The organism is Streptomyces sp. NPDC047880 (genome assembly GCF_040706515.1).
Classification (GTDB): domain Bacteria; phylum Actinomycetota; class Actinomycetes; order Streptomycetales; family Streptomycetaceae; genus Streptomyces.
This window is the reverse complement of the sequence record NZ_JBEZOK010000001.1, coordinates 183,337-239,062: the sequence shown is the minus strand read 5'-3', so window position 1 is coordinate 239,062 and position 55,726 is coordinate 183,337. Positions and strand designations below refer to the sequence as shown.

Sequence of the window (55,726 nt, the reverse complement as noted above, 5' to 3'; positions counted from 1 at the left end):
GTCGGTTCGTAGCCCCCTCCGGGGAGCGGGCGGTAGATCCCGGCGTTGACCAGGTGACCGAGGAGACGGCCCAGAGCGGTCGCGTCCGCGTTCACCTCCCGGGCCAGCGCCTCGACCGTGACCGCGCCGGCGGCCATGTGGTCCGAGAGTCCGAGGGTGGCGGCCACTCTGATGGCCATGGGGGTGATCAGGTCGCTCTTCTCCAATAACTCCTGCGACCAGGGGGGATTGCTCACGGGTTCCTCTCACGTGCACGTGCGGTGTGGGGGGTGGGGAAGGTGGCCGCGCCGGCCGCGGGGACGTGCCCCACGGCCCTCGCGGCCCCTTCGTCAGACCGTGCCGAACCAGGTGGTGACGGCCGCGGTCAGCGATTCCCGGAGCTCCGGCTCCGGCATGTCCCGGTCCGCGGCCCAGGCGACGTAGCCGTCGGGGCGGACCAGCAGACCGGCCAGCCGCGGCTCCTGGGCGCACTCGGCCCGCACGAGCTGGAGCCGGCCGGCCCAGGAGACGCCCGCGGCCCACTTCTCGTGGACCTGGCCGATCAGCGAGTCGCCGGTCAGGTCGAGCAGCAGACCGGTGCCGCGCTTGAGGTACTTGGGGAGGGGCCGGACGCCCTCCTCGGTCTTCAGTTCCAGGTCGCGGGCGAAGTCCCCGAGCAGCCGGTGCTCGGGGCCGTCGATCGCGTAGCGGACGGTGACGCCGCTGAGCATCTCGGCGAGGTACCGGTTCACCTGCTCGGTGCGCATGAGGTCGGTGAAGAGCTCGCGCAGCGGGGTGACGTACGGGTCCGGGTTCATCAGCGCGATCTGGGCGCGGGTGTTGGCCAGCACCTTGCGGGCCGGCGCCTGGCGCTCCCGGTCGTAGCTGTCGAGCAGGCCCTCGGGAGCCCAGCCGTGCACCTCGGCGGCCAGCTTCCAGCCGAGGTTGAAGGCGTCCTGGAGACCGAGGTTGACGCCCTGGCCGCCGACCGGGAAGTGGGTGTGGGCGGCGTCGCCCGCGATCAGCAGCCGGCCGGCGCGGTAGCACTCCGCCTGGCACGCGGAGTCGGTGAAGACGGAGAGCCAGCGCGGCGCGTGCGCACCGAGGTCGTCGCCCCAGATCTCACGCAGGCTCGCGGTGAGCTCGTCCAGGGTGAGTTCCGCCCCGGGCTCCCGGTCGGCCTCGAAGTCGAAGGTGGAGACCCGGTGGTAGGTGTCGTCGAGCGGGACGCAGAACAGCAGGCCGCGTTCGGTGCGCTCCATGCCCATGGGGGCGTTCTCGCGGTCGGCGAGGATCACGTCGCCGAGCCGGGCGGTGACCCGGCCGCCGGTGCCGGGGAAGGCGATGCCGGCCTCCTGCCGGACCAGGCTGCGTGCGCCGTCGCAGCCCACGGCGTAGCGGGCGCGCAGGGTGTAGCCGCCGTCGGGGCCGGTCACCTCGGCCTCGACGCCGTCGGCGTCCTGGCGCATGGCGGTGACCTCGTGGCCGCGCCGGATCTCGGCGCCGAACTCGGCGGCACGCTCCTCCAGCAGCCGTTCGGTCCGGGTCTGCTCGGAGAGCAGGGCGTAGCCGTGCGCGCTGTCGAGGGTGGAGAAGTCGACCCACTCGTCGAGGCCCGCGAAGTGGCCGTTGTTCCAGGAGCGGGCCCCTTCGCGGAACCTCTTGAGCAGGCCGCGCCGGTCGAGGGACTCCAGGGAGCGGGCGTGCAGCCCGAAGGCCTTGGAGTGCGGGGTGCGCTCGGGCAGCCGCTCGAGCACGACCGCCCGGACGCGGGAGATCCGGAGCTCCGCGGCGAGCAGCATGCCGACCGGACCGCCGCCGACGATCAGCACGTCGAAGTCGACGTCGGTGTCGTAGGTGATCTCGAAGTCGCGATCGGACTGCTCGGGTGGCACGGACTGGGACATGAGGTTCCCCCTCGGTGGATGTGCGCGTCAGGTGCGCGGCAGAGTGTGCGCGATAGATGTTCGCTCACAGGTATATGTTTAACGTCATGCAGTCGATTGAAAGCATACAGATGCTCGTCTGCCGTAATCAACTCGCTTAGAATGCGGACATGGACACTTCGACTCAGCCCCCGCCGCGGGCAGCGGATCTGCTCGACGCCGTCGGCCCCGCCTTCTCCCGACTGCGGCGCGCGCAGGCGCTGAACGTGGAGAAGCAGGTGTCCCGCAAGGACTTCACCAGGACGCTGGTGCTCAACATCGTGCAGGACGGGCCCGACCAGGAGGGCCAGGAGATCACCGTGGGTGTCGTGGGCGAGCGGCTCGCCGTCGACCCCTCCGTGGCGAGCCGGATGGTCTCGGACTGCATCTCCGCCGGCTATCTGATCCGTGCGGCCTCGCAGCGCGACGGCCGCCGTACGATCCTGCAGCTCACCCCCGAGGGGCACGAGACGCTCGCCCGCTTCCGCCGCCACCAGCGGGCGGCCTTCGAGCGCATCACCCAGGACTGGCCCGAGGAAGAGCGGCTCGAGTTCGCCCGGCTGCTCATCAAGTACGTGGACTCCGTGGGCGAGCTGCAGCACGACGGCTCCGCGTAGACGGCGCCGCCGGGCCGGGACGGACACCCGCCGCCCCGGCCCGGCCGTGACGCACCTCGGTGCGCCGAGCGCATCCCGGCCGAAGCCGCGGACGCGCCGTGGGTCTCTCAGCCCCGGTCGAGCACCCCGCGAAGCACCGCCTCCAGCGCCGCTGCCTCCGCGCCCTGGGGATCCGCGCCCGGCGAGCGCCACGCGACGACACCGTCCGGCCGTACCAGGACCGCGCCTTCGGGGTGCAGCCCGCCGTAGCGCTCGGACCAGGTGCCGTCCGGGTCGGCCAGCGTGCCCGCCCCGCCGCCCGTGCCCCGCACCACGCGGCGTGCGGTGAGCTTCAGGCCCAGCCCGGCGGAGGCGGAGGCGGCGGCCGAGAGCCACTCGCCGCCGTTCTCCCCCGTCAGCAGGACGAAGTCCCGCCCGAAGAGGTCGAGCGTGCAGACGCGCTCGCCGTCCCGCGACAGCAGCGCGTACGGCGCCCGGGTCCCGGGCTCCCCGCGCAGTGCGCGCGGGTCGGAGGCGACCGGCAGGTCCGCGCCGCCCGGCTCCGCCACCACCGCTGCGGAGCGGTACGCCTGCCCCGACGTCACCGTCACCGCGTCCGCGACGGCCGCCCGCTGCTCCGGGGTCGCGGAGCCGGATCGCAGCGCCAGCTGGAGGGACCCCTGCTCGGCCGTGTAGACCGCCACGGGACGCCGCTCGGCGTCGTACGTCTCCACCAGGCCGGGCCCCGCGACGCCCGCGACCACCAGGGCGAGCTTCCAGGCGAGGTTGTGGGCGTCGGCGATACCGGTGTTGGCTCCGTAGCCCCCGGTGGGCGGCACCACGTGCGCCGCGTCCCCGGCGAGCAGCACCCTGCCGTGCACGAACCTCTCGGCCACCTGCTCCGCCATGTCCCAGGGGAAGCGCGAACGGATCGTCACCCCGACCCCGGGCGCGCCCACCGCGGCCGTCACCAGCTCCGCACAGCGGTCGTCGGTGAAGTCCTCCAGGCTCTCGCCGTCCTCGGGCCGGTACCCGACGATGAGCGTGCCCCCGGTCAACGTGTCGTCATGCACGAGAATGCCGGTGACCTGCGGGTTCTGCACGTGGACCACGCTGTACCTGCGGTCCCCCAGCACCGGGCGCAGATCCGCGCCGAACGCGATGCTCACATGACGGGACAGCACCCCGCGCCCCTGCCGGGGCACCTTCAGCGCCTCCCGGACGGTGCTGCGCGGCCCGTCGCAGGCCACCAGATAGGAGCTGCGGAAGGTGCGGGTACCGGTGTCGTCGCCGAGGACGGCGGTGACCCCCTCGGGATCCTCCGCGAAGGACAACAGCTCGGTGCCGAACCTGAGGTCGGCGCCGAGCTCCGCCGCCCGCTCCCGCAGCAGCGGCTCCAGCCGGTCCTGCGGCAGCAGGAGCAGCCGGGACGGGGTGAGGTCGCCCAGGTCGTCGTCGCCCTCCAGCTCCTCCTTGCTGAACAGCACGTCACCGGCGAGCGAGGTCACCCCGGCCCGGGTGCGGTGCGTGGCGAAGCCGGACGCCTCCCGTACGGCGGAGTCCTCGACGCCCGCCTGGCGCAGCAGCTCCCCGGTCCGGGGGTAGTACCCGACGGCCCGGGGGTGGACGGACGTGCCCGGGTGGCGCTCCACCAGGGTGCACCGCACCCCGTGCCGGGCGAGGAACAGGGCGGTGGACAGCCCGACGAGGCTGCCGCCGACGATCAGTACGGGTGCGCTGCCGGAAGGGTCGGAAGCGGAGGTCATCGCACGGTCCCTCTCTGGGTGATCGGCCTCGGACAGTTGTTCACGGGGTCGGCAGTCCGGCCCGCCCCAGGGCCAGGTAGTCCACGACCTCCCAGTGCTCGGCGACCTTCCCGCGCTCGATCCGGAACTGGTCGCAGGTACGCATCTCCAGCGGCAGCCCGGAGGGGCCGCCGCCGCTCCACGCGCCGGTGAGCGTGCCGGTCCAGGTCACGAAGACCATCACCCGGTCGTCGGCGGCGACGATGTGGTCCACGGTGGTGACCAGGTCGGGGAAGGCGGCGATGTTGTCGGCGAAGAACGCCTTGAAGGCGTCGAGTCCGTCCGGCACCGCGTCGGTACGCATGTTGTGGTGGCGGTAGTCCTGGTGGTAGTAGCGCTCGGCCAGGTCCAGCCGGTGCTCGCTGAAGACGTCGCGGTACGCGCCGAGCACCAGCTCCGCGTTGGCCCGCTCGGTGTCGCTGTGCGGGCCGTGCAGCCCGGGCGCGGCCGGCTGACCGCTCCGGTCCGGTCCGCCGTCCACGCCGTGCGCGACCAGAACGTCACGGTCCACCACGTTCCAGTGCTCGGCCACCCTGCCGTCCCGCAGGCGGTACAACTCGGCTGTGTGCAAGCGCAGTTCGGCGCCCGAGCGGGAGCGCCCGGTCCAGGTGGCGAACAGCATCACCCGGTCGTTCCCGGCCACCAGGTGGTCGATGTCCGCGCGCAGCTCCGGGAACACCCGGTCCGAGGTCCGCCAGTCGGCCGGGGCGTGCTCGACGCAGTCGGCGTGGAAGAAGCGGCCCGCCTCCTCGAAGCGGCGCTCGCGATGGAGCGTTCCGTACAGCTCGCGGATCAGCTCGGCGTTGCGCGTGCGCTGCCCGGCAGGGATCACGGTGGTCATGGGTTCCTCTCGGCTCGGCTCTCGGACAAGGGGAGATCAGGGGGCTGCTCAGGCCTTGAGCGCGTAGGTCGACCAGTACGAGTCGGCCTCGAAGCCGAGCTTGCGGTTGAGCGCGACCACGGCGGTGTCGGCGGTGTCGTTGAAGACCTGGACCAGTGCGAGCCGGCTGTTCTCCCGGGCGGCCCCGAGCAGCAGCTCGCTCTTCAGCCGGGTGGCGAGACCGCGCCGCCGGTGCTGCGGCAGCACCAGCGTCTCGCCGCCGTCCGCCATCGGGCTGTTCCGCACGAACAAGGTGGCGTACCCGACGATCTCCGTGCCGCGCTCGGGCAGCGCCGCCACCACGTGGGGCAGATGCCCGGCCCGCTCCGCCTCGGCCTCCCGCGCCCGTACGTCGCCGGCGGAGGGACGCCGGATCCTCGCCTGGCCGTTGACCCGCTCCTCCAGGGCGCTCCAGGCCCGCGCGTAGGAGTCCACGAGGTCGTCGGGGCAGGGCCCCTGCCACCTCACCAGGCGGTACCCGGGCACCGGCCGGGCCGCCGCGGCCTCCAGCACCGCACGGGCGGGCCCGGCCAGGCGCAGCCGATGACGCACGCTCTCGCCGAGGAGGTCGGCTCCGAGCTCCGCCGCGAACCGCTCACCGGCCTCCGCCCTCGGAGCGTCGGCCAGCAGCAGGTCCCGCCCGCGCTCCCGCAGCGCCGCCAGCCCCGCGGCCGCCAGTGCCCGCCCGGCACCGCGCCGCCGGAAACCGGGGAAGACCCACAGCGAACCGTGTCCCGGCCCGCTCCGGTCCGCCAGGTCGAGGCCGAGCTTCAGCACACCGGCCGGCGTGCCGCCGTCGTAGGCGGCCAGCACGATCCGTTCCGTGCCGTGCCGCCGCTGGAACAGCCGCGCCAGCAGGGCTTCCGTCACCGGCGGATCACCGGGCAGCTCCAGGCTCATGGTGTCCCGGAACCCGGGAAGCAAGGCGGCGATGGTCGCCGGCTCATCGCCGTCGAGGCTACGAATCTCCATGCCCCACACGGTGACCCGGGGCTCTCGAAGCACCGTCGAGGACAACTCGACACCGGCCGGGCGCACCGGCCGCAACGGTGGCGGGCCCCGCCGCACCCCAGGATCCCTGGAGTGCGGCGGGGCCCGTACCCGGGGGCGGACGCCGGCGGCCCCGTCAGGCGCCGCCCGTCACGCGCAGCGTCTCGCCGTTGGTGTTGCCGTTGGCGGCCGAGCCGAGGAAGGTGACGGCCCGGGCCACGTCCTCGGGCGCGGACATCCGGCCCGACGGCAGGGTCTTGCCCTTCTCCTCCAGGAAGCCCGGGGGCACGTGCGCCCGCACGGTCTCGGTGCTGGTCTGGCCGGGCACCACCATGTTGACCAGGATGCCGTCCGGCCCCAGTTCCCAGGCGAGGCTGCGCATCAGCCCGAAGAGCGCGGACTTGCCGGCGCCGTACGCCCCCGCCCCGGCCTTGCCGGTGTCCGCCAAGCCCGCGCCGAGCAGCACGATCCGGCCCCACGGCCGCCCGCGCATCCACGGCAGGACGGCCTGCAGCGTGTGGAACACGGCGTCGACGGATGTGCGCAGCACCTCCTGCCACTGCTTCGCCGGTACGTCCTCGAAGCGCGGCACCGGCTGCCCGGGCCGCGGGATCGCCTCGCTCCAGACCACCGCGTTGGCCACCAGCACGTCGATGCCGCCCCATTCCTCGGCGACCCGCCCCACGGCGTCCCGTATGCACCGCTCGTCCGCGAGGTCGTAGCGCACCACCAGCGGTGTGCCGCCCGCCTCGGTCACCAGCCGCGCGGTCTCGCGGGCCCCGTCCTCGTTGCTGTGGTAGGTGATCGCGACCCTGGCCCCCTCCTCCCCGTAGGCCACGGCCGTCGCCCGGCCGATGCCCGAGGAGGCGCCGGTGACCAGCACGACCTTGTTCCGCAGATCCGTCCTCATGAGTCCACCTCGGTCGTCGGGGCACGGCCGACGCTCTGCGCGTGCCGGAAGAAGTCGTCCGGGTCGTAGGCCCGCTTCACGTCGCGCAGCCGGAACCGGTTCGCGCCGAAATACTCCGTCTCCCAGTCCTCACCCGCCCGTGAGCTGGGGAAGTTGATGTACGAGCCGCAGGCGAGCGGGGTGAGGGCCGTGGCCGCACGGTCCGCCAGCGCGGTCAGCCGCGCCGGCGCGTCCGGGTCCGTCGCCGCCTGTCGGCAGGCGAACTGATAGCCGACCAGGAACCGCGCGTCCCGGTGGGCGTAGGCGGTCGCGCCGCCCGGCACCCGGCTCGCCGCACCGCCCAGGGCGATGCACAGCAGATAGCGCTCCTGCCCCACCGCGTCGAGGGCGGGATCCCAGGCGTCGAGCAGTGCCGCCGACTCCGCCCGGGTCGCGGCCCGGCCGGTGAGCCGGTAGCTCTGCCGGGTGTACGGATGCCGGTGCCCCTCGGCCTCGGGCCCGGTGCCCGTACGCCGGCACTGGGCCACCGTCTTCGAGCCGCACAGCGCCTCGTGCATCACCTCGGCGTACCCGCCCGGCGCACCGACGGTCCTGCTCAGCGGCTTGCACCCGGCCCGCTCGGACAGTTCGTCCAGTCCGTCGCGCAGCGCCTCGTCCGGACCCAGGTGCACGCCCCAGACCCGGACCACCGGACGCCCGCCGGGCCCGAACATGCCCGGCAGCACGACCAGGGAGGTGCCGAGTTCGTCGGGACCTTCGACGGCCCACTCCTGCCAGGCCGTCAGCACCTCCACGGCGTCGTCGTACGCCCACAGCGTCTCGAAGGCCGTCAGGGCGGGCGCGTCGATCGCGCGCACCTCGAACTCCGTGACCACGCCGAAGGTGCCTCCGCCGCCACCGCGCGACGCCCAGTACAGATCGGGCTCCTCGGCGGGCGAGCAGCGGACGGTCCTGCCGTCCGCGAGCACGACGCGCGCCGCGACGAGCCGGTCGCTGCCCAGCCCGAACTTCCGTGTCTGCCAGCCGATCCCGCCGCCGGTCAGGAACCCGCCCGCGGAGACCGTGGGGAACGTCCCGGTGACGATCTGCCGCCCCTGCGTCCGCAGGGCGTCCAGTGCGTCCAGCGACTGGGCGCCCGCCCCCAGCCGCACCACGGGACCCTCGGCGACGACGTGGTTCATCCGGGACAGGTCGACGACCAGTCCCTCACCGGTCGACCAGCCGTTGAAGCTGTGGCCGCCGCCCCGGACATGCAGCCGCACCCCCCGTTCCCTGGCGTGCCGCACGCACAGCGCGACGTCCTCCTCGGAGGCGCAGTAGGCGACGGCGTACGGCTCGATCGTGTCGTACTCGGTGTTCTGAAGCTGTCGGGCCAGGGCGAAGCCCGCCTCGTCCGGCAGGACCAGGTCCCCGTCGAGCCGGTCCCGCAGCGCAGCCGCCCGCATCAGTCGTCGATGCCGAACTTGCCGGCGGTCACCTTGGACCCGGCGTGCCCGCGCAGCTTGGTGCCCTGCGGGTCGAAGAACTCCGCACCGCCGGTGCCCTGCCACTCGGTGTCCGAGACGAACTCGCCCGACACCCGCACGTGCGCCTCCCCCACGTGGTTGCCCTCGGGATCGGCGGCCAGGATGTGGAAGCCGTACTCGAAGCTGTCCGGGCCCGTGGCACGCCAGGTGCCCAGGCCGATGTTCTTCGTGTTGAGCTGGGTGGAGACGACCGTGCCGTCCGCCGAGAAACTGACGAGGCCGGGGACCGCCTTGCCGTCGTCGTCCAACTGCGTGGTCCAGGTGCCGACCAGCCGTACGTCGCTCATCGCAGATCTCCTCGATTCTCTGGGGGAACTGGGGGAACTGGGGGAACTGGGGGATGCGGTTGTCCCGGCCAGGCTTCCGGCCCGCTCTCAAGACCCGCTCGAGACGCCCTGTAGCCGGGCGGCGGCTCCTCCCGCGGCGCACTGCACGCCGGCCCGAACTCCGGGTGCCAGAGCACGGCCACGTGCACGGAGCCGAGGGCGACCAGCGCGCGGTACGAGGGCAGCAGCAGGTAACGCACCAGTGCTCGCCACACGGCGCGCGAGGCGGTGACGCGGGGCGGGACGGTCTGCTTGTCGGGGTGTCCCTCGGGCAGGAACTCCGGGTCGAACGGACGAAGGGACACGGCACTCCTAGGGGTGGCCGACACGGGCGGCGGGCGCGAGTGGCCGACGCGGATGGCGGGCGGGGATGGCCGACGCGGGCGGCCGGCGCGGGATGGGCGGCGGGCGCGGGATGGGCGGCGGGCGCAGGGCGGGCGGCGGGCGCAGGGCGGGCGGCGGGCGCAGGGCGGGCGGCGGGCGCAGGGCGGGCGGCGGGCGCAGGGCGGGCGGCGGGCGCGGGGTGGGCGGCGCGGGTGCTTCAGGCGGCGCGGACGGCCAGCTCCACGCCGCCGTCGAAGGGAAGGGAGAGCGACACGTAGCCGCTGCCGGGGAACCGGACATGGGCGAGGAAGTCCGCGCACCGCGCCGGCTCGTCCCGTACGCCGAGGGCCACCACCACCGCGCCCGGCAGCATCCTGGGTTCCACCAGCTCCAGCAGCGGCAGGAAGGACTGGGGCGGCCCGCCGAGCAGCAGCAGGTCGACCGGTCCGGCGAGGGTCGCCAGCGACCGCTCGGGACGGCCCGCCCGTACGTCCGCGCAGCACCCCGCTCCGGCCTTCTCGACCGCCTCGGCTGCGGCCTCGGCGCGTACGGGGTCCGGCTCGCAGGCGATGACCCGGCCCTGCCCGTTCTCGCTCACCGCCGCCGCGAGCGTGGCGGTGAACGACTCGTACGGGCAGCCGATCTGGAGCACCGTCAGCGGCCCGGCCGCCAGCACCAGCTGCCGCAGGAGGGTTCCGGTGGCGGCTTCGAAGGAGGGCACGGCAGAGCGTCCGGGTGCGGAGTCGGTACAGGAAACGGCATTGGGCATGCGGAACTCCCCCGTCACGAGTGTCGAGACGTTCGCGGTCTCTGCGCCGAGAGTCGCAGACGCCACGGCCACGGGCGACGGCCCTGGATGCCCACGCGAGCGAGGCTCGAGCCGCCCTCCAAACCGCCGGCCGGGGCGTGGGCCTGCCGAGGACGGTGGTGCGGCGGGCGGCGGGCAGCGGGCAGCGGGCAGCGGGCAGCGGGCAGCGGGCAGCGGGCAGCGGGCAGGCTAGGAGAGCACCCCCGCCAGCGTTCCCGCGAGGGTCAGCGCGAGGAACGCCGCCCCCCACGTCATCGCGTGCCGTATCCGGCGGTGCTTCACACGGGTGGTGCGGGTCAGGAGCTGGGCCGGGGTGTCGGCGGTGGGGGCCGGGTGGGGCGTCCTCGCCAGGCTCAGCAGGACCAGGGACGGGGCGCAGGCCGCGCAGCCTGTCCACAGGAGCAGCTGGGGGACCGTGGCGAACTGGGCGGGGGTGATGACACCGGCGGTGATCGCCGTGAGGAGGGCGGCCAGGGCGGCGCCGAGAGTGGCCAGGGTCAGACCGGCTCGCTGGTCGGCCTTCGCCAGTTCCTCGCGGGCCGCCTCGGGCGGAAGCGGCCGGCCGAGTTCCGCCGTGCGCGCACCGTGGAGTGTGGTCATGCCTGCACCTCGCTGGTCAGCGGTTTCCTCCGGGTACCCCAAAGGGCTTGCCCCACACCGCAGTTCAGGTGTTCCACGTCTCGTCGTACGGGTCGTGCGGGGTGGGGACCGGCCGCGCGGCCGTCACCTCGAGGTAGGGGACGGGGCCGTTGTTGACCGGGTCCTTGGTGCGGCGGGGGGTGTAGGTGCCGGTGACCTCCAGCCAGGTGTCCGGGCGCAGGACCGGCGGTATGTCGCCCGACAGGGCGATCTTGACCGGCTGGGCGTCGGCGGCGCAGCAGTTGAGGCCCATGCGGACCAGGTAGGGGGTGCCGTTGCGGTCCAGGGTGACGAAACCGGTGATCTTCAGTTCGCGGCCCCGGAGGGCACGGCCGTCGTCGTAGACCGCGCGTCCGGCGTAGTCGGCGACGGCCAGGCGCAGGGGCGTGTCGCCGGCGGGGAGGGCGGGGAAGCCGAAGGGCTTGGTCAGGGCCGTACCGGTGTGTGCCGCGCTGTAGGAGCCCAGGGCCGGCGGGGCGACCAGGATCAGGGCGAGGACGGGGAGCGTGAGGAGCCAGGAGACTCGGGGTTCACGGTGGTGGTCGTGGGCGGGGGTGCGCGTCTCGTCGTCGTGGTCGTGGCCGGGGTTGCCGCGGCGGTCGTACCAGAGGGTCGCGGCCGCCGTGGCGATCAGGACCGCACCCGCGAGGAGGACCAGGGGGCGCAGGCCCTCCTTGACGTAGCGCAGGTAGAGGTCGGTCGTGCCGGCGTGCAGGAGGGTCGCGCCGAGCAGGAAGAGGAGGGCCGTCTGGGCCAGGCGGTTCACAGCAGGACCGTTCCGGTCAGGGCCGATACGACGACGGCCAGGGCGAAGGTCGCGGGGGCGAAGCGCAGGGCGAAGGCGCGGCCGAAGGTGCCCGCCTGCATCGCGAAGAGCTTCAGGTCGATCATCGGGCCGACGACCAGGAACGTCAGACGGGCCGTCAGGGAGAACTGGGTCAGGGAGGCCGCCACGAACGCGTCCGCCTCCGAGCAGATGGAGAGCAGGACCGCGAGGACCGCGAGGACCAGGACCGACAGCACGGGGTGGCCCGCCGCGAGGCCCAGCCAGTCGGCCGGGACGACCGCCTTGAGGGTCGCCGCGGCCATCGCGCCGATCACCAGGAATCCGCCCGCGTGCGTCACGTCGTGGCGGACCGAGTTCGCGAAAGCCGCTGCCTTGCCCTGCCCCTCGTACGACGCGCGGGCCGGGGGACGCAGCCAGTCCGTGCGGCCGAGGAGGTGCCAGAGCCAGCCCATCGCGCAGGCCACGAGCAGGCTCGCGGCGAAGCGGGCCAGGACCATCTCCGGGTTGCGGGGGAACGCCACGGCCGTCGCCGTCAGCACGATCGGGTTGATGGCGGGCGCCGAGAGGAGGAAGGCCAGGGCCGCCGCCGGTGTGACCCCCCGGCGGACCAGGGCGCCGGCCACCGGCACGGACGCGCACTCACAGCCCGGCAGCACCGCCCCCGCCGCGCCCGCGACCGGCACCGCCAGGGCCGGGTGCTTCGGCAGGGCCCGGGCGAAGAACGACGGCGGCACGAACACCGCGATCGCCGCCGACAGCAGCACACCGAGCACCAGGAACGGCAGCGCCTGGACCATGACCGCGACGAACACCGTCATCCAGCTCTGCATCACCGGCGCGGCGAGGGCCCCGCGGAGCGGGTCCTGGAACATCACCGCCGTGAGCAGCAACAGGGTCAGCAGGAGAGCCGAGTTGAGGTGCCGGCCCTCCTCCTTGCCCGGGTCCGTCCCGGTGCCCCGGCCCTGCCCGGGGTCCGCGCGCCCACCGCTGTCCTGCGGGGCGGTCTTCGTGATGGCCACGGGCCCGGTACCTCCGGTGGTGCGCGAGGGCATTGCCCCTTCCCTCCCCTTTCGTACGGACGGCGACGGCCGGGCGTTCACGCCCCACCGTCCCCTTCTGGAACCGGTCGTCACGGTGAGGCAGTCTTCTCCTCGTGGGGAGCGTTCCGAACCAAGGTCAGCCGGGTGATCCGGCCACGCACATGATCGTGTGCGGTGACGACGGGCTGGCGCACCGGCTGGCCGCCGAACTCCGCGGTGTCTACGCGGAGCAGGTCACGCTCGTCGTGCCGCCGTCCGGAAGGCGGGTGCGGCAGCCCGTCGTCGGACGGGCCCGGGCCGCCTCGGCCGCGCTGCTCGACCGGGTCGTGAACGCGGCCTCCGGCCGGACCGGCCCGAGCGCCGAACCGGCCGCGAACGAGCAGGTGGTGGAGGCGCCGGAGATCACCGAGGCGGTGCTCACCGAGGCGGGCGCCGACCGGGCGGCGGCACTGGCGCTCGTCTTCGACGACGACGAGACCAACATCCGCGCCGCGCTCACGGCCCGCCGCCTCAACCCCCGCATCCGCCTCGTACTCCGCCTCTACAACCGGCGGTTGGGGCAGCACATCGAGGAACTGCTGGACCAGACCGCCGCCGTCGCCTCCGGGGACGGCCGGGCGGTGGGCCTCGACGCGTCGACGACGGTGCTGTCCGACGCCGACACGGCCGCCCCCGCGCTCGCCGCCACCGCTCTCGTCGGCACCAGCAAGGTCGTTCAGACGGAAGGGCTCGTGCTGCGGGCGGTGGAGCGGCAGCCGCCACGGCCGGGCGAGGTGGCCGACCCGGGGCTGTGCACCCTGGCGCTGCTGTCGGCGACGAGCAACGACCCGGCCGGCGCGGACGGTTCGGAGGGCAGCGGGGAGCACGGGCCGCACCTGCTGCCGGACGAGGCGGCGGTGGCGGCGGCGACCGGGCGCGGGACCGTCGTCCTGGAGCAGGTGTCGTACACGGGGCCGTCCCTGCCCGCCGGGCGGGGCGGGGTGCCGCCGTTCGCCTCGCTGTTCTCGCGGCGGCTGCGCTGGTCGCTGGCCGGGCTGGTGGGCTGTGTGCTGGCGCTCGCCGTGGGGTTGATGATCGTGACCGGCGAGCATCCGCTGTACGCGACGTACATCACGCTGCTCGACCTGTTCGGCATCAACGATCCCGCGCTCCACCAGTCGACGGCCCGGCAGGTGCTGCAACTGCTCTCCGGTCTGGTGGGGTTGCTGCTGCTGCCGGTGCTGCTGGCGGCGGTGCTGGAAGCGCTCGGCACGTTCCGCAGCGCGTCCGCGCTGCGCAAGCCGCCGCGGGGGCTCGGCGGGCACGTGGTGCTGCTCGGGCTCGGCAAGATCGGGACGCGAGTGCTGACGCGGCTGCGGGAGCTGAACATCCCCGTGGTGTGCGTGGAGTCCGATCCGGACGCGCGGGGTCTGGCCACGGCCCGCCGCCTGCGGGTGCCCGTGGTGCTCGGGGACGTCACGCAGGAAGGCGTGCTGGAAGCCGCGAAGATCCACCGTGCGCACGCGCTCCTGGCACTGACCAGCGCGGACACGACGAACCTGGAGGCGTCGCTGTACGCGCGGTCGGTACGGCCCGACCTGCGGGTCGTGCTGCGGCTGTACGACGACGACTTCGCGACGGCCGTGTACCGGACGCTGCGGGCCGCGCATCCGCGCGCCCTGACGCGGAGCCGGAGCGTGTCGCACCTGGCCGCGCCCGCGTTCGCCGGGGCGATGATGGGGCGGCAGATCCTCGGGGCGATCCCGGTGGAGCGGCGGGTGCTGCTGTTCGCGGAGGTGGACGTGGCCGGGCATCCGCAGCTGGAGGGGCGGACGGTCGGGGAGGCGTTCCGGGCCGGGGCCTGGCGGGTGCTGGCGCTCAACACGGCACCCTCCGGAGGCCGGCGGGGTGACCGGGAGAGCGCCGAGGAGGACGGCGCGGCGACGTCGGGGCTGGTGTGGGACCTGCCTCCTTCGTATGTGCTGGGGGCGGGGGACCGGGTGGTGCTGGCGGCGACGCGGCGAGGGCTCGCGGAGCTGCTGGGGCGCAGACGGCGGGAGCGGGCGGGGGCGTGACGCCGAGCGGTGTCCCCTGCTCGGCGTCAGACGCCCGAGGGTTGCGAAGCAGCCGAGGGGCGCGGAGAACTGCGCGATCGGCCACCACCCACCCCGCAGCCGCCGAACCACCCCGGCTCCCGAGCTACTGGACGCCCGACACCCCCCTGAGGTGCCGCTCCGCGAACTCCAGCTCCAGCCGCACCTGCTTGATCCGCTCGTCCACCACCAGTGAGCCGTGCCCGGCGTCGTAGCGGTACACCTCGTGCACCGCGCCCCGCGCCTCCAGGCGCTTGACGTAGTTCTCGATCTGGCGGATCGGGCAGCGCGGGTCGTTGACCCCGGCCGAGATGTAGACCGGCGCCTTGACCTGGTCGACGTAGGTGAGCGGGGACGAGGCCTCGAAGCGGTCGGGCACCTCCTCCGGGGTGCCGCCGAGGAGCGTGCGGTCCATCGCCTTCAGCGCCTCCATCTCGTCGTGGTACGCCGTGACGTAGTCGGCGACGGGGACCGCCGCGATGCCGAGGGTCCACGCGTCGGGCTGGACGCCGAGGCCGAGGAGGGTGAGGTAGCCGCCCCAGGAGCCGCCGGTGAGGATCAGGCGCTCGGGGTCGGCGATGCCGGAGTCGACGGCCCATGCGCGGACCGCGGCGATGTCCTCCAGCTCGATGAGGCCGACGCGGTGCTTCAGGGCGTCCGTCCAGGCGCGGCCGTAGCCCGTGGAGCCGCGGTAGTTGACACGGATCACCGCGTAGCCGTGATCGACCCAGGCCGCGGGGCCCGCCGCGAAGGAGTCGCTGTCGTGCCAGGTGGGACCGCCGTGGATGTCGAAGACCGTGGGCAGCGGGCCGGTGGTGCCCTCGGGCCTCTGGAGGAGGGCGTGGATGCGGCCTCCGGGGCCCTCCACCCACACGTCCTCCACCGGCACCGAGCCGGGCGACTTCATCCCGGGCGGGTCGAGCACCACACCGCCCGTCGTGGAGCGGACCGCCGACGGCTCGGCTGACGAGGACCACAGGTACTCCACGCTGCCGTCGGGCCGGGCCGTCGCGCCGGAGACCGTGCCGGGCGGGGTCGGGATCTCCGTCAGGGCACGGCCGGACAGGTCGTAGCGGAACAGCTCGCTGCGGGCCTCGAAGCTGTGCACGATGAGCAGGCCGCTGCCGTCCGGGTACCACTCGGCGCTGACGTCGCCCGGCAGCTCCAGCGCCAGGTCCGTCTCCTCGCCGGTGGCCACGTCCCACACCAGGGGCTCCCAGCGGCCGCGGCGCTGGTGGCCGATGAGCAGGCGGGTGTCGCCGCCGACGGGGGCGAAGCCGAGGACCTCCAGGCCCAGCTCGCGGGTGCCGCCCTCGGTGTCGTCGAGGTCGGCGACGGCCGTGCCGTCGGGGCGCAGGACGCGCAGCGCCGAGTGCATCGCGTCACCGTGCTCGGTGTGCTCGACGGCGATGAGCGAGCCGTCGTGGGAGAGGTCGCCGACACCGGCGGACTCGCGGTGGCGGTAGATCTCCACCGGGTCCTCGCCGGTGCGGACGAGGTGGATGGTCGTGCCGTCCTCGTCCGTGGAGCGGCCGACGACCGCCGTACGCCCGTCGCGGCCGAGGGCCAGGCCTGCCGGGTAGGAGGCCTGCAGGCCCGCGGCGGCCGGTTCGTCCGCGCCGCCCTCGAAGGGCTGGCGGCGCCACACGCCGAACTCGTCGCCGTCCTTGTCGTCGAACCACCAGATCCACGCGCCGTCCGGGGACAGCACGCCGTCCGTCGTGCCGTTCGGCCGGTCCGTCACCTGGCGCTGCCCGCCCGTCGCCCGGTCCCAGGCGTACAGCTCGTACGTCCCCGTCGCGTTCGAGACGAACAGGGAGCGGTCCGGCGCGTCCTCCGCCCAGTCGGGCAGGGAGACCCGCGGCGCCCGAAAGCGCTTCTCCCAGTCCGGCATCCTCTCCTGCCGTCCCGCCGGTACCTCTTGCTCGTGCTGGTCCCGCCGCTCCCGCGCGTCGGACCCGTTGCTCTCAGTCATGGCCCCATACTGCCCGCCCCGGCCGACAATCCGCTCGCGAGGTCCCCAGCCTGTGGACAACCTCCACCGACTTCGGCTTCGCCGGGACCGGTGAGGGCGGCAACCGCTCTCTGCCACGCCCTCGGCGTCACGTCGGCGGCGAGCGCGTACGGGGTCCGGCCCGGGCCCGCGAGGACCGGGCCGCAGAAGGCTTTCCGGCGGCCGATCCGGGCCCGCGAGGACCGGCCGCGGACGGCTCCCCCGCCCGCCGGAACCCGCCGTGGGGCCCGCCACGTTGCCGACCCCGCGGGCCGGGGCCGGCCGACAGCCCCGTACCGTGGGGGTGTGTACCGGTTTCTGCTGACGCCCCGATGGTGGGGGATCAACGTCTTCGTGCTGTTGTCCATCCCCTTCTGCATCTTCATGGGGTCCTGGCAGCTGGGCCGGTTCGAGGACCGTGTGCAGGACCACCGCACCGCGACCGAGCAGGTCTCCGAGTCCCGGCACGAGGCGCCCCGGCCGCTGAAGGACATGCTCCCGGTGGACAAGGCGACCTCCGGGAAGCCGGTCACCGCGACCGGGCGGTACGGCAAGCAGCTGCTGGTGCCCGGGCGTGAGCTCGACGGCAAGCAGGGCTTCTACGTGCTGACGCTGCTGCGGACCGACTCGGGTGAGGCGCTGCCGGTGGTGCGGGGCTGGCTGCCCGGGACCGCCGACGCGGCGAAGGCCCCCGCCCCGCCGGCCGGCGAGGTCACCGTCACCGGGGTGCTGCAGGCGTCCGAGACACCGGGCGACAACGGCGTCAGCGCGCAGGGCGGCCTGCCGGCCGGGCAGACCTCCGCGATCAGCGCGGCCGCACTGGTGAACCTGGTGCCGTACGACGTGTACGACGCGTGGATCACGCTGACCAAGGGCGACTCGGGGATGAAGGCGGTGCCGGCCACCGCGCCGCCGGACTCGGGGCTGGACCTGAAGGCGTTCCAGAACCTGGGCTACACCGCCGAGTGGTTCGCCTTCGTGGGGTTCGTGATCTTCATGTGGTTCCGGTTGCTGCGGCGCGAGGTGGAGTACGCGCGGGACGCCGAGCTGGGGCTGGTCGCGGACGAGGAGCCCGTGACCGTGGACGCCGCCGTGAAGTGAGCGGCGTCTTCGCCCGGCCCGGGCGGTGCCGCGACCGCAGCCCCCTGCGGGCTGCGGGCCCTGCTCACGCGCCCGCCAGCACGCCCGTCCAGTACACCGTCCCCGCGCACGCGTTGGACACCGTGACCGAGGTCCCCGCCGAGCCGGTGCCCGGGGTGTACGTCACCGCCACGCTGCCGTCGACCGTGCCGTCCTCCCGGACCAGCTGGGGGGCCGCTCCCGTGTCGCCGCCGGTGGACGTGCCGGCCGTGGCCGTAGGGTCCTCCGACGGGGTCGGGTCCGGGCTCGGGTCGGGCCCGCCGACGCTGCCGCCGGGGGTGGGGCAGGTCTCGGAGGGCACCCAGGCGAACTTCACTTCGTAGCCGATTCCCGGCTGGAGCACCAGCTGGGCCGCCTCCAGGGACGGGTCGGGCAGGAGGCCCGCAGCCGCGTCGCCCGCGGCGTGCCGGGCCGAACCGACCTTGGCGGCGTCGGCCGCGCCCTGCGCCAGCGCGCTGACCGAGCCGGGGCCGGTGACCGTGCAGGCCGCGCCGGAGACGTTGGTGACGCGGAAGGAGCCGGAGACCGCACCCGTGGAATCGGGGGCGCTGCTGCTTGCGGAGGCGGGGCCGAGCTGGGCCGCGGTGCACGCCGGGATGCCGGCGGCGACCGTGGAGGAGGGGCCGGCGCCCTGGGAGGCGCCGGTGGAGGCGCCGGATCCCTTGCCCTTGTCCTTCTCCTTCTTCTCGCCCTTCTCCTTGCCCTCGGCCTTGCCGGAGGAGCCGCCGGAGGTGCTCTCGCCGCCGTCCGGGCCCTTGCCCTGGCTCGCACCGCCCTGGGTCTGCGACGTGTGGCCGGCGACGGCCGGGTTGGCCTCGGAGCCGGTGGCGTTGGAGACGTGCACGAGGGCGGGGACGGCCGTGCCGATGAAGAGCGCGGCGGCCGCCATGCCCACGACGGCCTGCCGCTTGCGGGTCCGCCGCTGCGGTACCGCCTTGCGCAGGTAGTCCAGGGTGCCGTCGCGCGGTTCCACGTCCTGCACCGCCTGGTGCAGCATCGAGCGCAGGTCCAGCTCGTCCGAGTCGAACCCGTGGGGGCTCTGGTCGTCGGGGCCGTGGTTCACAGTTCCGTTCCCAGCGTGCGATTGCTTCGGATCTTGCCCGTGCAGCCTTGTCGGCTCGTGCCACTCGAAGGGCTCGTGGGGGTCGCGCCCGTCACGGCGCGCCCCGTCTCCGTCACTCATGCCGGCGCCTCCATGGCCAGCCGGAGCGCCGCGATACCGCGCGAGCCGTAGGCCTTGACCGAGCCGAGGGATATGCCGAGCGTCTCGGCGACCTGCGCCTCGGTCATGTCCGCGAAGTAGCGCAGCACCAGCACCTCGCGCTGGCGGCGCTGCAGCCCCTTCATCGCCTTGATGAGGGAGTCGCGCTCCAGCTGGTCGTAGGCACCTTCCTCGGCGCTGGCCATGTCGGGCATGGGCTTCGACAGCAGCTTCAGGCCGAGTATGCGGCGGCGCAGCGCGGAGCGCGAGAGGTTGACGACGGTCTGGCGCAGGTACGCCAGGGTCTTCTCGGGGTCGCGGACCCGCTTGCGGGCGGAGTGGACACGGATGAAGGCCTCCTGGACGACGTCCTCGCAGGAGGCGGTGTCGTCGAGGAGGAGGGCGGCGAGACCCAGCAGCGAGCGGTAGTGCGCGCGGTAGGTCTCGGTGAGGTGGTCGACGGAGGTGCCGGCCGCGACGCCGTCCTCTGCGCCGTCACGCTGGCTGGGTATGCGGGCCGGCCGCGCTGCGGGCACGGGCGCGATCACCGGCATGCCACCGGGCGTACCGGCCATGCGGGGTCGGAGAGCCGCCGGACGGGGCGGTCGAAGGACCGTGCCGCGTGCCGCGCTGAAGTCGAGTACCTCTGCCACGCCTGTTGGACACGCTGACCCCGGTGAGGGTTGTACGTGCCGGGCATCACTTTCACGCCGACCGTCGCCGTCGACGGTCTACCCGCGTCAGGCAGCACAATCCATGGTGCGTCCATTGCCCTCATGCGTCCCGCTCTTCCCTTATATCCAAATGTGAACGGACGTCCCCACGCCCGGTTCCAGGCGTCCCCACGCCTGATGAAGCGCTCCCACGGCCGAAGGGCGACCGCAAAGACGCTCCCCGCCCTTCGCGCGGTTGCGGAGAGCGGGGAGGTAAATCCTCTGATGCCGAAGCGCCACGGACAAGTGGTCCCGATCATCGACCGGCTCACACGTCGTCCACAGATCCTACAAACCGCCTCTGACATCGGCGGCGGGTCCGAGGCCCGCGGAACCTCACGAACCCCGGGGGACCGTCCGGACAGGAAGGGTCGGAACAGGTCAGGACGGCTCAGGAGAGCTCGGCCGCGATCAGCTCGGCGATCTGGGCGGTGTTGAGCGCGGAGCCCTTGCGCAGGTTGTCCCCGCAGACGAACAGCTCCAGCGCCGTCGGGTCGTCCAGCGCACGCCGGACCCGGCCGACCCAGGTGGGGTCGGTGCCCACCACGTCGGCGGGGGTCGGGAACTCCCCGGCCGCCGGGTTGTCGAACAGCACCACGCCGGGCGCCGTGGCGAGGATCTCACGCGCCTTGTCGACGGTGACCTCGCCCTCGAAGCGGGCGTGCACGGTCAGGGAGTGCGTGGTGATCACCGGCACCCGGACGCAGGTGACGGCCACCGGCAGGCCGGGCAGCCCGAGGATCTTGCGGGCCTCGTCCCGTACCTTCAGCTCCTCCGACGACCAGCCGTCGTCGCACGCCGTACCGGTCCACGGCACGACGTTCAGGGCGACCGGCTCCGGGAACGGCCCGGTGTGGTCACCGACGGCCCGGCGTACGTCGCCGGGGTTGGTGCCCAGCTCCGTGCCCGCGACCAGGGACAACTGCCGGCGCAGGGTCTCCGCACCGGCGCGCCCGGCACCACTGACGGCCTGGTACGAGGAGGCGACCAGCTCGCGCAGCCCGAACTCGGCGTGCAGCGCGCCCAGGGCCACGATCATGGAGAGCGTCGTGCAGCTGGGGTTGGCGATGATCCCGCGCGGGCGCATCCGTACGGCGTGCGGGTTGACCTCGGGCACCACGAGCGGCACGTCCGGGTCCATCCGGAACACGCCGGAGTTGTCGACGACCACCGCGCCCTTGGCGGCGGCGACGGGCGCCCACCGCTCGGCGACCTCGTCGGGGACGTCGAACATGGCGACGTCCACGCCGTCGAACGCCTCCTCGGCGAGCGCGACGACCTCGGTCTCCTCGCCGCGCACGGTCAGTTTGCGGCCGGCCGAGCGCGCGGAGGCGATCAGCCGGATCTCGCCCCAGACGTCGGCCCGCTGGGACAGGATCCGGAGCATGACCGTGCCGACGGCCCCGGTCGCCCCCACCACGGCAAGCGTCGGACGCCCGGACCGTCCGGTCCGGGCGTCCTGTCGGAGGTCGGCCATCAGCGGCCGGTGCCTCCGTAGACCACGGCCTCGTCGCTGTCGGAGTCGAGCCCGAACGCGGAGTGCACGGCGCGGACGGCCTCGGGCACATCGTCGGCACGGGTGACGACCGAGATGCGGATCTCGGAGGTCGAGATCAGCTCGATGTTCACGCCCGCGTCGGACAGGGCCGTGAAGAAGTCGGCCGTGACGCCCGGGTTGGTCTTCATGCCGGCGCCGACGAGGGAGATCTTGCCGATCTGGTCGTCGTAGCGCAGCGAGTCGAAGCCGATGCCGGCCTTGTTCTTCTCCAGCGCGTCGATGGCCTTGCGGCCCTCGGTCTTGGGCAGCGTGAAGGAGATGTCCGTCAGGCCCGTGGAGGCGGCGGACACGTTCTGCACGACCATGTCGATGTTGATCTCGGCGTCGGCGATCGTGCGGAAGATCGAGGCCGCCTCGCCCGGCTTGTCCGGCACGCCGACGACCGTGACCTTGGCCTCGGAGGTGTCGTGCGCGACACCGGAGATGAGAGCCTGCTCCACCTGCTTTTCCCCTTGCGTCTTCTGAACGATCGGCTCGCTGCTGACCCAGGTGCCCTGGAGTCCGCTGAAGCTGGACCGGACGTGGATCGGGATGTTGTACCGGCGGGCGTACTCCACACAGCGGTGGAGCAGCACCTTGGACCCGGACGCCGCCAGTTCGAGCATGTCCTCGAAGGAGATCCAGTCGATCTTCCGGGCCTTCTTCACCACGCGCGGGTCGGCGGTGAACACGCCGTCGACGTCGGTGTAGATCTCGCAGACGTCGGCGTCGAGGGCGGCGGCGAGGGCCACCGCGGTGGTGTCGGAGCCGCCGCGGCCGAGCGTGGTGATGTCCTTGGTGTCCTGGGAGACACCCTGGAAACCGGCCACGATCGCGATGTTGCCCTCGTCCACCGAGGTCTTGATCCGGCCCGGCGTGACATCGATGATGCGCGCTTTGTTGTGGACCGAGTCGGTGATGACACCCGCCTGGCTGCCGGTGAACGACTGGGCCTCGTGGCCCAGCTTTTTGATCGCCATGGCCAGCAATGCCATGGAGATCCGCTCTCCGGCGGTCAGCAGCATGTCGAGCTCGCGCCCGGCAGGCATCGGGGAAACCTGCTCGGCGAGATCGATCAGCTCGTCCGTCGTGTCGCCCATCGCGGAAACCACGGCAACCACCTGGTTGCCGTTCTGCTTCGCTTCCACGATCCGCTTGGCGACGCGCTTGATGCCCTCGGCATCGGCTACGGAGGAGCCTCCGTACTTCTGCACGACAAGGCCCACGTGCGCTCCTCGCTCAATCCGTCTCTATCCGCTATACGCATTCGTACCGCGGTCGGCTCAGTCTAACGAGCGTCCGAAAAACCCTTCCGCGATATCGCATGGTGAGATCTCGGGCCGCCCGTCCAGAGTCGCTCATGCCCATCTGGGCACGGGCCACTCGGGAAAGTGCCCGGCGTCACAATCGCACGAGCCTCGTCCCCGGTCCCGCAACTTTCAAGCACTGGGGCTCGGCTGTGCGCGTCCTCCTGGCGGAAGACGATGAACCGGTCGCCGAGTCCCTGCGCCATGGCCTCGAGCGCTACGGCTTCGACGTGGAGCGAGATCGGCGTCCGCGAGGTCATCGCGCGGATCAGGGCGGTCATGCGCCGCACCCGGCCCCGCACCCCCGCGGGCACGCCCGACGGCGGCCCCGACCGCTACGGCACCCGCCTCTCGAACGGAGTTGACTCCCCCACGTCGGTGCGGTGGAAGTGACTCCAGCCTCGCGTCGCACCGGCAAGGGGCCGGACAGCCCGCAAACAGAGCCCGTACAAGGAGCCTCCGAATCACCCTGCGTGACAGCGGGCCGGACGCTACGGTCAGGGCATGGAGACCTTGCGCTACGTGGCGTTCAGCACGGACCCCGAGGGCGGCAACCCAGCGGGGGTGGTGCTGGACGCGAGCGGCGTCGACGACGCGAAGATGCTGGCGACGGCGGCCGAAGTGGGCTACTCGGAGACGGCGTTCGCGGTGGAAGCCGGCGACGGCTCACTGGACGTCCGCTACTTCAGCCCGCTCGCCGAGGTGCCGTTCTGCGGCCACGCGACGATCGCCACGGCCGTGGCGCACGCGGAGCGGCACGGCACCGGACGGCTGCTGCTGCGCACCCCCGCGGGCCCGGTCACCGTCACCACGGACCGGGCGGCGGACGGCACCCTCGTGGCGACCCTGGTGAGCGTCCCGCCGCGCACGGTCCCGCTCGACGAAGCCGACCTCACCGAACTGCTGGCGATCCTCGGCTGGTCCGCCGGTGACCTGGACCCGGCGCTCCCGCCACGGGTGGCCTTCGGCGGGGCCTGGCACCCGGTCGTCGCCACCACGAGCCGGGAACGGCTGGCGGACCTGGACTACGACATGCCCGCGCTCGCCGCCCTGATGGCCCGCCGGGACTGGACCACGATCGACCTGATCCGCCGCGAGTCACCCACCGTCTTCCACGCCCGCAACCCGTTCCCGCCCGGCGGCGTCGTCGAGGACCCGGCGACGGGGGCGGCGGCGGCCGCACTCGGCGGATACCTGCGCGAACTCGGCCTCGTACGGACACCCGCCACCCTGACGATCCACCAGGGCGCGGACATGGGACGCCCCAGCACCATCACCGTGACGGTACCGGCGGATCCGGGCACCGGCATCGGCGTGACAGGGGCGGCCGTACGGCTCTGAGCGGCGGGGAGGTCACCGCCTCCCCCGCACCGCCCGGATCACCCCGGCCAGGGCACCCGGTCAGGACGCTGGACGCGCACACGCAGCGATGACAAGCGGTTCCATGGCGGAGCAGGGACCCGTGGAACGGCTGGAGGGCCTGGACGTGAACCTTCAGCGCGTGCGCGACGCCGTTCTCGCCGCGCTGCCCGAAGTGCCCGGTCTGGTTCATGGCACAGGAGCCGCCCGGCGCCCGGCCGGTCGAGGCTACTTGGCCCGGCGCAGTCCCAGCGGCCCCGCGATCTCCTCCGCCATCACGCGGCCCGCCTCGATCTCCAGCGTGTCGTCGCCCATGCCCTGGTCCGTGTCCAGGCCGTCGAGTTCGGCGAGGGGCTGGTTGAGGCGGACGTGGGCGAGGACCGACTGGAGGGCGCGCAGGCTCGCCGAGGCGGTGGAGCCCCAGTTGGAGAAGTAGGAGAACTGCCACCACCACAGGGCCTCCGTGGTGCGGCCCGCACGGTAGTGGGACATGCCGTGGCGCAGGTCCGTGATGACGTCCGTCAGGTCGTCGGAGATGCGGGCCGGGACCGGTGCCTTGCGGGGCTCGTAGGGGTCGAAGACCTCGGAGTAGACGTCGATCGGGTCCAGCAGCCGGGCCAGGTTCTCGCGGAGCTCGTCGACGTCCGCCTCGGGGCCGGAATCGGGCTCGTAGCGCTCGTCGGGCACGATGTCCTCGTGCGCGCCGAGCCGACCGCCGGCCAGGAGGAGCTGGGATACCTCCAGGAGGAGGAAGGGCACGGCCGATTCCGGCTCGGCGCCCTTGGCGACCTCGGTGACGGCGACCAGGAAGCTCTCGATCTGGTCCGCGATCTGGACCGCGAAATCGTCCGGGTTCTGGTCGGTCGCGTGCAGCGTGGCGTCAGACATCTAGGAGTCGTCTCCCCTCGAAGGCGCGTCCGAGCGTGACCTCGTCCGCGTATTCCAGGTCCCCACCCACCGGGAGGCCGCTGGCCAGGCGGGTGACCTTCAGGCCCATGGGCTTGATCATGCGGGCGAGGTACGTCGCTGTCGCCTCGCCCTCGAGATTCGGGTCCGTGGCCAGGATCAGCTCGGTGACCGTCCCGTCCGCCAGGCGGGCCAGGAGCTCCCGGATGCGCAGGTCGTCCGGGCCGACGCCGTCGATGGGGCTGATCGCGCCGCCCAGGACGTGGTACCGGCCCCGGAACTCACGCGTGCGCTCGATCGCCACGACGTCCTTCGGCTCCTCGACCACGCAGATCACGGCCGGGTCGCGGCGGGTGTCGCGGCAGATGTTGCACAGCTCCTCCTGTGCGACGTTGCCGCAGGTCGCGCAGAAGCGGACCTTCGCCTTGACCTCCATCAGGGCCTGTGCGAGCCGCCGGACGTCCGTCGGCTCCGCCTGGAGGATGTGGAAGGCGATCCGCTGGGCGCTCTTCGGACCGACGCCGGGCAGCCGCCCCAGCTCGTCGATCAGGTCCTGGACCACGCCTTCGTACAACGGACTGCCCTTCCTGGGTCTTCGGGGTCGGTGCGTACCGTCCCGTACGTACCGTAGTTGTCTGCCGCCTGTCCGAGGAAGGCGGTGCGCTGGGTCAGAACGGCAGGCCGGGGATGCCGCCGCCGCCCAGGCCCTGCGCGAGCGGGCCCAGCTTCTGCTGCTGGAGCGCCTGCGCGTTCTCGTTGGCCGCCTGGACGGCCGCCACGACCAGGTCGGCGAGGGTCTCGGTGTCCTCCGGGTCCACCGCCTTCGGGTCGATCTTGAGGGCGCGCAGCTCGCCGGCACCGGTGACGGTGGCCGTCACCAGACCGCCGCCCGCCTGCCCGTCGACCTCGGTCTGCGCCAGTTCCTCCTGCGCCTGTGCCAGGTCCTGTTGCATCTTCTGGGCCTGCTGGAGCAGCTGCTGCATATTGGGCTGGCCACCACCGGGGATCACGATCAGCTCCTTGCTCGGTACGGGTTTTCCCGTTCGGCACGAGCCTACGTGGTCGGGGCTGCCGTCGCCCCAGCACTCTTTCGAGTGAGTCCCACTCGCGCCCTATACCTGATCAAGGAATACTTCCGGGCGGAAAAGAGGCGAAAGCTACGTCTTCGCCACCCATTGGGGGGTAGGAAGGGTCGGGCGCGTGCCGGATGCAGGCGGTCGCCCATCGCGCAGCGTGATCGGTGAGTGAACCGTACGTGGTCATTCGTGGTCAGTGAGGAGTGCCGGGTGGGTCAGCCGGAGATGCAGCCCGAGGGGCCGCCTCAGGACGGGCGGGGCGAGCAGGCGGCGCCCGGGCTGCGGCCGGGCGATCTGAGCGGGCGGGTCTTCCCGCTCGGGGACTGGGGCGAGCCGGCGCTCCGGCTGGACGAGCTGTACCGGTGGGTGGAGCGCGGGGCCCTGCGGACGGCGGCCTGGTATCTCGCGGACCGGGTGTGGAAGCGGCGGTGCGCGCGGGTGCTGCGCTGCGGGACGGCGGTGGGGGCGGTCACCGGGGTCGCGCTGCCCCTGCTGGATCTGACCGGGGTGGCGGGCGGGATCGCGCCCTGGGGGTGTCTGGCGCTGCTGGTGGGGGCGGCGTGCGTGGCCGTCGACCGGTACTTCGGGGTGACGTCCGGGTGGATGCGGGACGTGGCCACCGCGCAGGCCGTGCAGCGGCGCTTGCAGGCTCTCCAGTTCGACTGGGCGGCGGAGAGCGTGCGGGAGGTGCTGGGTCCTGCGGAGGGGACGGCCGGCGAGGCCGCCGAGCGGTGCCTCGGGGTGCTGCGGAGGTTCTCCGAGGACCTGACGGAACTGGTGCGGGTGGAGACGGCGGACTGGATGGGGGAGTTCCGGGCGGGGGGTGCCGCACCGGCGGGGTTGCAGGCGGTGGTGTTCCCGGGGCCGGGGCGCGGGACCGAGGTGGGGGTGAACGGGCGGTTCACGGTGCCGCCGCACGGGGGGACCCGCCCGAACATGCCCCGCCAGCGGCCGCCCGAGCCGAGGTGAGGGGCGCCGGCGCGCGCGTGTCGGGTCGTCGTCGGCCCTGACCGGCCCGGCGTCCGGCGATCGGCAGGGCGGCGTCTCACGACCGGCGGGACAGCGCCCGGCAGCCCGACGTCCGGCTACCCGCCGGGCAGCGACCGGCGGGAGTGCTCACTGCTTCGTATAGGTCAGCCGTTCCCCGCTGCTGGTGTTCACGCGCTGGAGCGTGCCGTCCGGGAGGAGGGTCACCTCCGTGGCCGCGCCCGGGGTGCAGGCGGTGCGCGGCTGCCCGGCCTTGACGCTGGACGGGCCGATGCTCAGCGTGCCGCCGGCCCCGGGTGCCGCGCTCAGCCGGCCCTCGAAGACGCAGTGGTACGTGCCGCCTCCCTTGGTCGGGCCGTCGGCCACGAGGGACAGGACCGTGTCGCCCGGTTCGCCCTGCTGGAGGGTGAGCGAACGGCTGTGCTCGCCGTCGGCGTTATCGATGGTCGTGGTCCAGGTGCCGAGATAGCCGGACGGGATCGTGCCGTCCGCCGGTGAGGGGGACGTGTCCGGCTGCGAGGTGGTCGGGGAGGGACCCGGGGTGGTCGGGGACGCTCCCGTGCTCTGCGTGCCGCCGCGCCCGTCGTCGGCCCGGTCCTCGTCGCCGCCCTGCATCAGGGCGTAGACCGACCCGCCCGCGAGGAGCGCGACGACCAGCGCGACCACGACGAGCAGCGCGGTGGACCGGCCGTCCCCGCGCGCCGGCCGGGGTTGCGGGGGGCCGTACGGCGGAGTCGTGCCGTAGGGCGGCGGTCCGTAGGGCGGGGTGGCGCCGAGGCCGCCGTAGGCGGGGTGGGGCGCGGGTACGGCCGGGGTTCCTGGCTGCGGATGCTGCTGGGGATAGCCGTACGCCGGGTACGGGGGCGGGGGCGTTCCGGGTTGCGGGCCGGGTTGCGGGTGGGGCGGGGCGCCCGCGGGCTGCGGCTGCCGGGAGGCGGGGGCCGCGCTCTGGCCCGCGGCCATGGTGGGCAGGTGGTTCAGCGGCGGGCCCTCGCCGGGTCTGCCCGGCGGGGGTGGGCCTGCGGGCGCGGCGGGCGCTGCCGCCGGGGCCGGGGGGAGCGCGGGGCGCCGCGAGGACTCGTCGGCGGCGGGGGCATGGTCGGGGGTGGGGCCGGGGCCGGGTTTCTCCGCCGGGGCCGGCCCCGGCTGCTGCGCGGCGTCGCGCTTCGGCTGCGGGCCGGCGGAGGCCGGGCGCGCGGTGCCCCGCGCCCCTCCGGCGGGCCCGGCCGCCCCCTCCGGGTCCTCCGTGTCCAGCAACCGCACCGCGTGCCGCCCCAGTTGGGCGACCAGTGCGCTCGGCAGCCAGGGGTCGAGGGCGCGGCCGTCGGAGACGGTGTCGTCGGCGCCCGTGCGCTGCAGGATGCGGTCGAGGGAGGGCCGGGCGGCGGGGTCCTTGCGCAGGCAGTCCCGGACGAGGTCGGCGATGCCCTCGGGGACGCCCTCCAGGTCCGGTTCCTCCTGGGCGATGCGGAACATCATGGCGTGCACGCCGCTGTTGGCGGTGCCGAAGGGCAGGGCGCCGGTCGCGGCGTAGGCGAGGACGGAGCCGAGGCAGAAGACGTCGCACGCCGGGGTGATGCGGTCGCCCCGCACCTGCTCGGGCGCCATGAAGCCGGGCGATCCGACGAGCGCGCCGGTGCGGGTGAGGCCGCCGTCCGTCACGGTCTCCAGGGCGCGGGCGATGCCGAAGTCGATGACGCGCGGGCCGTCGATGGTGACCAGCACGTTGGACGGCTTGAGGTCGCGGTGGACGATGCCGGCGGCGTGGATGTCCTTGAGCGCGTGCGCGAGCCCGGCCGCGAGGATGCGGACCGTCCGCTCGGGCAGGGCACCGTGGTCGTGCCCGACGACCTGCTGCAGACTCGGCCCGGCGACGTAGCCGGTGGCGACCCACGGCACGGCCGCCTCGGTGTCGGCGTCCAGCACCGGCGCGGTCCAGTACCCGCCGACCCGCCGCGCGGCCTGCACCTCCTGGCGGAACCGCTCCCGGAACTCCTCCTGCGCGGCCAGTTCCTCACGGACCAGCTTCACGGCGACCGTACGGCCCCGCTCCGAGCGGGCCAGGTACACGTGCCCCATGCCCCCCGCACCGAGCCGCGCCAGCAGCCGGTACGCACCGATGTGCTGCGGATCCCCGGGCCCCAGCTTCTCCATCGCTCAGCCGCCTTCCCCCCACACGTGAGCAACAGACCGAGAATAGTGCGGGGCCGGGGCGGGGTGACCTGGACAACCTCTACGGTTCCGTAACAGGCGGACCGACCTGGTCCAGCACCTTGGACAGCCGTTCCAGCATCCGCACCGCATCCGCCAGTTCCTCCTCCCCGAACGCCTCCGCCAGCCGGTCGGCGAACGCCGCGTGTCCGGGGTCGATCCGGGCGATCGCCGCACGCCCCTGCCCGGTCGGCGCGAGGAGCTTGGCGCGGCGGTGCGCCGGGTTCGGCCGGTACTCCGCGAGTTCCTTCTCGACCAGCAGGTCGGCGATGCGCTGCACGCTCTGCCGTGTGATGCCCATGGCGCGGGCGATGCCGGAGACGGGCAGCGGCTCCCCGAGGACCGCGCCGAGGACCTGCCACCAGGCGGCGGTGAGCCCGGCGGGCCGGGCCAGTTCCTCCGCGACGGCGAGGAACTGGCCGTTGAGCCGGAACACCCCGAGGGCGCTGCTGCTGAGCAGTTCCTGACGCTCCCGGCTCACAGCGCCCCGGCCTTCTCCAGCACCCCGTACGCCGCCGCGTCGGAGTCGTGGAACAGCCGGTACCAGGCGTCGAGCACCTCGCCCTGGTAGACCCCGAGCAGCCGCAGGACCTCCCGGGCGAACGCGACCGGCTCGGTCGGTCCTGCGGTGACCAGGCCGCGGTCGGTGACGGCGTCGGTCTCGACGTAGCGCCCGCCGCCCGCGTAGCCGGTCGCGGCGAGGTAGAAGGAGACCGCGCTGGTGTGGTCGCGGTCGTCGAGCAGGCCCTCGCGGGCGAGCCCGGCGGTGGCGCCGCAGATCGCGGCGACGGGCACGCCCGCGTCGAGGAAGGCACGGGCCGTGCGGGCGAAGGGCGCGAGGTCGCCGGACGTGTCCCACAGGTCGGCGCCCGGGAGGATCAGCAGGGCGCTGTCCTCGGGGCGCAGGTCCGCCAGGGCCAGGTCGGGAAGGACGCGCAGTCCGCCGGTGCTCCGCACGGGGGCGGTGGACGGGCCGACGGTGCGGACCTCGTGGCCGGCGCGGGCGAGGTGGGCCGTGGCGTGGCCGGTCTCCCAGTCGGCGAGGGTGTCGTAGACGGCGAGATGGACGGGCTTGCGGGTCATGGTGCCTCCTCGTTCCGAAGTATGACAACATACTGTCGTTTGGACAGGATGTTGTCAAGAGGCCGTTCCCGCGCGGCCGTCCCGTCGACAACCTGTCGCGGAAACCCCCGGACCTCACACACGACGCCGATTTCGCGCCCGTATCCCGCGTGCCTACGCTCGCCCGCATGACCCCTCAGCCGAACCCCGAAGCCGGTGCCGCCGTCAAGGCCGCCGACCGTGACCACGTGTTCCACTCCTGGTCCGCGCAGGAGCTCATCGACCCGCTCGCCGTCGCCGGTGCCGAGGGGTCGTACTTCTGGGACTACGACGGCCGCCGCTACCTCGACTTCTCCAGCGGGCTCGTCTACACGAACATCGGCTACCAGCACCCGAAGGTCGTCGCCGCGATCCAGGAGCAGGCGGCGACGATGACGACCTTCGCGCCCGCCTTCGCGGTCGAGGCGCGCTCGGAGGCGGCCCGGCTGATCGCCGAGCGGACCCCGGGCGACCTGGACAAGATCTTCTTCACCAACGGCGGCGCCGACGCCGTCGAGCACGCCCTCCGGATGGCCCGGCTGCACACGGGCCGCCCGAAGGTGCTCTCGGCGTACCGCTCGTACCACGGCGGCACCCAGCAGGCCGTGAACGTCACCGGCGACCCGCGCCGCTGGGCCTCCGACAGCGGCACGGCCGGGGTCGTGCACTTCTGGGCGCCCTACCTCTACCGCTCCCGCTTCTACGCCGAGACCGAGGAGCAGGAGTGCGCGCGGGCGCTGGAGCACCTGGAGACGACGATTCGCTTCGAGGGGCCCTCGACCGTCGCGGCGATCATCCTGGAGACCGTCCCCGGAACGGCCGGGATCATGGTCCCGCCGCCCGGCTACCTCGCCGGGGTGCGGGAGCTGTGCGACACGTACGGGATCGTCTTCGTCCTGGACGAGGTCATGGCCGGGTTCGGGCGGACCGGTGAGTGGTTCGCGGCGGACCTGTTCGACGTCACGCCCGACCTGCTGACCTTCGCCAAGGGCGTGAACAGCGGCTACGTGCCGCTGGGCGGTGTCGCGATCTCCGGCGCGATAGCGGAGACGTTCGGGAAGCGGCCCTACCCCGGCGGCCTGACGTACTCCGGGCACCCGCTGGCCTGCGCGGCGGCGGTGGCGACGATCAACGTGATGGCGGAGGAGGGCGTCGTCGAGAACGCGGCCCGGCTGGGCGCCGACGTCGTCGGACCGGAGCTGCGCGCGCTCGCCGAGCGGCACCCGAGCGTCGGCGAGGTGCGCGGCACGGGCATGTTCTGGGCGCTGGAGCTGGTGCGCGATCGCGAGACGCGGGAGCCGCTGGTGCCGTACAACGCGGCCGGTGAGGCGAACGCCCCCATGGCCGCCTTCGCCGCCGCCGCGAAGAAGGGCGGCCTGTGGCCCTTCGTGAACATGAACCGGACACACGTCGTGCCGCCCTGCAACATCGGCGAGGCCGAGCTCAAGGAGGGCCTGGCGGCGCTGGACGCGGCGCTCTCGGTCGCGGACGAGCACACGCGGTAGACAGCGGGTACGCGCGGTAAACACCTGTAAACCCGTCAGTAACCGGCAGCCTCGCCCCTCATTCGAACGCGTAAGGTGGCGTGCTCGTAGACATCCATATACGCGCACGCCACCCGAACGCGACGAGGGAGACGCCCCGACCATGCCCGCCAGCTCCGGCAACGGCGCCGTGACGCGCAGCACCCTGCGGCAGCAGATCGCCGACGCGCTTCGTGACGAGGTGCTGGCCGGGCGGCTCCAGCCGGGGCAGGAGTTCACGGTCAAGGAGATCGCCGAGCAGTACGGGGTGTCCGCGACGCCCGTGCGCGAGGCGCTCGTCGATCTCTCCGCACAGGGGCTCCTCGACGCCGACCAGCACCGGGGCTTCAGGGTCCGCGAGTACTCGGTCGAGGACTTCCGCGGCATGATCGAGGCCCGCGGGCTTGTCATCGAGGGCATGTTCCTCGCGCTGGCCGAGGGGCGGCCGGGCGCGGTGCGCCCGGACGATCCCCGGTCCGCCGCCGTCGTCGCCGGGGTTCGCAGGCGCGGCGAGGAGGCGCAGCGGGCCGCCGCGGCCGGTGACCTCACCGTCCTCATAGGCTACGACCTGCGCTTCTGGCGCGAGCTCGGCGCCTGCTTCGGCAACCCCTACCTCGCCGACTTCCTGCACCGGCTGCGCGTGCAGACCTGGGTCTGCGCGGTGCAGCACCTGCGCCGGCTCACCGACCTGCGGGGCGAGCTGTGGGCCGGTCACACCCAGCTGGTCGACGCCCTGATCGACCGCGACAACGACGCCGCCCGGGCGATCGTCGCCGCGTACAACGCGCACTCGGTCACCCTCATCGAGCGGCTCGCCTCCCGATGACCTGCGTCGCCGCTGTCCGTATGGGTATGGGACATGCACGGCGGGAGCCGTGACAGCGGCGCACCGCTACCCTTCTTGACCACCGTGCTACCCGACCACCGCGCTGAGCGAGGAGCCTTCTTTGGCCTGTGACCTGTGGCTGGTACCGCTCGTCGACGTGTTGTGCCACACGCCGGACAACCCCTTCGCCGAGGAACTCGCGCAATACAACAAGGTGCTCGCGGAGGCCGGTCTGCCGCCGGTGCCGGTGTACCAGTACATGCCGGGCCTGTCCGGCGAGGTCGCCCCGGTCGCGGGCTTCGACTACGACGCGCTGCACTTCCTGCGCCGCGCCTACCTGCTCCAGGTGTGCGGCCTGCCGGTGACGCCCGTGGACGAACTCGGCGGCGACTACGAGCAGTTGCTGGAGATGTTCGAGTCGACGGCCCAGCAGTCGCACCTGGTCTGGCACTACGACCACGCGGGCGCCTACGTCCCGGTCGACTTCCCCGGCCCGCTCGCCGACGACGATCTCCTCGCGGGCGGCGGCCCGCTGGGCTCCTCGCACGCCCTGCTGCGCGAACTGGAGCTGGTCGCCCCGGCCATCGGGATCGACCCGGCGAACCCGCCGGCGGCCCCCCAGCCGCCGCTCGCCCCGACGGAGCTGGAGGAACCCGCCGTTCCCGCCCCGTACGACCCGAGCCCGTTCGCCCGCGAGCGGCACGTGTGGCTCGGGCTGCACGCGGCCGTGACGCGCAGTCTGGCCCAGGGGTCGATGATCGTCTTCAGCTGAGCCGGCGCCTCACCGTCCCAGCTGCGAGAGGCCCTTCTGCACGTCCTCCATGTTCATCACGGGCGTGTAGGAGATCTCCGCGTCCAGCTGGAGGAAGAAGGGCTCGCTGATGACCGGCATCTGCCAGCTGTCCTGCATGTCGAAGAACACGTAGGCGGTGCGCTTGCCGTGGTCGGTGGTGAAGTAGGCCGCTTCGGGCTTGATCTGTTCCATCGACTCCTGGATCAGCTTCCCCAGGGTGCCGTTCCGGATGAGTTCGTTGGACTTCTCGGTGTCCATGCTCATCTTGAGCAGTACGCGCATCGTGGTCACCTTCTTCTGGTCGACGCACGTGGGGGTGTGAATTCAGCGTATGCCGGTTCCGGGCAAGTCTCCTTTCCGGGCATGCCCGACAACCTCTGGCGCGGCACGCCCGACGGACCTATCTGGGTCGCGCTCGCCGGGCCCCGCGTCCAGGCCCTCGACCTGCTGCACCGCAGCGCGCCCGGCGTCCGGGCCGCCGCCGTACGCGCCCCGTTCCGCCCCGTCGGCACGATCGCCCTCCAGGCCTACGACGACCAGGGCCGCGTCGTCCACCACCTCGGCCGCCGCCACTCCGGCTACCGCATGCCCACCGGCGTCTGCGAAGCGGGCGGGCACCTGATCCTCGGCAGCATCTGGGAACGGGGCGTCGCCGTCTGCGAGCCGCCCGCCCCGAAGTGACCTGCGCCGACCGCCCCGGAGCGACCTGCACCGCCTGCTCCGGAGCCGACTGCACCGCCCGCCGCGAAGCGACTTGCGACGGAACGCGGGCCGCCCCCCGTGTGCACGAGGAGCGGCCCGCGGACGTCGGGACCGGTCAGAGGAACGAGTTGATCTCGATCGTCTCGTCGCGGCCGGGGCCCACGCCGATCGCGGAGATCGGGGCGCCGGACATCTCCTCCAGCGCCTTCACGTACGCCTGGGCGTTCTTCGGCAGGTCGGAGAAGGACTTGGCCTTGGAGATGTCCTCGCTCCAGCCCGGCAGCATCTCGTAGACCGGCTTCGCGTGGTGGAAGTCGGTCTGCGAGTAGGGCAGCTCCTCGACGCGCTTGCCGTCGATCTCGTACGCGACGCAGACCGGGATCTGCTCCCAGCCGGTGAGGACGTCGAGCTTGGTGAGGAAGAAGTCGGTCAGGCCGTTCACGCGGGTCGCGTAGCGGGCGATGACCGCGTCGAACCAGCCGCAGCGGCGGTCACGGCCGGTGGTGACACCACGCTCGCCGCCGATGCGGCGCAGCGCCTCGCCGTCCTCGTCGAACAGCTCGGTCGGGAACGGGCCGGCGCCGACGCGGGTGGTGTACGCCTTGAGGATGCCGATGACCCGGCTGATCTTCGTCGGGCCCACGCCGGCACCGGTGCAGGCGCCGCCCGCGGTCGGGTTCGACGAGGTGACGAAGGGGTACGTGCCGTGGTCGATGTCGAGCAGCGTGCCCTGGCCGCCCTCGAACAGGACGACCTTGTCGTCCTCCAGCGCCTGGTTGAGCACCAGGACGGTGTCGGAGACGTACGGGGCGAGCTTGTCGGCGTAGCCCAGCAGCTCCTCGACCACCTGGTCCACGGCGATGGCGCGGCGGTTGTAGAGCTTGGTGAGGACCTGGTTCTTGACGTCGAGGGCCGCCTCGACCTTCTGCGTGAGGATCGACTCGTCGTAGAGGTCCTGCACGCGGATGCCGACGCGGTTGATCTTGTCGGCGTAGGTCGGGCCGATGCCGCGCCCGGTGGTACCGATCTTCCGCTTGCCGAGGAAGCGCTCGGTCACCTTGTCCACCGTCACGTTGTACGGGGTGATGATGTGCGCGTTTCCGCTGAGGAGGAGCTTGGACGTGTCGACGCCACGCTCGTTCAGACCGCTCAGCTCGGAGAGCAGGACCGACGGGTCGACGACGACGCCGTTTCCGATGACCGGCGTACAGCCGGGAGACAGGATTCCGGAAGGGAGGAGGTGCAGTGCGTACTTCTGGTCACCCACGACCACCGTGTGGCCGGCGTTGTTGCCGCCCTGGTAGCGCACCACATAGTCCACGGAGCCACCGAGAAGGTCGGTGGCCTTTCCCTTGCCTTCGTCACCCCACTGAGCACCGAGCAGCACAAGTGCGGGCACGCGCGTACACCCCTTCCGGGCGGGGCATGTCCATGGTCGAGGGCGTACGCGGAGAATCGCAGCCGCGTGCACCGCGACCGCCGTTGGCCGCCAACCGTCGGACCGGATGCCCCGGAATAGACGAAGCCCCTGGCGCAATAGCGCAAGGGGCTCTTGCACAAAGATGCTACCCGAGGAAGCGAGGCATGGCCGAGGTGGCGACTTCCGCGACGTCCGAGCAGCTGTTGGTGGTGGTCGACCCGGCCGCCCGTAGGTCGGACGGCGAGTCCGTACGGATCGCGAAAGACGTGCTCGGCGCGGGTGCCGGCATGAAGCTGTGCCTGCCGGACGGGCCGGAGGAGTTCGCCCGGGCGCTGGCCCGGCGGGGCTCGCGGCGGCCGGTGGTGGTGGGCGACGACCGGACCCTGATCCGCGCGGTGGCGCTGCTGCACCGCCACCGGGAGCTGGCCGGATGCCCGCTGTCGGTGGTGCCGGTCGGGGGCACGCTGTCCCTGGCCCGGTCGCTGGGGGTGCCGACGGGGACGGTGGCGGCGGCTCGGGCGGTGCTCGACGGGGTCGAGCGGCGCATGGACCTGATGGTCGACGACAGCGACGGGGTGGTGCTCGGCGCGCTGCGAATACCGCCCTTGCCGTCCGCCCCGGCCGGGCCCGGGCGGACGGCCGCGCCGGAGCCGGACGACGAACCGGCCCGGCCCTGGCTGCGGACCTGCCAGTCCCTGGTCCGGACCCTGGTGCCCGCGGGCCGTCCCTCGCGTCTCGCCGCCGCGCCCGAGCCGGGGCCGTCGCGGCTGCGGGTCGAGGTGGACGGGAAGACCCTCGTCGATCTGGACCAGCCGGTGGAGGCGGTGTCGGTGGCACCGGCCGCGGCCGGGGTGGCGTCGGTGGAGGTCAGACCGGTGTCGGTGGGCGCGGAGGCCTCACCGCTGCTGGCGGAGGGCCGCACGGTGACGGTGTCCGGGGCGCATTTCCGCTATCGCGCGGACTCGGTGGTGTCGGGGCCGGTGCGGACCCGGACGTGGGTGGTGCGGGAGGCTGCGTGGGGGCTGACGGTTCCGGCGGGGCGGTGAGGCGGGCCGGGCGCTTGCGGACCGACGTGCCGGCAGGCGGTGGGTCAGCCCCCGGCGGCCGGTCCGAACGTCTTGTCCCGGTGCTCCCGCCAGCGCTCCATCAGCGCGGCGAGTTCGGTCTCGATGAACTCGAAGAACGCGAGCGTCTCGGCCAGGCGACGGCCGGCCGGGGTGTCGGGGCCGAGGCTGGTGACGCCCTCGCGCAGGGCGCTCTCCCAGCGCCTCAGCACGTTCTCGCGGTTGGTCAGGGCCTCGTACCACTGGTCGCCGTGCACCCGGTAGCGCTCCCGGCGCGAGCCCGGTTCCCGCTCGCGCGAGACCATGTGCGTCTGGGCGAGGTAGCGCACCGCCCCGGACACCGCAGCGGGACTGATCCGCAGCTGCTCCCCCAGCTCGGCGGAGGTCATCGAGCCCGCGTCGGAGGACAGGAGCGCCGCGAAGACCCGGGCGGGCATGCGCGTCATGCCCGCCTCGACGAGCTGTGCCGCGAAGGACTCCACGAACCTCGACACGGCCTGCGCGTCCCGGCCGCCACCGGCTGATTCCGTCATGGCATTCACCCTAACCGTGATTCACATGGTTCCTTAACTTCACAAATTTCTGAAAGAAGCGTACGTTCTGAAGCATGACGAAGGCCATCACCGTCTCCGGACTGCACAAGTCCTTCGGGCGGACGCATGCGCTCGACGGGCTCGACCTGGAGGTCGCCGCCGGCGAGGTCCACGGCTTCCTCGGACCCAACGGCGCCGGGAAGTCCACCGCCATCCGGGTCCTGCTCGGCCTGCTGCGCGCCGACTCGGGTGCCGCGCAGGTGCTCGGCCGCGACCCGTGGCGGGACGCGGTGGAGGTGCACCGCCGGATCGCCTACGTCCCCGGCGACGTGACCCTGTGGCGCAACCTCTCCGGCGGCGAGGTCATCGACCTGTACGGCCGGCTGCGCGGCGGGCTCGACGCGAGGCGCCGTGCGGAGCTGGTCGAACGCTTCGAACTCGACCCCACCAAGAAGGGCCGCACCTACTCCAAGGGCAACCGGCAGAAGGTCGCCCTGGTCGCCGCGTTCGCCTCGGACGTGGACCTGCTGATCCTGGACGAGCCGACCTCGGGTCTTGACCCGCTGATGGAGGAGGTCTTCCAGGCCTGCGTCGAGGAGGAGCGCGACCGGGGCCGCACCGTCCTGCTCTCCTCCCACATCCTCAGCGAGGTCGAGGAGCTGTGCGACCGGGTGAGCATCATCCGCAAGGGCCGTACGGTCGAGAGCGGTTCCCTCGCCGACCTGCGGCATCTGACCCGCACCAGCGTCGTCGCCGAACTCGCCGGTCCGCCGAACGGGCTCGCGGCCCTGCCCGGCGTCCACGACCTCGACGTCCGGGGCCACCGCGTCCGGCTCCAGGTCGACACCGACCGGCTGGACGGCGTCCTGCGGTCGCTGACCGAGTCGGGCATCCGGTCGCTGACGTCGACGCCGCCCACCCTGGAGGAACTCTTCCTGCGGCACTACCAGGACGAGACGGCCGGGGCGGTGGCCCGATGACGGCGATCGCGGTACGGCCCGGCAGCTCTTCCCCACTCGCCGGCACGGGCACGCTGCTGCGGTTCGCACTGCGCCGCGACCGGCTGCTGATCCCGGTGTGGATCGCGGTCGACGCGCTCATGGTCCTCTCCATGCCCGGCACGCTGGAAGGCCTCTACGGCACCCCGGCCGAACGCGCCGGCCTGGTCCGCCAGATGGAGACCAACTCCTCGCTGCGGGCGATGGTCGGCCCGGTCTTCGGCGACTCGGTGGGCGCCCTGACGGCCTGGCGGGTCGGCATCTACGCCGGTGCCCTGGCCGCCGTGATGAGTCTGCTGGTCGTCGTGCGGCACACCCGGGACGAGGAGGAGAGCGGCCGTCAGGAGCTGGTGGCCTCCGGGATGGTGGGCCGCCGGGCCTCCCTCACGGCGGCCCTGCTGGCGGCGGGGGTCGCGAACACGGTGCTGGCGCTGCTGGTCACGGCCGGACTGGCCGGGCAGGGCACGACCGGCGCACTGGCCCTCGGGCTGGGAATCGCCGCGGCCGGAATGGTCTTCGCCACGATGGCGGCGATCGTCGCGCAGCTGACGGAGAGCGCACGGCTGGCACGCGGTCTGACGGCGGCGGTCCTGGGTGCCGCGTTCGTCCTGCGCGCCGCGGGCGACTCGGCCACGGACGACGGCTCCTCGGTCCTGACCTGGCTGTCGCCCCTGGGCTGGCTGGAGAACCTGCGGCCCTACGCCTCCGAACGCTGGTGGGTGCTGGCCCTGCTCGCCGTGTCGGTCGCCCTGCAGGCCGCGGTCGCCTACACGCTGGCCGGCCGCCGGGACATCGGCATGAGCTTCCTGCCGACCCGCCCCGGCCCCGCGTCCGGCCGCCTGGCCGGCGCGGGCGCCCTGGCCTGGCGGTTGCAGCGCGGCGGTGTGCTGGGCTGGAGCATCGGCTTCTTCCTCGCCGGGGTCGTCTACGGCGGCATGACCGAGGGCGCGGCCGATCTGGTCGGCGGCAACGCCGACGCCCGGCGCATCGTCGAGCGGATGGGCGGCCGGTCCGGGCTGACGGACGCGTTCCTGGGGTCGATGATCGGCATGCTCGGCCTGGTCGCGACCCTGTACATCGTGGCCTCGGTGCTGCGCCTGCACGGCGAGGAGACCTCGGGCCGGGCGGAACCGCTCCTGGCGAACGCGGTCGGGCGGCTCCGCTGGGCCGCCGGGCATCTGGTGATCGCCTTCGGCGGCTCCGCCCTGATCATGCTGCTGGCCGGTGCCGGATTCGCCGTCGGCTACGGCAGGCAGACCGGCCCGGTCCTGGGGGCGTGCCTGGCGCAGCTTCCGGCGGTGTGGGTGGTCGGCGGGGTGGCGGTGCTGCTGCACGGCGTCCTCCCCCGGGCGGCCCTGGCGGCGTGGGGCGTCGCCGGGGCGGTGCTGTTGATCGGCTGGGTCGGGCCCGCGCTGGATGTGCCGCAGGTGGTGCTGGACGTCTCCCCGTTCGGGCACCTGCCGAAGCTGCCGGGCGCATCCATGCAGTGGGGGCCCCTGCCGGCCCTGACCGGGCTGGCGGTGGTGCTGGTGGCCGGGGGGCTCGCGGGGCTGCGGCGACGGGACACGACCGTGTGATCAGCCCACCTCCACGGCCAGCCCCTCCAGGCCCCTGATCACGAAGTTCGGCTTCCGCACCGGCTCCGCCGCGAGCCTCAGCGCCGGCGCCCTCTCCAGCAACGCCCCCATCGACGCCGCCAGTTCGATACGGGCCAGCGGGGCGCCGATGCAGTAGTGGATGCCGGCGCTGAAGGAGATGTGGGGGTTGTCGGTGCGGGTCAGGTCGAGGGCGGCCGGGTCGCGGAACACCGCCGGGTCGTGGTTCGCGGAGCCGAAGAGCATGGCGATCTCCGCGCCCCGGGGAATCGTCGTGCCGTCGATCTCGATCTCGTCCAGGACCCAGCGTTCGAAGAGCTGGAGCGGGGTGTCGTAGCGCATCAGCTCCTCGATCGCGGAGGGGATCAGGGTGTGGTCCGCGCGGAGGGCCGACAGCTGCGCCTCGTTGCGGAACAGGGCGTACCAGCCGTTGACCGTGGCGTTCACGGTGGCCTCGTGGCCGGCGTTGAGCAGCAGGACGCAGGTGGAGATCATCTCCTGCTCGGTGAGCCGGTCGCCCTCGTCGTGGGCTTCGATGAGGCCGGAGATGAGGTCGTCGCCGGGCTCCTTGCGGCGTGCCGCGATCAGGTCGCGCAGGTAGTCGGAGAACTCGACCGACGCGCGGACCGCCCGGGCCACCGTGTCCTCGGACGGGTTCAGCTCGTACATTCCGCAGATGTCCGCCGACCAGGGGCGCAGCGGGGCCCGGTCGGACTCGGGGATGCCGAGCATCTCGGCGATCACCGCGACCGGGAGGGGCTCGGCGACGTCCTTCAGCAGGTCGCCGCCGCCCGCCGCGACCAGCGCGGACGCCAGGTCGTCGGCCAGGCCCCGCACATAGGGCTTCAGCCGCTCCACCGTGCGCGGGGTGAACGCCTTCGACACCAGCCGGCGGATCCGGGTGTGGTCCGGCGGCTCCAGGTCGAGCATCCCGTGGTCGTTGAGGGTGTGGAACGGCACGTGCTCCGGCGGGGGCGCCGTACGGCCGAACTCCTCGTGCGTGAAGCGGTGCTGGTAGGTCCGGCCCAGGCGCCGGTCGCGCAGCAGGGCCGAGACGTCCGCGTGGTGCGGGACGAGCCACTGGTTCGTCGGCTCGAACCAGTGCACGCGGCCCCGGGCGCGCAGCTCGGCGTAAGCGGGATAGGGGTCGGCGAGGAACGCCGGGTCCCACGGGTCGAAGGCAGCCATGCCGGGACGCTAGCCCCACATCACCTCCACTGACCAGGGGTGTTCCTTCACGCGGGTCGGGACGGACCGGCGAAACGAAGATCGTTAAGCTGGGCGGGCCGCCGCCCGGGCGGCAACTTCCCCCACACGGAAAGAAGTTCATGACCCACCAGCGAGCCACGCTCCGCACCCGCGTCCCCGCCCGTCTGGCCGCCTCGGCCCTGCTCGCCCTGTCGCTGACCGCGGGTGCGGTGGCGGCCAACGCCCCGGCCGCCACCGCCGCCGAGATGCCCTGCAAGCCGAGGGTGTACTACTACGTCTACAAGGGCAGCGGCGTGAACTTCCGCACGGGCGCCGGCACCGGCTACGCCTCCAAGGGCCTGCTCCACAAGAACGACTGGGGCAAGAAGGTCGCCACCAAGGGTTCCTGGATCAAGCTGAAGCTCGGCCAGAAGTCCAGGAGCGGCATCGCCAAGGGCACCACCGGCTGGGTCTCCAAGTCGTACGTGAGCGACTGCGTCCCGATGCAGCTGGACTGACCGGGCCCCCCTGCGCCGCCCCGGGCCTGCGGGCCCGCGGGCGGCGCCCCGGCTAGCCCGGTGTCACCAGCCGCGCCTCGTAGGCGAACACCGCCGCCTGCGTACGGTCCCTGAGGCCCAGCTTCACCAGGATCCGGCTGACGTGTGTCTTGATCGTCGACTCGGCGACCACCAGCCGCTCGGCGATCTCCGAGTTCGACAGGCCCTGCGCGATGAGCACCAGCACCTCCGTCTCCCGGTCGGTGAGGTCCCCGTAGGCCGCCTGTGCGGAGGGCATCAGGCGCGGGGTCTGCGAGAGCTTGGAGAACTCGGTGATCAGCCGCCTGGTCACCGACGGCGCCAGCAGCGCCTCCCCCGACGCGACCACGCGCACCCCGTCGGCGAGCTGGCGGGCCGAGGCGTCCTTGAGCAGGAAGCCGGAGGCACCCGCGCGCAGCGCCTGGTAGACGTACTCGTCGAGGTCGAAGGTCGTGAGCACCAGCACCTTCGCCGCGCCGTCGGCGGCGACGATCTCGCGGGTCGCCTCGATGCCGTTCAGTTCGGGCATGCGGATGTCCATCAGCACCACGTCCGGGGCGAGCTCGCGGACCTTGGCGACGGCTTCCCGGCCGTTCACCGCCTCGCCGACGACCTCGATGTCCGGCATCGCGTTCAGCAGGACCGAGAAGCCCTCACGCACCATCATCTGATCGTCCGCGATCAGGACGCGGATGGTCATGCGTCGCCCTCGTCCGGCAGGGCGACCGGCAGGAACACCGCCACCTCGTAACCTCCGTCGTCGCTCGCGCCCGCCGTCATCTCCCCGTTCAGCATCGACACCCGCTCGCGCATGCCCGTGATGCCGTGCCCCGCGCCGGGCGAGGGCTTGATCAGGCTCGGATTCGGCGGCGGGCCGTTGACGATGCGCAGGCCCAGGCCGCCCAGCACGTACCCGATCTCCACCCGGGCGCTCGCGCCGGGCGCGTGCCGCAGGGTGTTGCTCAGCGCCTCCTGCACGATGCGGTACGCCGACAGCTCCACGCCCTGGGGCAGCTCGCGCACCGCGCCGGTCACCACCTTGTCGACGCCCAGCCCGGCCTCCCGCACATTGGCCAGCAGCCCCTCCAGGTCGGCGAGCGTCGGCTGCGGGGCGTCCGGGGCCTCGTAGTCCTCGGCGCGGACGACGCCCAGGACGCGGCGCAGTTCGGTCAGCGCCGCCACCGCGTTCTCCCGGATGGTGGCGAACGCCTTCTCCAGCTCCGGCGGCGGGTTGTCCACGCGGTAGGGCGCGGCCTCCGCCTGGATGGCGACCACCGACATGTGGTGGGCGACGACGTCGTGCAGCTCGCGGGCGATCGTCGTGCGCTCCTCCAGCAGCGTGCGGCGGGAGCGCTCGTGCGCGGTGACCGTCTGCTGGGCGGTGACCTCCTGCTCGGCGTGACGGCGGATGTGCCAGACGGTGACGCACAGCAGGAACAGCGCCGAGACGATCAGCATGGCGCCGGAGTTGCTGCCGTACATGGAGGTCGGGCCGATGCCGCTGTCCGCGATGATCGCGTAGAGCGCGGTCAGCGCCCACATCCACCCGGCCGTGCGCGGCCGGGTGCGGATCGCCACGACCGTCAGCACGGTCAGATGACTGACGAAGCTGCCGGCCGCCCACGGCCATTCGAACCAGCGGCTGCCGACCAGGGCCACGATCGGGGTGGACACCATGGACGCCCAGAACGCCCCCACCGGCCGCACCATGGTCAGCAGCACCGGAACCGCGCAGAACAGACCCATCAGAGCGGCGGGCCCACCGGAGTCGACGGTGGCGAACGCCACGGATATCAGGGCCGCCGCGACGATCAGTGCGTGCGGCGTCCAGGCCGCGAGCTCGCGCAGGCGGCCGGGCAGCCGCCGGGCGAACCGCCCGTCCGTGCGCCGGCCCGCCAGCGGCCGGTAGGCGAAGGCGTTCTGGAAGAGGTCCTGCCGCAGGCCGCGCAGGGAGTCCACCGCCACCCGGTACTCCGGGCTGCGCGGCACGGCCCCGCCCCCCGGCGGCGTCGTCTGCATCTGAGTCGTCTCGGTCACGTACAGAACGGTAAGCGGCCCCCGAGGTCCCGGTCGTCCCCAGTGAGAGGGGTTCCCCGGCGTCCCTCTCAGGTACTACGGGGATCCGCCGGCCGCCGCTCAGTAGCCCGACGGCCGCACCAGACCCGACTCGTAGGCGAACACCGCCGCCTGCGTGCGGTCCCTCAGGCCCAGCTTCACCAGGATCCTGCCGACGTGGGTCTTCACCGTCTGCTCGGCCACGAACAGGTGCCGGGCGATCTCCGCGTTCGACAGGCCCTGCGCGATCAGCGAGAGCACCTCCGTCTCCCGCTCGGTCAGATCACCGACGCGTTCCTTCAGCGGGGCGCGGGGCTTGCCGTCGAGCCGGGAGAACTCGGCGATCAGCTTGCGGGTGATGACCGGGGCGAGCAGCGCCTCCCCGGCCGCGACCACCCGGACCGCCTCGGCGAGCTGCTCGGACGACGCGTCCTTCAGCAGGAACCCGGAGGCTCCCGCGCGCAGCGCGTCGTACACGTACTCGTCGAGGTCGAAGGTGGTGAGCACCAGCACCCTCATGTCCGGGTGGGCCGCGGTGATGCGCGCGGTGGCCTCGATGCCGCCGATGCCGGGCATGCGGATGTCCATCAGCACGACGTCCGGGACGAGCTCGGCGGCCGCGGCGACACCGCCCTCACCGCTCTTCGCGTCGCCGACGACCTCCATGTCCGGCTGGATGCCGAGCAGCACGGTGAAGCCCTGCCGGACCATGGCCTGGTCGTCGACGATGAGAACCCGGATGGGTTCGCCGGTGCCACTCGTCATGAGGTCCCTCTCCGGGGGGTGGTTCGGTGGTCGGTGCCCGGGGTGTCGGCGGGCGGGGTGTCCGGGAGGAAGGCGGTGACCTTGAAACCGTCCCAGTGCCACGGGTGTGCCGTCATCGTGCCGCCGAGCATCGCGACCCGCTCCCGCATGCCGAGCAGTCCGTGCCCGGCGCCCGTCGACGGCGGGGGCGGCCCGGTCGGGCGGCCGTTGACGATCTCCACTTCCAGGCCGTCCGTCTCGTAGGTGAGACGGACCGTGATCCTCGCGCCGGGCGCGTGCCGCAGGGCGTTGCTCAGCGCCTCCTGCACGATCCGGTACGCCGACAGTTCCACGCCGGGCGGCAGCGGGCGCCGCTCGCCCCGGATGTCGGTGACGACCTCGCGGCCGACGGCCCGGGTGTTCTCCACCAGCACGTCGAGCCGGTCGAGCGTGGGCTGCGGGGCGTGCGGCGTGGTCCCGTCACCCGTGCCGGTGAACGGCTCCTCCGGTCCGGAGTGCTCCGAGCGGAGCACGCCCAGGACGCGGCGCAGTTCGATCAGGGCCTCCAGAGCGTTCTGCCGGATGCCCGCGAGGTTCTCCCGGAGCTCGTCGGGCGGGTTCTCGACGAGGTGCGGGGCGACCTGCGCCTGGATGGAGATGACGGACATGTGGTGGGCGACCACGTCGTGCAGTTCCCGCGCGATGCGGCTGCGCTCCTCCAGCAGGGTGCGCCGGGTGCGTTCCTCGGCGGTGAGGGTGGTCTGCTCGACGAGTTGCGCGCGGGCCTCGCGGCGGCCGCGCAGGGCGGTGCCCAGTATCACGACGACGGTGAGCAGGGAGACCGCGAGCACACTGGTGGTGTCGTAGGGCTCCTCGGTCCCCAGACTCTCCAGGACGTAGGTCACGAGCCAGGTCACCGTCAGGGCCGCCACCGCCGCGCGGGTCGGCACCCGCAGGGCGAGCAGCAGGAGCACGAGCATCTCGGCGATGATCCCGGCCGCGGTCCAGGGCCAGGTGTAGGTCTCCAGGTCGAAGCCCATCCGGGTGCGCACCGTGGCGGCGCCCAGGGCGAACAGTCCCAGGGACAGCCACCAGGCCGGCACCGGCCGCCACAGTCCCAGCACCATGGCGCCGCCCTGCCCGCCCGCGATCAGGAGGGCGAGGCCGGAAGGAAGATGCCCATTGCCCGTCATGTCGCCCGTGCCGCCGAGCGTGACGCCGAAGGCGGCCAGACACACCAACCCGTGCGGCAGCCACCGCAGCCATGTCGACGGCGGCAGCGGATCGACCCGGACGGTCCACAGGTCCTCGCACACACCCCGCAACCAGCCTGTGACGCGCGCTCGCAGCGCGCGGCCCACCCCCGTGTCCATCACGCGGCTCAGCCTAGACATGGCGCGCCCGTGCCGCTGCGTCCCGGCCGGACGGACGGTGCGCCCGCACCACCCGCGAGGCGCGCTCCCGTCCGCCGCCGGTCCGCCCGCCGCCGGTCCGCCCGATGCCGCTCCGCCCAGTACCGCCGCGTTCGAAGAAGCGGAAGGCGGCCCAGCAGACGGCGAGGGCCGACGCGAACACCGGCAGCCACAGCAGCCGAAACCCGACCCAGCCGAGACTGTCGGGCGGCGTGTGCAGGCCCGGCAGCCTGCCCGCGAGGAGGCCCGTGGCGGTCGTCGCCATCATGGCCGTCTGGTGCCAGAGGAAGACGGTCATCGCGGACAGGTTGACGAGCGCCACCGCCGCCCACGCCACGGGCCGTCGCATCGCGTGCCGCAGCCGATCGCGCAGCAGCAGGGCGGCACCGCACTGGGCCAGGCCGAACGTGACGACGGCCAGTGTCGGCGGATTCAGGTTCGACAGGCCCTGGCCCGGGACACCGACCATGGCGGCCGGATAGCCCGCCCACGCGACGAGCACCGCGGTCGCCGCCGCACCGCCGACGAGCAGGGTCCAGCCCGCCCGGCGGCCCTCCAGCTCACCGCGGGTCCAGGCCGCGCCCAGCGTGTACGGCACCGTCCAGGCCGCCAGCACGTTCACCCAGCCCAGCCAGGAGGGGCCGCCGAGGCCGAAGCGCAGCAGGTCCACGTGCAGCACGACGGCCAGCGGCCACAGCGGGTTGAGCCGGGCCAGCAGCGGGGTCGCCGCGGTCAGGCAGGCGAACACCAGGAGGAACCACATCGGGGACAGGGCCAGTTTCACCAAGGTCCGCACCGTGCCGTATTCGGTGCCCGACAGCAGCAGCGCGACGGCGGCGACCGTCCACAGGCCGAGGACGGCGGCGACCGGCCTGAACAGCCGGGACAGCCGGTCCGTCAGCCACCGGTGGTACGGGACACCACGGGCCCGCGCCGAGGCGTGACCGCGGGTGGCGACATGCCCCCCGACCAGGAAGAACACGGCGAGCGTCTGAAGCATCCAGGAGACGGGGGCCAGCCACGGCATGTGCTGCAGCGGGCTCGCCGTGCGCAGGGTGCGGCCGTCGGACACCAGGGCCGTGACGAACCAGTGGCCCAGGACGACACCGAGGACGGCGGCGGCCCGCAGGGCGTCCACGGCCCGGTCGCGGCCGGGCGGGGTGGCCGCGCCGACGCGGCCGGCGCCCCGGCACACTCCCTGCCGGACCGCGCGTACGCCGATGTCAGTCATGGGTCACCGCCTTGGTCTCGCCCAGGACGATCCGGGCCAGGTTGGTCAGGGAGGCCGAGCCGGGGCTGAAGTACTCGCTGTGGCCGGCGTCGCCGGCCGCGAAGACCCGGGCGCCGAAGGCCGGGGAGACGGGGTCCGTACCGAAGCCGGCGGTGGCACCGAAGAGGTCCACGCTGAGGTGCGGTACGTGCTCCACCCAGTCGTCGGCGCCCCGGGCCGCCCAGACACGGGCCCGGGTGTGCAGCCCGGCGGCGGAGTCCGCGCCGGTGCCGGGGCTGCCGACGAGCGCGATGTCGTCGACGGCGAGCCCGGCGGCGGAGCGGCCGCAGACCACCGAGCCGTAGGAGTGGCACAGCAGCGCGATACGCGCTCCGGGGCCCGCCACGGCCCGCAGATCGCCGACGAGTGCCCGGAGCCGCGGGGCCGCCTGCTCCGCCCTGCCGGTCGTGGTGACCGTCGTGCTGACCGTGCCCGGCGTCTCGTAGCCCAGCCAGGCCACGACCGCGGTGCGGGTGCCCGCCGGGGCCTGCCGGGTGAGCTGCCGGTGCAGGGCGACGGCCGCCGCGCGGAACCGGCCGTAGGTGTCGAGGCTCGTGTCGGAGCCGGGGACCAGGACGGCGATGCGGCCGGCCCGGGCGAGGTCGCCGAGGACCTCCGTCACCAGGCCGGGGCCGCGACCGTCGAAGCGGAGCAAGTGCCGTTTCGAAGAAGCCAGTTGACGATCCGTCGTGGCTCGGGCCCGGTCGTGGTGGGCCGCCGCCATACGGGCCGCCTCGGCGGCGTTGGCCCGGTTGGCCGCGTAGGCCCGGTCGAGCGTCGACGCGCGCAGCGGTGCGAGGGAGGAGGGGGCCGGGGCGGGGGTCTGCGGGCGTACGGCCGCGGAGAGGGGGAACACCACCGCACCCGTGACGAGGGCGGCGAGCGCGGCACGGCGCCATCGGCCGGCGCGGCGCCTGCCGCCGTCATGGTGGTACTGCGGCGCGGACCCCATGGTCGCCCCCCTCCAGCGCACCCGTCCATCGGGCCTGCGTGAAAGGGAAGTTACGGATCAGGAGGCCTCGTCCGCGTCCCACCGGGGAACTCACCTGCGGCGTAGCTCTCAGGTACTACGGGTATGACCGGGGACCGGTCCCCGGGCCGGCGGAGGGCGCCGCCGTACAGGCGGAAAGCCGTGCGGTGCGCGCCGCTCACCAGGCCAGTTGCGCGATCTCCTCCACGACGACCGCGCACGCGTCCGCCGCCGGGTCGATCAGCGGGAAGTGCCCGACGTCCTCCAGGAGCGTCACCCCCACCATCTCCCCGGCCTTCGCCGCCGCCTCCGCGTACGACTCGGCGACCGCCTGCGGCACGTCGAGATCCGTGCGGCCCTGGACCAGCGTGGTGGCGATGCCGGTGGGCAGCAGCAGCGACGGGTCCGCGTACGGCTGCCGCTCGGCGAAGTGCTCGTCCCCGCCCAGGAGTTGGCGAGCGGCACCGCCGCACACGTCCAGCTTGTCGGCGACGGCCAGATCCGCGATCGGGGCGAGGGCGACGACACCGCGCAGCGACACCGGACTGCCGCTGCGCCAGGGCGAGCCGGCCGGCAGGACGTGCCGGGCGGCGCCCCACAGGGCGAGATGCCCGCCCGCCGAGTGACCGGTGAGGACCGTACGGCGCGGGTCGGCCTGCGGCAGCACTTCCCGTACCAGCGCGGGAAGGGCGTCCAGCGCCGCGGCGACGTCGTCGAACGTGTCCGGCCAGCGGCCCGCGACCGAGTCGCCGTCGCCGCCGCGCCGGTACTCGACGCTGGCCACGGCGAACCCGCGGCGGGCGAGGACGTCGGCGAAGGGGCTGAGGTGACGCCGGTCGTACGGCGCCCGCCAGGCACCGCCGTGCAGCGCGACGACGACCGGGGCCCGCCCGGGGCCGCCCGCCCGGCGCGGTGCGAAGAAGTCGATCACCTGGTCCGGGTGGTCGCCGTAGGCCGCGGTGGCGTCGGGGTCGACGGGCGCGTGGGAGAAGGCCGACTTCTCCTCGGCAGCGGCCCGTGCTGCTGCGACGTCGTCCGTCATGCTCCAGCCCTCCAGCGATGAACCGTACGGGGCAGACCGGTTGAGGGGGTCAGCCGTTGGCCGGGACGGTACCAGGCACGTGACATGCGCCGACATGCAGATGTCACGCTCGGTGAAGCTCGGACGGGTCGTCGCGGGCCGGGACACCACAGGGCCGTCCCGGCCCGCCGCCGCTCAGGCCAGCGTCCGCGCCAGCACCCGCGCCGCCCGCTCCACGTCGGCGAACCCGACGTACAGCGGGGTGAAGCCGAACCGCAGCACGTCCGGCGCCCGGAAGTCACCCACCACGCCCTGCTCGATCAGACGCTTCATCACGGCACCCGCGTCGTCACAGCGCAGCGCGATCTGGCTGCCCCGCTCCGCGTGCGCCACCGGCGTCAGGCACTCCACCCGGCCCGCGGGCACATACGCCGCCACGCACTCCAGGAAGAAGTCCGTCAGCGCCAGGGACTTGGCCCGCACCGCCTCGACCGGCACCCCGTCCCAGACCTCGAGGGCCGCCTCCAGGGCGAGCATGGACAGGATGTCGGGCGTACCGACCCGGCCGCGCGGGGCGCCGGGGGCAGGTTCGTAGCCGGTGCGCATCCCGAACGGCTCGACGTGCGAGTTCCAGCCGGGCAGCGGCGAGTCGAAGCGGTCCTGCAGCTCCCGCCGCACGTACAGGTACGCCGGTGAACCGGGTCCGCCGTTCAGGTACTTGTAGGTGCAGCCGACCGCGAGGTCCACGCCGTGCTCGTCGAGCCCGACCGGCAGTGCGCCCGCGCTGTGGCACAGGTCCCAGACGGCGACCGCCCCGGCCTCGTGCGCGGCCGCCGTCAGCGCGGGCAGGTCGTGCAGCCGGCCCGTGCGGTAGTCGACGTGGTTGAGGAGCACGGCCGCGGTGCGCTCGCCCAGCGTGCCCGGCACGTCCTCCGGGGCCACGGGCCGCAGCGTGCAGCCGGTCATGCGGGCGGCGGACTCGGCGATGTAGCCGTCGGTGGGGAAGGTCGTCGCGTCGACGAGGATCTCGTCCCGGCCCTCCCCGGCCATCCGCACCGCGCCCACCAGCGCCTTGAAGACGTTGACGCTGGTGGAGTCGCCCACGACGATCTGCCCGGACGCCGCCCCGACCAGCGGGGCGATCCGGTCACCGATCCGCTCGGGCGCCGTCCACCAGCCGCTCTCCTCCCAGGACCGGATGCGCAGCTCGCCCCACTGGCGGCGTACGACGTCCTCGACCCTGCCGGGGACCACGGCGGGCAGCGCGCCCAGCGAGTTGCCGTCGAGGTAGACGCCCGCGGCGTCAGCCGCACCATCGGGCGCAGTGTCGAGGACGAACTCCCTGCGCTTGCCGCCCAGTTCGTCGACGGCGTCCAGCTTCCGCGCACGCTCGGACAGCTCGGGCGGCTCGGTCGACCCGGTCGGCTCAGACATAGGACCGCGCCGTCCACAGCTCGGGGAACACGTTCTTCTGCGCCCGCTTCTCCAGCCAGGCCACTCCCGCCGAGCCGCCCGTGCCGGTCTTGGCGCCCATCGCGCGACGGGTGGCGACCAGGTGGTCGTTGCGCCAGCGCCACACCAGCTCGGCGACATCGCTCAGCGCCTCGCCCAGCCGGGCGACCTCGTCGCTCTCGTCGCCCGAGTAGACGGCCGTCCAGGCCGCCTCCACCTGCGGCGACGGCTCGTAGCGGCGCGAGACGTCCCGCCGCAGCACGGCCTCCGGGATGTCGTGCCCGCGCCGCGCCAGCAGCCGCACGACCTCGTCGTACAGGCTCGGCTCGTGCAGCGCCTTCTCCAGCTCGGCGTGCACGCGCGGCGCGCCCCGGTGCGGGACGAGCATCGACGCGGACTTGTCACCGAGCAGGAACTCCATGCGCCGGTACATCGCCGACTGGAAGCCCGAGCCCTCGCCGAGGGCGCTGCGGTACGAGTTGAACTGGGCCGGCGTGAGCTGGGCCAGCGGCTTCCAGGAGTGGTTGAGCGCCTCCAGTTCGCGGACGGACCTCTTGAGCGCGGCGATGGCGGTGGGGATGTCGTCCCCCCTGAGCGCGCCTGCCGCCGTCTCCCACTCGTGGACGATGACGGTGAACCACAGCTCCATCACCTGGGTCGTCACCAGGAAGACCATCTCCCCGGGGTCGTCGGAGAGGGTGTGCTGGAGGTGGGTGAGTACGTCCGCCTTGACGTAGTCCTCGTACGGCGTCGTGCCGTGGAAGTCGAGATGCGGGGTCTCGGGCTCGTGAGCCTCGTGGGACATCGCTGTCTCCTGCGTATAACTCCGGGTAGCGGTCCGCCCCTGCCGAATCCGACACGGGGGCCCCGGTCCCCAGGGGGCATCTTGCGCAATCGTCCTGCGAAACGCAATCGTCCCCCGAAACCGCGAGGCCCGCCTCATGCGGACGGGCCTCGCGTACACCGGCCGTGTCTCAGCCCAGGACCTGCGCCGCCGTCGGCGAGGAGTCCTTCAGGAACTGGGAGCAGCGCTCGTACTCCTCCTGCTCGCCGATCGCCTGCGCGGCGCGGGCGAGGGCGTGCAGGGCACGCAGGAAGCCGCGGTTCGGCTCGTGCTCCCACGGCACCGGGCCGTGGCCCTTCCAGCCGTTGCGGCGCAGCGCGTCCAGGCCGCGGTGGTAGCCCGTGCGGGCGTACGCGTAGGACTCCACGGCCGCGCCCCGCTCGAACGCCTCGTCGGCGAGCTGCGCCCAGGCGAGCGAGGAGGTGGGATGCGCACCGGCGACCTCGACGGACGCGGCGCCCGCCGCGAGCATTTCCCGCGGCCCGGGGTCATCGGGGAGGTGGGTCGGGGGCGGGCCCCCGAGCAGGTTCTCGTGAATGGACATGCCTCAAGTCTGAGGCATCGCGAGGGGCCCGCTACCCCAGCCGCTTCCGCACCGGCTCCCCCTCCAGCGGCGGTGCCGTGACACCCCCGTGCCGCAGGCATTCCGGCCGCTTGCAGTCCGGCGGTGGCCTGCGCACCACCGCGGCCGCGATCACCGCCCCCACCACCAGCGACCCCGCACACCACCCCATCGCCTTCCCGAAGGCCGTGTCGAAGGCGGCCGGCTCCCGGTACGCCTCCTCCCCCATGCCCACCAGCAGCGGCAGCGCCGCCACCGCGATCAGGCCCGCCGCCCGGGCCGCCGCGTTGTTGATGCCGCTCGCCAGCCCGGCCCGCACCACGCTCACCGAGCCCAGCACCGTCGCCGTCAGTGGCGCCACCAGCGTGACCAGGCCCAGCCCGAGCACCACCAGCGCCGGCAGCACATCGGCGAGGTAGGACGCGCCCGGCCCGACCCGCAGCATCAGCAGCATCCCGGCCGCGCACAGCAGCGGCCCCACCGTCAGCGGGATCCGTGGCCCGATGCGGTCGGCCAGCTCCCCGGAGCGCGCCGACAGCAGCAGCATCAGCACGGTCGTCGGCAGCAGGGCCGTACCGGCGGCGAGCGCCGAGTAGCCGACGACCACCTGGAGCTGGAGCGCGGCGAGGAAGAAGAACCCGCCGAGGGCCGCGTACACGCACAGCGTGACGAGGTTGACGGCCGTGAACTGCCGGGACGCGAAGATGTCCAGCGGCATCATCGGATCGGGCCGGCGCCGCTCGACCGCCACGAACGCGACGGCAGCGGCCAGCCCGGCCACCGCCGAGAAAACCACCACCGCGCCGCCCCCACCGGCCTCGATCAGCGCGTACGTCACCAGCGCGAGGGCCAGCGCCCCCAGCACCGCCCCGAGCACGTCGAACCGCCCGTGGGCCGAACCGTCCCCCGACTCGGGGACGTGCCGCAGCGCCACCGGCACGCACACCAGCGCCAGCGGCACGTTCAGCAGGAACACCCACCGCCAGCCCGGCCCGTCCACCAGCCAGCCGCCGACGAACGGCCCGACCGCCGCCCCGATCCCGCCGAAGCCGGACCACAGGCCCACCGCCCGCCCCCGGTCGTCGGGGTGGAAGGACGCCTGGATCAGCGCCAGCGACCCGGGCGTGAGCAGCGCCCCGCCCACCCCTTGGAGGGCACGCGCGGCGATCAGCACGCCAGCGTTCGGCGCGATCCCGCACAGCAGCGACGCCACCGCGAACCACGCCACGCCGACGACGAACACCTTCCGCCGCCCGAACCGGTCCCCCAGCGCCCCGCCCAGCAGGATCAGCCCGGCCAGCGTGACCATGTAGGCGTTGACCGTCCACTGCAGGGCTGACAGGTTCGCGTCGAGATCGCGGCCGATGCGCGGCAGGGCCACGTTGACGACGGTCGAGTCCAGCATCGCCATGCTGGACCCGAGGACGGTGGTGAGCAGGACCCACTTGCCCTGCGGTGAGGCCAACCGGACATCGGGCATGCAGGGAGCATACGGAAGAGCCCGGCACCCGAGGAGGTGCCGGGCTCGACGCGAGCGGCGGGACTTACTTGATCTTCGTGCCCGTGGAGCGCAGGTTGCCGCAGGCCTCGACGACACGCGCGGCCATGGAGGCCTCGGCCAGCTTGCCCCAGGTGCGCGGGTCGTAGGTCTTCTTGTTGCCGACCTCGCCGTCGACCTTCAGGACGCCGTCGTAGTTGCGGAACATGTGGTCCGCGACCGGGCGCGTGAAGGCGTACTGGGTGTCCGTGTCGATGTTCATCTTCACGACGCCGTTCTCCAGCGCGGTGCGGATCTCCTGCTCGGTGGAGCCGGAGCCGCCGTGGAAGACGAAGTCGAACGGGGAGCCCTTGCCGAACTTGGCGGCGACGCCCTCGTTCAGCTCCTTCAGCAGCTCGGGACGCAGGACGACGTTGCCCGGCTTGTACACACCGTGCACGTTGCCGAAGGACGCGGCGAGCAGGTAGCGGCCCTTCTCGCCCAGGCCGAGGGCCTCGGCGGTGCGGATCGCGTCGTCGACCGTGGTGTAGAGGGAGTCGTTGATCTCGTGGGAGACGCCGTCCTCCTCGCCACCGGTCGGCGTGATCTCCACCTCGAGGATGATCTTCGCGGCACGGGCCTGCTCCAGCAGCTCCTGCGCGATGGAGAGGTTGTCGGCGAGGGTCTCGGCCGAGCCGTCCCACATGTGCGACTGGAACAGCGGGTTCAGACCGGCCTCGACACGCTTCTGGGAGAGCGCCAGCAGCGGGCGTACGTACCCGTCGAGCTTGTCCTTGGGGCAGTGGTCGGTGTGCAGCGCGATGTTCACCGGGTACTTCTCGGCGACGATGTGCGCGAACTCGGCCAGGGCGACCGCGCCGGTGACCATGTCCTTGCTGTACTGACCGCCCAGGAACTCGGCGCCACCCGTGGAGATCTGGACGATGCCGTCGCTCTCCGCCTCAGCGAAACCGCGCAGGGCCGCGTGCAGGGTCTGGGTGGAGGTCACGTTGATGGCCGGGTAGGCGAACTTTCCTGCCTTCGCCCGGTCCAGCATCTCGTTGTAGACCTCGGGAGTTGCGATGGGCATGCGTCCGCTCCTTGTATCTGCGGGTTGACGTACTGCTTTGTCTACGGCCCTGACCTAGACCTTGGGGTGCGACGTCATCGTCGGCCCCATCTTTCCAGACTTGGCCGGAAGGTCCAGGCCACCGTCCACGCCCTGGTCAGTCGAGGCCCAGCTCGTCCTTCGAGAAGGCGAAGAGATACGGCACCCCGGCGCCCTCCTGGATCTTCTCGGCGGCGCCGGTCGCCCGGTCGACGATGGTCGCGACGGCGACGACCTCGGCCCCGGCCTCGCGCACGGCCTCGACGGCGGTGAGCGGGGAGCCGCCGGTGGTGGAGGTGTCCTCGACGACCAGCACGCGGCGGCCCGCGATGTCCGGGCCCTCGACGCGCCGCTGCAGGCCGTGGGCCTTCGCGGCCTTGCGCACGACGAAGGCGTCCAGGCGCCTGCCGCGCGCGGCGGCCGCGTGCAGCATGGCGGCGGCGACCGGGTCGGCGCCCATGGTCAGGCCCCCGACCGCGTCGAACTCCAGTTCCCCGGTCAGGTCGAGCAGCACCTGGCCGACCAGCGGGGCTGCCTCGCCGTCGAGCGTGATGCGCCGGAGATCGACGTAGTAATCGGCCTCGAGACCCGACGACAGGGTCACCTTGCCGTGCACCACGGCCTTGTCCTTGATCTGCTGCAGCAGCGCGCCGCGTGTGTCCGTCATGGCGCCCAGCTTAGAGGCGGCGCCAGCTCCAGGTCGTGGTGGCCTCCAGCGGCTCCAGGGGCGTGACCAGGCGCGGCAGGGTGTTGAGGCCGTTGGGCGGGCCGGTCTGCGGCTCCACGCACACGGCCTCCCGCTGCTCGTCGTAGACGACGACCCACTCCTCGCGGCTGGTCACCTTCAGCTCCAGCTGCCCGGGCCAGGTCAGGGTCGCCTCGACGCCGCCGGGCATGCCGAAGCAGTCGTCCCAGGGGCCGGGCTTGGGGTCGAGGCGGTTGCCGGTGGGCAGGTGGTCCGCGCCGCGCTCCTCCTGCCAGGCCGGGGCGAAGTCGAGGGTGACGTCCTCGCCGCCGAGGTTCCGGTTGAACCAGGGGTGCCAGCCGATCTGGGCCGGGAAGGACGACTCGTACGTCTCGACGGACATGGTCAGCGTCACCGCGTCCTCGGTGAGGGCGACGATCTGGGTGACGAGGCCCGGGTAGGGCCAGGGGTCGACCAGCTCGTACGTGAGGACGGCCTCGTCCGTGCTCGTGCGGGCGGTGCGCCAGGCGTGGTCGCGGACGGTGCCGTGGATGGCGTGCGGCGGGGCGTTGAGGGGCATCTGCCGCACCTCGGCGCCGTCCAGGAACCGCCCGTCCCGGATCCGGCCGCACCAGGGCACCATCGGGAAGCAGCCGAAGCGCTCGCCCTGGCGCAGCAGTTCGACGCCGCCGATCCGCAGTCCTCCGACCCGGCCGCCGTTGCCCGGCTGCACGGTCACCTCCGCGTCACCCGCGGTCAGCGTGATGTCTCGGTCACTCACGGGACGACCCTACTGCGGCGATCAAGAGG

The 55,726-nt window shown here is 73.1% G+C and carries 53 protein-coding genes and 2 pseudogenes (1 of these 55 cut by a window edge); 14 read left to right on the top strand and 41 right to left on the bottom strand.

What is annotated here, in order from left to right:
* Together AB0937_RS01200 and AB0937_RS01195 are read right to left on the bottom strand one after the other, a co-directional pair.
* Nucleotides 1-206 carry the 5' end (the start) of a methyltransferase gene (locus tag AB0937_RS01200; RefSeq protein ID WP_366708863.1) on the bottom strand. It extends 766 nt beyond the left edge of the window, so 206 of the gene's 972 nt are visible here — the first part of the coding sequence; the start codon lies at nt 204-206; its stop codon lies beyond the left edge, outside the window.
* Between the two features lie 123 nt (nt 207-329).
* Entirely contained in the window at nt 330-1,886 is a 1,557-nt protein-coding gene (locus AB0937_RS01195) for an FAD-dependent monooxygenase (protein ID WP_366708862.1), read from the bottom strand.
* 149 nt (nt 1,887-2,035) lie between these two features.
* Here AB0937_RS01195 and AB0937_RS01190 point away from each other — a divergent pair, with 149 nt between their 5' ends.
* Nucleotides 2,036-2,521 (top strand): MarR family winged helix-turn-helix transcriptional regulator, encoded by a 486-nt coding sequence (locus AB0937_RS01190; protein WP_351639446.1) that lies wholly within the window; start codon nt 2,036-2,038, stop codon nt 2,519-2,521.
* 107 nt (nt 2,522-2,628) lie between these two features.
* On the opposite strand, the gene AB0937_RS01185 is transcribed toward AB0937_RS01190, so the two are convergent.
* The 10 genes from AB0937_RS01185 to AB0937_RS01140 form a co-directional block, all read right to left on the bottom strand.
* Complete coding sequence (locus AB0937_RS01185) at nt 2,629-4,266, bottom strand: FAD-dependent oxidoreductase (protein ID WP_366708861.1); 1,638 nt, start codon at nt 4,264-4,266, stop codon at nt 2,629-2,631.
* 40 nt (nt 4,267-4,306) lie between these two features.
* The gene (locus AB0937_RS01180; protein ID WP_366708860.1) at nt 4,307-5,146 is read right to left on the bottom strand and encodes an ester cyclase family protein; all 840 of its coding nucleotides are present in this window, start codon (nt 5,144-5,146) and stop codon (nt 4,307-4,309) included.
* Nucleotides 5,147-5,194: 48 nt separating this feature from the next.
* Nucleotides 5,195-6,157 (bottom strand): GNAT family N-acetyltransferase, encoded by a 963-nt coding sequence (locus AB0937_RS01175; protein ID WP_366708859.1) that lies wholly within the window; start codon nt 6,155-6,157, stop codon nt 5,195-5,197.
* A gap of 154 nt (nt 6,158-6,311) precedes the next feature.
* A complete protein-coding gene (locus tag AB0937_RS01170; protein ID WP_361873377.1) occupies nt 6,312-7,085 on the bottom strand; it encodes an SDR family oxidoreductase in 774 nt (257 codons plus the stop codon).
* Nucleotides 7,082-8,530 carry an FAD-binding oxidoreductase gene (locus AB0937_RS01165; RefSeq protein WP_366708858.1) on the bottom strand — a complete coding sequence of 483 codons (1,449 nt, stop codon included), beginning with the start codon at nt 8,528-8,530 and terminating at the stop codon, nt 7,082-7,084. Before AB0937_RS01165 ends, AB0937_RS01170 begins: the two co-directional genes overlap by 4 nt.
* A complete protein-coding gene (locus tag AB0937_RS01160) occupies nt 8,530-8,898 on the bottom strand; it encodes a hypothetical protein (protein ID WP_104783758.1) in 369 nt (122 codons plus the stop codon). Before AB0937_RS01160 ends, AB0937_RS01165 begins: the two co-directional genes overlap by 1 nt.
* A gap of 580 nt (nt 8,899-9,478) precedes the next feature.
* Entirely contained in the window at nt 9,479-9,982 is a 504-nt protein-coding gene (locus AB0937_RS01155) for a class I SAM-dependent methyltransferase (protein WP_366708857.1), read from the bottom strand.
* Between the two features lie 276 nt (nt 9,983-10,258).
* Nucleotides 10,259-10,669, bottom strand: a complete 411-nt coding sequence (locus tag AB0937_RS01150; RefSeq protein WP_366708856.1) for a hypothetical protein — start codon at nt 10,667-10,669, stop codon at nt 10,259-10,261.
* A gap of 64 nt (nt 10,670-10,733) precedes the next feature.
* Complete coding sequence (locus AB0937_RS01145) at nt 10,734-11,474, bottom strand: TIGR03943 family protein (protein ID WP_366708855.1); 741 nt, start codon at nt 11,472-11,474, stop codon at nt 10,734-10,736.
* A complete protein-coding gene (locus tag AB0937_RS01140) occupies nt 11,471-12,547 on the bottom strand; it encodes a permease (RefSeq protein ID WP_366708854.1) in 1,077 nt (358 codons plus the stop codon). Before AB0937_RS01140 ends, AB0937_RS01145 begins: the two co-directional genes overlap by 4 nt.
* Nucleotides 12,548-12,696: 149 nt before the next feature.
* Between AB0937_RS01140 and AB0937_RS01135 the strand changes: the two genes are divergently transcribed.
* A complete protein-coding gene (locus AB0937_RS01135) occupies nt 12,697-14,589 on the top strand; it encodes an NAD-binding protein (protein ID WP_366709326.1) in 1,893 nt (630 codons plus the stop codon).
* A gap of 124 nt (nt 14,590-14,713) precedes the next feature.
* Here AB0937_RS01135 and AB0937_RS01130 read toward each other — a convergent pair whose 3' ends face one another.
* Nucleotides 14,714-16,582, bottom strand: a complete 1,869-nt coding sequence (locus AB0937_RS01130) for a prolyl oligopeptidase family serine peptidase (protein WP_366708853.1) — start codon at nt 16,580-16,582, stop codon at nt 14,714-14,716.
* 324 nt (nt 16,583-16,906) lie between these two features.
* On the opposite strand from AB0937_RS01130, the gene AB0937_RS01125 reads away from it, so the two are divergent.
* Nucleotides 16,907-17,701, top strand: coding sequence for an SURF1 family protein (locus tag AB0937_RS01125; protein WP_366708852.1), 795 nt, complete (start codon nt 16,907-16,909; stop codon nt 17,699-17,701).
* A gap of 64 nt (nt 17,702-17,765) precedes the next feature.
* Here the strand turns inward: AB0937_RS01125 and AB0937_RS01120 are convergent, their stop codons facing one another.
* From AB0937_RS01120 to AB0937_RS01105, 4 genes are all read right to left on the bottom strand, one after another.
* A complete protein-coding gene (locus AB0937_RS01120; RefSeq protein ID WP_366708851.1) occupies nt 17,766-18,803 on the bottom strand; it encodes a hypothetical protein in 1,038 nt (345 codons plus the stop codon).
* A gap of 116 nt (nt 18,804-18,919) precedes the next feature.
* Nucleotides 18,920-19,495: a SigE family RNA polymerase sigma factor gene (locus AB0937_RS01115; RefSeq protein ID WP_366708850.1), complete on the bottom strand. Its 576-nt coding sequence runs from the start codon at nt 19,493-19,495 to the stop codon at nt 18,920-18,922.
* Between the two features lie 550 nt (nt 19,496-20,045).
* The gene (locus tag AB0937_RS01110) at nt 20,046-21,131 is read right to left on the bottom strand and encodes an aspartate-semialdehyde dehydrogenase (RefSeq protein WP_366708849.1); all 1,086 of its coding nucleotides are present in this window, start codon (nt 21,129-21,131) and stop codon (nt 20,046-20,048) included.
* Complete coding sequence (locus AB0937_RS01105; protein WP_366708848.1) at nt 21,131-22,417, bottom strand: aspartate kinase; 1,287 nt, start codon at nt 22,415-22,417, stop codon at nt 21,131-21,133. The genes AB0937_RS01110 and AB0937_RS01105 overlap by 1 nt, the downstream gene beginning before the upstream one ends.
* A 233-nt stretch (nt 22,418-22,650) precedes the next feature.
* Between AB0937_RS01105 and AB0937_RS01100 the strand changes: the two are divergent.
* Both AB0937_RS01100 and AB0937_RS01095 read left to right on the top strand, forming a co-directional pair.
* Nucleotides 22,651-22,852 (top strand): annotated as a pseudogene (locus AB0937_RS01100) (response regulator); the annotation flags it as partial.
* Nucleotides 22,853-23,002: 150 nt separating this feature from the next.
* Entirely contained in the window at nt 23,003-23,839 is an 837-nt protein-coding gene (locus tag AB0937_RS01095; protein ID WP_366708847.1) for a PhzF family phenazine biosynthesis isomerase, read from the top strand.
* 246 nt (nt 23,840-24,085) lie between these two features.
* Here the strand turns inward: AB0937_RS01095 and AB0937_RS01090 are convergent, their stop codons facing one another.
* The 3 genes from AB0937_RS01090 to AB0937_RS01080 form a co-directional block, all read right to left on the bottom strand.
* Entirely contained in the window at nt 24,086-24,745 is a 660-nt protein-coding gene (locus AB0937_RS01090) for a DUF5063 domain-containing protein (protein WP_366708846.1), read from the bottom strand.
* The gene (recR, locus tag AB0937_RS01085) at nt 24,738-25,337 is read right to left on the bottom strand and encodes a recombination mediator RecR (RefSeq protein ID WP_003991835.1); all 600 of its coding nucleotides are present in this window, start codon (nt 25,335-25,337) and stop codon (nt 24,738-24,740) included. Before recR ends, AB0937_RS01090 begins: the two co-directional genes overlap by 8 nt.
* Before the next feature lie 94 nt (nt 25,338-25,431).
* Nucleotides 25,432-25,773 (bottom strand): YbaB/EbfC family nucleoid-associated protein, encoded by a 342-nt coding sequence (locus AB0937_RS01080; RefSeq protein WP_078885280.1) that lies wholly within the window; start codon nt 25,771-25,773, stop codon nt 25,432-25,434.
* Between the two features lie 276 nt (nt 25,774-26,049).
* Here AB0937_RS01080 and AB0937_RS01075 point away from each other — a divergent pair, with 276 nt between their 5' ends.
* Nucleotides 26,050-26,808, top strand: coding sequence for an SLATT domain-containing protein (locus AB0937_RS01075; protein ID WP_366708845.1), 759 nt, complete (start codon nt 26,050-26,052; stop codon nt 26,806-26,808).
* Nucleotides 26,809-26,955: 147 nt separating this feature from the next.
* On the opposite strand, the gene AB0937_RS01070 is transcribed toward AB0937_RS01075, so the two are convergent.
* From AB0937_RS01070 to AB0937_RS01060, 3 genes are all read right to left on the bottom strand, one after another.
* Nucleotides 26,956-28,980, bottom strand: a complete 2,025-nt coding sequence (locus tag AB0937_RS01070; protein ID WP_366708844.1) for a protein kinase — start codon at nt 28,978-28,980, stop codon at nt 26,956-26,958.
* 79 nt (nt 28,981-29,059) lie between these two features.
* Complete coding sequence (locus AB0937_RS01065) at nt 29,060-29,518, bottom strand: MarR family transcriptional regulator (RefSeq protein ID WP_366708843.1); 459 nt, start codon at nt 29,516-29,518, stop codon at nt 29,060-29,062.
* On the bottom strand, nt 29,515-30,120 hold the full coding sequence (locus tag AB0937_RS01060) for a DJ-1/PfpI family protein (RefSeq protein ID WP_366708842.1): 606 nt from the start codon (nt 30,118-30,120) through the stop codon (nt 29,515-29,517). The genes AB0937_RS01065 and AB0937_RS01060 overlap by 4 nt, the downstream gene beginning before the upstream one ends.
* A gap of 167 nt (nt 30,121-30,287) precedes the next feature.
* On the opposite strand from AB0937_RS01060, the gene AB0937_RS01055 reads away from it, so the two are divergent.
* From AB0937_RS01055 to AB0937_RS01045, 3 genes are all read left to right on the top strand, one after another.
* Entirely contained in the window at nt 30,288-31,643 is a 1,356-nt protein-coding gene (locus tag AB0937_RS01055) for an aspartate aminotransferase family protein (protein ID WP_366708841.1), read from the top strand.
* A gap of 142 nt (nt 31,644-31,785) precedes the next feature.
* Nucleotides 31,786-32,487: a GntR family transcriptional regulator gene (locus AB0937_RS01050; protein WP_366708840.1), complete on the top strand. Its 702-nt coding sequence runs from the start codon at nt 31,786-31,788 to the stop codon at nt 32,485-32,487.
* Between the two features lie 121 nt (nt 32,488-32,608).
* The gene (locus AB0937_RS01045) at nt 32,609-33,259 is read left to right on the top strand and encodes a hypothetical protein (protein ID WP_234849520.1); all 651 of its coding nucleotides are present in this window, start codon (nt 32,609-32,611) and stop codon (nt 33,257-33,259) included.
* Nucleotides 33,260-33,268: 9 nt separating this feature from the next.
* Here AB0937_RS01045 and AB0937_RS01040 read toward each other — a convergent pair whose 3' ends face one another.
* Nucleotides 33,269-33,562 carry a hypothetical protein gene (locus tag AB0937_RS01040; RefSeq protein WP_031109636.1) on the bottom strand — a complete coding sequence of 98 codons (294 nt, stop codon included), beginning with the start codon at nt 33,560-33,562 and terminating at the stop codon, nt 33,269-33,271.
* Between the two features lie 69 nt (nt 33,563-33,631).
* Here AB0937_RS01040 and AB0937_RS01035 point away from each other — a divergent pair.
* Nucleotides 33,632-33,961: pseudogene (locus AB0937_RS01035) on the top strand (SMP-30/gluconolactonase/LRE family protein); the annotation flags it as partial.
* A 136-nt stretch (nt 33,962-34,097) separates the two neighbouring features.
* Here the strand turns inward: AB0937_RS01035 and AB0937_RS01030 are convergent.
* Nucleotides 34,098-35,381 carry an adenylosuccinate synthase gene (locus AB0937_RS01030; RefSeq protein ID WP_053670473.1) on the bottom strand — a complete coding sequence of 428 codons (1,284 nt, stop codon included), beginning with the start codon at nt 35,379-35,381 and terminating at the stop codon, nt 34,098-34,100.
* Between the two features lie 185 nt (nt 35,382-35,566).
* On the opposite strand from AB0937_RS01030, the gene AB0937_RS01025 reads away from it, so the two are divergent.
* Nucleotides 35,567-36,448, top strand: coding sequence for a diacylglycerol kinase family protein (locus AB0937_RS01025; protein WP_366708839.1), 882 nt, complete (start codon nt 35,567-35,569; stop codon nt 36,446-36,448).
* A gap of 44 nt (nt 36,449-36,492) precedes the next feature.
* Here the strand turns inward: AB0937_RS01025 and AB0937_RS01020 are convergent, their stop codons facing one another.
* Nucleotides 36,493-36,999, bottom strand: a complete 507-nt coding sequence (locus tag AB0937_RS01020) for a MarR family transcriptional regulator (RefSeq protein ID WP_366708838.1) — start codon at nt 36,997-36,999, stop codon at nt 36,493-36,495.
* Between the two features lie 74 nt (nt 37,000-37,073).
* Here AB0937_RS01020 and AB0937_RS01015 point away from each other — a divergent pair, with 74 nt between their 5' ends.
* On the top strand, nt 37,074-37,979 hold the full coding sequence (locus tag AB0937_RS01015) for an ABC transporter ATP-binding protein (protein WP_366708837.1): 906 nt from the start codon (nt 37,074-37,076) through the stop codon (nt 37,977-37,979).
* Complete coding sequence (locus tag AB0937_RS01010) at nt 37,976-39,574, top strand: ABC transporter permease (RefSeq protein ID WP_366708836.1); 1,599 nt, start codon at nt 37,976-37,978, stop codon at nt 39,572-39,574. Before AB0937_RS01015 ends, AB0937_RS01010 begins: the two co-directional genes overlap by 4 nt.
* Here AB0937_RS01010 and AB0937_RS01005 read toward each other — a convergent pair whose 3' ends face one another.
* Complete coding sequence (locus AB0937_RS01005; protein WP_366708835.1) at nt 39,575-40,780, bottom strand: cytochrome P450; 1,206 nt, start codon at nt 40,778-40,780, stop codon at nt 39,575-39,577.
* A 140-nt stretch (nt 40,781-40,920) separates the two neighbouring features.
* On the opposite strand from AB0937_RS01005, the gene AB0937_RS01000 reads away from it, so the two are divergent.
* The gene (locus AB0937_RS01000; protein ID WP_366708834.1) at nt 40,921-41,298 is read left to right on the top strand and encodes an SH3 domain-containing protein; all 378 of its coding nucleotides are present in this window, start codon (nt 40,921-40,923) and stop codon (nt 41,296-41,298) included.
* A gap of 52 nt (nt 41,299-41,350) precedes the next feature.
* Here the strand turns inward: AB0937_RS01000 and AB0937_RS00995 are convergent, their stop codons facing one another.
* The 14 genes from AB0937_RS00995 to AB0937_RS00930 form a co-directional block, all read right to left on the bottom strand.
* Complete coding sequence (locus AB0937_RS00995) at nt 41,351-42,016, bottom strand: response regulator transcription factor (protein WP_366708833.1); 666 nt, start codon at nt 42,014-42,016, stop codon at nt 41,351-41,353.
* Complete coding sequence (locus AB0937_RS00990) at nt 42,013-43,353, bottom strand: histidine kinase (protein ID WP_366708832.1); 1,341 nt, start codon at nt 43,351-43,353, stop codon at nt 42,013-42,015. The genes AB0937_RS00995 and AB0937_RS00990 overlap by 4 nt, the downstream gene beginning before the upstream one ends.
* A gap of 99 nt (nt 43,354-43,452) precedes the next feature.
* On the bottom strand, nt 43,453-44,136 hold the full coding sequence (locus AB0937_RS00985) for a response regulator transcription factor (RefSeq protein WP_366708831.1): 684 nt from the start codon (nt 44,134-44,136) through the stop codon (nt 43,453-43,455).
* A complete protein-coding gene (locus AB0937_RS00980) occupies nt 44,133-45,488 on the bottom strand; it encodes a sensor histidine kinase (RefSeq protein WP_366709325.1) in 1,356 nt (451 codons plus the stop codon). The genes AB0937_RS00985 and AB0937_RS00980 overlap by 4 nt, the downstream gene beginning before the upstream one ends.
* 13 nt (nt 45,489-45,501) lie before the next feature.
* Nucleotides 45,502-46,758 carry an acyltransferase gene (locus AB0937_RS00975; RefSeq protein ID WP_366708830.1) on the bottom strand — a complete coding sequence of 419 codons (1,257 nt, stop codon included), beginning with the start codon at nt 46,756-46,758 and terminating at the stop codon, nt 45,502-45,504.
* Nucleotides 46,751-47,749 (bottom strand): alpha/beta hydrolase, encoded by a 999-nt coding sequence (locus AB0937_RS00970; protein ID WP_366708829.1) that lies wholly within the window; start codon nt 47,747-47,749, stop codon nt 46,751-46,753. The genes AB0937_RS00975 and AB0937_RS00970 overlap by 8 nt, the downstream gene beginning before the upstream one ends.
* Nucleotides 47,750-47,945: 196 nt before the next feature.
* Nucleotides 47,946-48,809 (bottom strand): alpha/beta hydrolase, encoded by an 864-nt coding sequence (locus tag AB0937_RS00965; protein ID WP_366708828.1) that lies wholly within the window; start codon nt 48,807-48,809, stop codon nt 47,946-47,948.
* Nucleotides 48,810-48,983: 174 nt separating this feature from the next.
* Nucleotides 48,984-50,222, bottom strand: coding sequence for a kynureninase (kynU, locus tag AB0937_RS00960; protein WP_366708827.1), 1,239 nt, complete (start codon nt 50,220-50,222; stop codon nt 48,984-48,986).
* The gene (locus AB0937_RS00955) at nt 50,215-51,045 is read right to left on the bottom strand and encodes a tryptophan 2,3-dioxygenase family protein (RefSeq protein ID WP_366708826.1); all 831 of its coding nucleotides are present in this window, start codon (nt 51,043-51,045) and stop codon (nt 50,215-50,217) included. The genes kynU and AB0937_RS00955 overlap by 8 nt, the downstream gene beginning before the upstream one ends.
* 169 nt (nt 51,046-51,214) lie before the next feature.
* Nucleotides 51,215-51,628, bottom strand: coding sequence for a DUF3151 domain-containing protein (locus AB0937_RS00950; protein ID WP_190198187.1), 414 nt, complete (start codon nt 51,626-51,628; stop codon nt 51,215-51,217).
* A 31-nt stretch (nt 51,629-51,659) separates the two neighbouring features.
* Entirely contained in the window at nt 51,660-53,126 is a 1,467-nt protein-coding gene (locus tag AB0937_RS00945) for an MFS transporter (RefSeq protein WP_366708825.1), read from the bottom strand.
* A 64-nt stretch (nt 53,127-53,190) separates the two neighbouring features.
* Nucleotides 53,191-54,213 carry a class II fructose-bisphosphate aldolase gene (gene fbaA, locus AB0937_RS00940; protein WP_366708824.1) on the bottom strand — a complete coding sequence of 341 codons (1,023 nt, stop codon included), beginning with the start codon at nt 54,211-54,213 and terminating at the stop codon, nt 53,191-53,193.
* A 136-nt stretch (nt 54,214-54,349) separates the two neighbouring features.
* Complete coding sequence (gene pyrE, locus AB0937_RS00935) at nt 54,350-54,898, bottom strand: orotate phosphoribosyltransferase (protein WP_366708823.1); 549 nt, start codon at nt 54,896-54,898, stop codon at nt 54,350-54,352.
* A gap of 10 nt (nt 54,899-54,908) precedes the next feature.
* Nucleotides 54,909-55,697, bottom strand: coding sequence for an aldose 1-epimerase (locus tag AB0937_RS00930; protein ID WP_366708822.1), 789 nt, complete (start codon nt 55,695-55,697; stop codon nt 54,909-54,911).
* Nucleotides 55,698-55,726: the final 29 nt, after the last annotated feature.

Bases quoted from the DNA above. Each gene is read 5' to 3' on its own strand.
- AB0937_RS00955 (WP_366708826.1), bottom strand. From the start codon at position 51,045: ATGTCCCACGAGGCTCACGAGCCCGAGACCCCGCATCTCGACTTCCAC.
- kynU (WP_366708827.1), bottom strand. From the start codon at position 50,222: ATGTCTGAGCCGACCGGGTCGACCGAGCCGCCCGAGCTGTCCGAGCGT.
- AB0937_RS00975 (WP_366708830.1), bottom strand. From the start codon at position 46,758: ATGACTGACATCGGCGTACGCGCGGTCCGGCAGGGAGTGTGCCGGGGC.
- AB0937_RS01000 (WP_366708834.1), top strand. From the start codon at position 40,921: ATGACCCACCAGCGAGCCACGCTCCGCACCCGCGTCCCCGCCCGTCTG.
- AB0937_RS01140 (WP_366708854.1), bottom strand. From the start codon at position 12,547: ATGCCCTCGCGCACCACCGGAGGTACCGGGCCCGTGGCCATCACGAAG.
- AB0937_RS01130 (WP_366708853.1), bottom strand. From the start codon at position 16,582: ATGACTGAGAGCAACGGGTCCGACGCGCGGGAGCGGCGGGACCAGCAC.
- AB0937_RS01010 (WP_366708836.1), top strand. From the start codon at position 37,976: ATGACGGCGATCGCGGTACGGCCCGGCAGCTCTTCCCCACTCGCCGGC.
- AB0937_RS01185 (WP_366708861.1), bottom strand. From the start codon at position 4,266: ATGACCTCCGCTTCCGACCCTTCCGGCAGCGCACCCGTACTGATCGTC.
- AB0937_RS00950 (WP_190198187.1), bottom strand. From the start codon at position 51,628: ATGTCCATTCACGAGAACCTGCTCGGGGGCCCGCCCCCGACCCACCTC.
- AB0937_RS01040 (WP_031109636.1), bottom strand. From the start codon at position 33,562: ATGCGCGTACTGCTCAAGATGAGCATGGACACCGAGAAGTCCAACGAA.
- AB0937_RS01165 (WP_366708858.1), bottom strand. From the start codon at position 8,530: ATGCGGGCGGCTGCGCTGCGGGACCGGCTCGACGGGGACCTGGTCCTG.
- AB0937_RS00995 (WP_366708833.1), bottom strand. From the start codon at position 42,016: ATGACCATCCGCGTCCTGATCGCGGACGATCAGATGATGGTGCGTGAG.
- AB0937_RS01190 (WP_351639446.1), top strand. From the start codon at position 2,036: ATGGACACTTCGACTCAGCCCCCGCCGCGGGCAGCGGATCTGCTCGAC.
- AB0937_RS01160 (WP_104783758.1), bottom strand. From the start codon at position 8,898: ATGAGCGACGTACGGCTGGTCGGCACCTGGACCACGCAGTTGGACGAC.
- AB0937_RS00980 (WP_366709325.1), bottom strand. From the start codon at position 45,488: ATGGACACGGGGGTGGGCCGCGCGCTGCGAGCGCGCGTCACAGGCTGG.
- pyrE (WP_366708823.1), bottom strand. From the start codon at position 54,898: ATGACGGACACACGCGGCGCGCTGCTGCAGCAGATCAAGGACAAGGCC.
- AB0937_RS01020 (WP_366708838.1), bottom strand. From the start codon at position 36,999: ATGACGGAATCAGCCGGTGGCGGCCGGGACGCGCAGGCCGTGTCGAGG.
- AB0937_RS01150 (WP_366708856.1), bottom strand. From the start codon at position 10,669: ATGACCACACTCCACGGTGCGCGCACGGCGGAACTCGGCCGGCCGCTT.
- AB0937_RS01195 (WP_366708862.1), bottom strand. From the start codon at position 1,886: ATGTCCCAGTCCGTGCCACCCGAGCAGTCCGATCGCGACTTCGAGATC.
- AB0937_RS01070 (WP_366708844.1), bottom strand. From the start codon at position 28,980: ATGGAGAAGCTGGGGCCCGGGGATCCGCAGCACATCGGTGCGTACCGG.
- AB0937_RS01135 (WP_366709326.1), top strand. From the start codon at position 12,697: ATGATCGTGTGCGGTGACGACGGGCTGGCGCACCGGCTGGCCGCCGAA.
- AB0937_RS01055 (WP_366708841.1), top strand. From the start codon at position 30,288: ATGACCCCTCAGCCGAACCCCGAAGCCGGTGCCGCCGTCAAGGCCGCC.
- AB0937_RS01025 (WP_366708839.1), top strand. From the start codon at position 35,567: ATGGCCGAGGTGGCGACTTCCGCGACGTCCGAGCAGCTGTTGGTGGTG.
- AB0937_RS01005 (WP_366708835.1), bottom strand. From the start codon at position 40,780: ATGGCTGCCTTCGACCCGTGGGACCCGGCGTTCCTCGCCGACCCCTAT.
- AB0937_RS01180 (WP_366708860.1), bottom strand. From the start codon at position 5,146: ATGACCACCGTGATCCCTGCCGGGCAGCGCACGCGCAACGCCGAGCTG.
- fbaA (WP_366708824.1), bottom strand. From the start codon at position 54,213: ATGCCCATCGCAACTCCCGAGGTCTACAACGAGATGCTGGACCGGGCG.
- AB0937_RS01110 (WP_366708849.1), bottom strand. From the start codon at position 21,131: ATGGCCGACCTCCGACAGGACGCCCGGACCGGACGGTCCGGGCGTCCG.
- AB0937_RS01170 (WP_361873377.1), bottom strand. From the start codon at position 7,085: ATGAGGACGGATCTGCGGAACAAGGTCGTGCTGGTCACCGGCGCCTCC.
- AB0937_RS00965 (WP_366708828.1), bottom strand. From the start codon at position 48,809: ATGACGGACGACGTCGCAGCAGCACGGGCCGCTGCCGAGGAGAAGTCG.
- AB0937_RS01015 (WP_366708837.1), top strand. From the start codon at position 37,074: ATGACGAAGGCCATCACCGTCTCCGGACTGCACAAGTCCTTCGGGCGG.
- AB0937_RS00985 (WP_366708831.1), bottom strand. From the start codon at position 44,136: ATGACGAGTGGCACCGGCGAACCCATCCGGGTTCTCATCGTCGACGAC.
- AB0937_RS00945 (WP_366708825.1), bottom strand. From the start codon at position 53,126: ATGCCCGATGTCCGGTTGGCCTCACCGCAGGGCAAGTGGGTCCTGCTC.
- AB0937_RS01060 (WP_366708842.1), bottom strand. From the start codon at position 30,120: ATGACCCGCAAGCCCGTCCATCTCGCCGTCTACGACACCCTCGCCGAC.
- AB0937_RS01050 (WP_366708840.1), top strand. From the start codon at position 31,786: ATGCCCGCCAGCTCCGGCAACGGCGCCGTGACGCGCAGCACCCTGCGG.
- AB0937_RS00970 (WP_366708829.1), bottom strand. From the start codon at position 47,749: ATGGGGTCCGCGCCGCAGTACCACCATGACGGCGGCAGGCGCCGCGCC.
- AB0937_RS01115 (WP_366708850.1), bottom strand. From the start codon at position 19,495: ATGCCGGTGATCGCGCCCGTGCCCGCAGCGCGGCCGGCCCGCATACCC.
- AB0937_RS01095 (WP_366708847.1), top strand. From the start codon at position 23,003: ATGGAGACCTTGCGCTACGTGGCGTTCAGCACGGACCCCGAGGGCGGC.
- AB0937_RS01090 (WP_366708846.1), bottom strand. From the start codon at position 24,745: ATGTCTGACGCCACGCTGCACGCGACCGACCAGAACCCGGACGATTTC.
- AB0937_RS01175 (WP_366708859.1), bottom strand. From the start codon at position 6,157: ATGGAGATTCGTAGCCTCGACGGCGATGAGCCGGCGACCATCGCCGCC.